Source organism: Shewanella sp. MF05913 (assembly GCF_059758095.1).
Map to the genome: position 1 here is coordinate 1 of NZ_JCAYNT010000013.1, position 57,671 is coordinate 57,671.

The 57,671-nt window shown below is 43.1% G+C and carries 39 protein-coding genes and 1 pseudogene (1 of these 40 running past the window's edge); 19 read left to right on the plus strand and 21 right to left on the minus strand.

Annotated elements, in window-relative coordinates; translation table 11 throughout:
- Nucleotides 1–114: 114 nt before the first annotated feature.
- Together AC19MV_RS14855 and AC19MV_RS14860 are read right to left on the minus strand one after the other, a co-directional pair.
- Entirely contained in the window at nucleotides 115–555 is a 441-nt protein-coding gene (locus tag AC19MV_RS14855) for a hypothetical protein (RefSeq protein WP_498308534.1), read from the minus strand.
- 508 nt (nucleotides 556–1,063) lie between these two features.
- Nucleotides 1,064–2,068 carry an NAD(P)H-quinone oxidoreductase gene (locus AC19MV_RS14860; RefSeq protein ID WP_498308536.1) on the minus strand — a complete coding sequence of 335 codons (1,005 nt, stop codon included), beginning with the start codon at nucleotides 2,066–2,068 and terminating at the stop codon, nucleotides 1,064–1,066.
- A 195-nt stretch (nucleotides 2,069–2,263) separates the two neighbouring features.
- On the opposite strand from AC19MV_RS14860, the gene AC19MV_RS14865 reads away from it, so the two are divergent.
- The 3 genes from AC19MV_RS14865 (at nucleotide 2,264) to AC19MV_RS14875 (ending at nucleotide 6,199) form a co-directional block, all read left to right on the plus strand.
- A complete protein-coding gene (locus tag AC19MV_RS14865; protein ID WP_498308538.1) occupies nucleotides 2,264–3,058 on the plus strand; it encodes a substrate-binding periplasmic protein in 795 nt (264 codons plus the stop codon).
- 169 nt (nucleotides 3,059–3,227) lie between these two features.
- The gene (locus AC19MV_RS14870; RefSeq protein ID WP_498308539.1) at nucleotides 3,228–5,684 is read left to right on the plus strand and encodes a M1 family metallopeptidase; all 2,457 of its coding nucleotides are present in this window, start codon (nucleotides 3,228–3,230) and stop codon (nucleotides 5,682–5,684) included.
- Nucleotides 5,681–6,199 carry a DUF6702 family protein gene (locus AC19MV_RS14875; protein WP_498308541.1) on the plus strand — a complete coding sequence of 173 codons (519 nt, stop codon included), beginning with the start codon at nucleotides 5,681–5,683 and terminating at the stop codon, nucleotides 6,197–6,199. The genes AC19MV_RS14870 and AC19MV_RS14875 overlap by 4 nt, the downstream gene beginning before the upstream one ends.
- A gap of 72 nt (nucleotides 6,200–6,271) precedes the next feature.
- Here the strand turns inward: AC19MV_RS14875 and dauA are convergent, their stop codons facing one another.
- From dauA to AC19MV_RS14915, 8 genes are all read right to left on the minus strand, one after another.
- Entirely contained in the window at nucleotides 6,272–7,996 is a 1,725-nt protein-coding gene (gene dauA, locus AC19MV_RS14880; protein WP_432400965.1) for a C4-dicarboxylic acid transporter DauA, read from the minus strand.
- A 223-nt stretch (nucleotides 7,997–8,219) separates the two neighbouring features.
- Nucleotides 8,220–9,491, minus strand: a complete 1,272-nt coding sequence (locus AC19MV_RS14885; protein ID WP_498308543.1) for a sensor histidine kinase — start codon at nucleotides 9,489–9,491, stop codon at nucleotides 8,220–8,222.
- Nucleotides 9,491–10,177, minus strand: coding sequence for a response regulator transcription factor (locus AC19MV_RS14890; RefSeq protein ID WP_498308545.1), 687 nt, complete (start codon nucleotides 10,175–10,177; stop codon nucleotides 9,491–9,493). The genes AC19MV_RS14885 and AC19MV_RS14890 overlap by 1 nt, the downstream gene beginning before the upstream one ends.
- A gap of 18 nt (nucleotides 10,178–10,195) precedes the next feature.
- Nucleotides 10,196–13,369 (minus strand): efflux RND transporter permease subunit, encoded by a 3,174-nt coding sequence (locus AC19MV_RS14895; RefSeq protein ID WP_498308547.1) that lies wholly within the window; start codon nucleotides 13,367–13,369, stop codon nucleotides 10,196–10,198.
- 2 nt (nucleotides 13,370–13,371) lie between these two features.
- A complete protein-coding gene (locus AC19MV_RS14900; protein WP_498308549.1) occupies nucleotides 13,372–14,577 on the minus strand; it encodes an efflux RND transporter periplasmic adaptor subunit in 1,206 nt (401 codons plus the stop codon).
- The gene (locus tag AC19MV_RS14905) at nucleotides 14,574–15,980 is read right to left on the minus strand and encodes a TolC family protein (protein WP_498308551.1); all 1,407 of its coding nucleotides are present in this window, start codon (nucleotides 15,978–15,980) and stop codon (nucleotides 14,574–14,576) included. The genes AC19MV_RS14900 and AC19MV_RS14905 overlap by 4 nt, the downstream gene beginning before the upstream one ends.
- Before the next feature lie 141 nt (nucleotides 15,981–16,121).
- Nucleotides 16,122–17,501 carry a sigma-54-dependent transcriptional regulator gene (locus AC19MV_RS14910; RefSeq protein ID WP_498308553.1) on the minus strand — a complete coding sequence of 460 codons (1,380 nt, stop codon included), beginning with the start codon at nucleotides 17,499–17,501 and terminating at the stop codon, nucleotides 16,122–16,124.
- Nucleotides 17,502–17,516: 15 nt separating this feature from the next.
- Nucleotides 17,517–19,478, minus strand: coding sequence for an ATP-binding protein (locus AC19MV_RS14915; RefSeq protein WP_498308555.1), 1,962 nt, complete (start codon nucleotides 19,476–19,478; stop codon nucleotides 17,517–17,519).
- Nucleotides 19,479–19,904: 426 nt separating this feature from the next.
- Between AC19MV_RS14915 and AC19MV_RS14920 the strand changes: the two genes are divergently transcribed.
- The gene (locus AC19MV_RS14920) at nucleotides 19,905–21,695 is read left to right on the plus strand and encodes a flavocytochrome c (protein ID WP_160053628.1); all 1,791 of its coding nucleotides are present in this window, start codon (nucleotides 19,905–19,907) and stop codon (nucleotides 21,693–21,695) included.
- A gap of 83 nt (nucleotides 21,696–21,778) precedes the next feature.
- Here the strand turns inward: AC19MV_RS14920 and AC19MV_RS14925 are convergent, their stop codons facing one another.
- Nucleotides 21,779–22,348, minus strand: coding sequence for a DUF7010 family protein (locus AC19MV_RS14925; RefSeq protein WP_498308557.1), 570 nt, complete (start codon nucleotides 22,346–22,348; stop codon nucleotides 21,779–21,781).
- A gap of 253 nt (nucleotides 22,349–22,601) precedes the next feature.
- Between AC19MV_RS14925 and AC19MV_RS14930 the strand changes: the two are divergent.
- A pseudogene (locus AC19MV_RS14930) lies at nucleotides 22,602–22,892 on the plus strand (transposase domain-containing protein); the annotation flags it as partial.
- Between the two features lie 44 nt (nucleotides 22,893–22,936).
- Here the strand turns inward: AC19MV_RS14930 and AC19MV_RS14935 are convergent.
- Both AC19MV_RS14935 and AC19MV_RS14940 read right to left on the minus strand, forming a co-directional pair.
- Complete coding sequence (locus AC19MV_RS14935) at nucleotides 22,937–23,974, minus strand: DcaP family trimeric outer membrane transporter (RefSeq protein WP_432400940.1); 1,038 nt, start codon at nucleotides 23,972–23,974, stop codon at nucleotides 22,937–22,939.
- 118 nt (nucleotides 23,975–24,092) lie between these two features.
- A complete protein-coding gene (locus AC19MV_RS14940; protein ID WP_498308559.1) occupies nucleotides 24,093–25,670 on the minus strand; it encodes a multiheme c-type cytochrome in 1,578 nt (525 codons plus the stop codon).
- 509 nt (nucleotides 25,671–26,179) lie between these two features.
- On the opposite strand from AC19MV_RS14940, the gene AC19MV_RS14945 reads away from it, so the two are divergent.
- Nucleotides 26,180–26,782, plus strand: coding sequence for a TetR/AcrR family transcriptional regulator (locus AC19MV_RS14945; RefSeq protein ID WP_498308561.1), 603 nt, complete (start codon nucleotides 26,180–26,182; stop codon nucleotides 26,780–26,782).
- A gap of 87 nt (nucleotides 26,783–26,869) precedes the next feature.
- Here the strand turns inward: AC19MV_RS14945 and AC19MV_RS14950 are convergent, their stop codons facing one another.
- Nucleotides 26,870–27,613, minus strand: a complete 744-nt coding sequence (locus tag AC19MV_RS14950; protein ID WP_498308563.1) for a DUF1499 domain-containing protein — start codon at nucleotides 27,611–27,613, stop codon at nucleotides 26,870–26,872.
- Between the two features lie 215 nt (nucleotides 27,614–27,828).
- On the opposite strand from AC19MV_RS14950, the gene AC19MV_RS14955 reads away from it, so the two are divergent.
- A complete protein-coding gene (locus AC19MV_RS14955; RefSeq protein WP_498308565.1) occupies nucleotides 27,829–28,320 on the plus strand; it encodes a DUF2798 domain-containing protein in 492 nt (163 codons plus the stop codon).
- A gap of 34 nt (nucleotides 28,321–28,354) precedes the next feature.
- Nucleotides 28,355–28,651 (plus strand): DUF3861 domain-containing protein, encoded by a 297-nt coding sequence (locus AC19MV_RS14960; protein ID WP_432400928.1) that lies wholly within the window; start codon nucleotides 28,355–28,357, stop codon nucleotides 28,649–28,651.
- A gap of 54 nt (nucleotides 28,652–28,705) precedes the next feature.
- Here AC19MV_RS14960 and norR read toward each other — a convergent pair whose 3' ends face one another.
- Nucleotides 28,706–30,286, minus strand: a complete 1,581-nt coding sequence (norR, locus tag AC19MV_RS14965; protein ID WP_498308567.1) for a nitric oxide reductase transcriptional regulator NorR — start codon at nucleotides 30,284–30,286, stop codon at nucleotides 28,706–28,708.
- Nucleotides 30,287–30,470: 184 nt separating this feature from the next.
- Here norR and hmpA point away from each other — a divergent pair, with 184 nt between their 5' ends.
- Entirely contained in the window at nucleotides 30,471–31,652 is a 1,182-nt protein-coding gene (gene hmpA / locus AC19MV_RS14970; protein WP_498308569.1) for an NO-inducible flavohemoprotein, read from the plus strand.
- 101 nt (nucleotides 31,653–31,753) lie between these two features.
- Here the strand turns inward: hmpA and AC19MV_RS14975 are convergent, their stop codons facing one another.
- On the minus strand, nucleotides 31,754–32,503 hold the full coding sequence (locus AC19MV_RS14975) for a single-stranded DNA-binding protein (protein ID WP_432400922.1): 750 nt from the start codon (nucleotides 32,501–32,503) through the stop codon (nucleotides 31,754–31,756).
- A gap of 70 nt (nucleotides 32,504–32,573) precedes the next feature.
- Nucleotides 32,574–33,950, minus strand: a complete 1,377-nt coding sequence (locus tag AC19MV_RS14980; RefSeq protein WP_432400920.1) for an MFS transporter — start codon at nucleotides 33,948–33,950, stop codon at nucleotides 32,574–32,576.
- A 246-nt stretch (nucleotides 33,951–34,196) separates the two neighbouring features.
- Between AC19MV_RS14980 and uvrA the strand changes: the two genes are divergently transcribed.
- The 3 genes from uvrA (at nucleotide 34,197) to AC19MV_RS14995 (ending at nucleotide 40,230) form a co-directional block, all read left to right on the plus strand.
- Nucleotides 34,197–37,061, plus strand: coding sequence for an excinuclease ABC subunit UvrA (gene uvrA / locus AC19MV_RS14985; RefSeq protein ID WP_498308571.1), 2,865 nt, complete (start codon nucleotides 34,197–34,199; stop codon nucleotides 37,059–37,061).
- Nucleotides 37,062–37,111: 50 nt separating this feature from the next.
- Complete coding sequence (locus AC19MV_RS14990) at nucleotides 37,112–38,083, plus strand: M28 family peptidase (RefSeq protein ID WP_498308573.1); 972 nt, start codon at nucleotides 37,112–37,114, stop codon at nucleotides 38,081–38,083.
- A gap of 254 nt (nucleotides 38,084–38,337) precedes the next feature.
- The gene (locus tag AC19MV_RS14995) at nucleotides 38,338–40,230 is read left to right on the plus strand and encodes a DEAD/DEAH box helicase (RefSeq protein ID WP_498298722.1); all 1,893 of its coding nucleotides are present in this window, start codon (nucleotides 38,338–38,340) and stop codon (nucleotides 40,228–40,230) included.
- Nucleotides 40,231–40,605: 375 nt separating this feature from the next.
- On the opposite strand, the gene AC19MV_RS15000 is transcribed toward AC19MV_RS14995, so the two are convergent.
- Complete coding sequence (locus AC19MV_RS15000; protein WP_498308575.1) at nucleotides 40,606–41,574, minus strand: DMT family transporter; 969 nt, start codon at nucleotides 41,572–41,574, stop codon at nucleotides 40,606–40,608.
- Between the two features lie 208 nt (nucleotides 41,575–41,782).
- On the opposite strand from AC19MV_RS15000, the gene AC19MV_RS15005 reads away from it, so the two are divergent.
- The 3 genes from AC19MV_RS15005 to AC19MV_RS15015 all read left to right on the plus strand — a co-directional run bounded on the left by AC19MV_RS15005 (nucleotide 41,783) and on the right by AC19MV_RS15015 (nucleotide 46,734).
- Nucleotides 41,783–42,886, plus strand: coding sequence for a phosphoribosylaminoimidazolesuccinocarboxamide synthase (locus AC19MV_RS15005; RefSeq protein ID WP_498308577.1), 1,104 nt, complete (start codon nucleotides 41,783–41,785; stop codon nucleotides 42,884–42,886).
- Nucleotides 42,887–43,379: 493 nt separating this feature from the next.
- Nucleotides 43,380–45,533, plus strand: a complete 2,154-nt coding sequence (locus tag AC19MV_RS15010) for a TonB-dependent siderophore receptor (protein WP_498308579.1) — start codon at nucleotides 43,380–43,382, stop codon at nucleotides 45,531–45,533.
- 97 nt (nucleotides 45,534–45,630) lie between these two features.
- The gene (locus AC19MV_RS15015; RefSeq protein ID WP_498308581.1) at nucleotides 45,631–46,734 is read left to right on the plus strand and encodes a PepSY-associated TM helix domain-containing protein; all 1,104 of its coding nucleotides are present in this window, start codon (nucleotides 45,631–45,633) and stop codon (nucleotides 46,732–46,734) included.
- 104 nt (nucleotides 46,735–46,838) lie between these two features.
- Here the strand turns inward: AC19MV_RS15015 and exeM are convergent, their stop codons facing one another.
- Nucleotides 46,839–49,454 (minus strand): extracellular exonuclease ExeM, encoded by a 2,616-nt coding sequence (gene exeM, locus AC19MV_RS15020; protein WP_498308582.1) that lies wholly within the window; start codon nucleotides 49,452–49,454, stop codon nucleotides 46,839–46,841.
- Nucleotides 49,455–50,139: 685 nt separating this feature from the next.
- On the opposite strand from exeM, the gene AC19MV_RS15025 reads away from it, so the two are divergent.
- On the plus strand, nucleotides 50,140–51,579 hold the full coding sequence (locus tag AC19MV_RS15025) for a methyl-accepting chemotaxis protein (RefSeq protein ID WP_498308584.1): 1,440 nt from the start codon (nucleotides 50,140–50,142) through the stop codon (nucleotides 51,577–51,579).
- Between the two features lie 260 nt (nucleotides 51,580–51,839).
- Nucleotides 51,840–53,258, plus strand: a complete 1,419-nt coding sequence (gene rimO / locus AC19MV_RS15030; protein ID WP_498308586.1) for a 30S ribosomal protein S12 methylthiotransferase RimO — start codon at nucleotides 51,840–51,842, stop codon at nucleotides 53,256–53,258.
- 141 nt (nucleotides 53,259–53,399) lie between these two features.
- Here rimO and AC19MV_RS15035 read toward each other — a convergent pair whose 3' ends face one another.
- Both AC19MV_RS15035 and pmbA read right to left on the minus strand, forming a co-directional pair.
- Complete coding sequence (locus AC19MV_RS15035; protein ID WP_498308588.1) at nucleotides 53,400–54,767, minus strand: hypothetical protein; 1,368 nt, start codon at nucleotides 54,765–54,767, stop codon at nucleotides 53,400–53,402.
- A 226-nt stretch (nucleotides 54,768–54,993) separates the two neighbouring features.
- A complete protein-coding gene (gene pmbA, locus AC19MV_RS15040; RefSeq protein ID WP_498308590.1) occupies nucleotides 54,994–56,373 on the minus strand; it encodes a metalloprotease PmbA in 1,380 nt (459 codons plus the stop codon).
- Nucleotides 56,374–56,520: 147 nt separating this feature from the next.
- On the opposite strand from pmbA, the gene yjgA reads away from it, so the two are divergent.
- Nucleotides 56,521–57,054, plus strand: coding sequence for a ribosome biogenesis factor YjgA (gene yjgA, locus AC19MV_RS15045; RefSeq protein ID WP_432400893.1), 534 nt, complete (start codon nucleotides 56,521–56,523; stop codon nucleotides 57,052–57,054).
- A 45-nt stretch (nucleotides 57,055–57,099) separates the two neighbouring features.
- Nucleotides 57,100–57,671 carry the start of a hypothetical protein gene (locus AC19MV_RS15050; RefSeq protein ID WP_498308592.1) on the plus strand. 1,909 nt of this gene lie beyond the right edge of the window, so 572 of the gene's 2,481 nt are visible here — the first part of the coding sequence; its start codon is at nucleotides 57,100–57,102; its stop codon lies off the right edge, out of view.

The following is a 57,671-nucleotide window of genomic DNA, read 5'->3' on the forward strand; positions in this document are numbered from 1 at the left end:
AAACGGCATAAAGAATTAACATTCTTTATGCCGTTTTCATCAGTGGGTATCGCAAGCTGATAAATCACTACTACATAATATGCTGCTATCAATAACAGCATATTATCCACGCGATTAATCGTCTACATTGTCGCCCATGTCATCAAAATCATCACTATCGTCGTCATCAGAGTCATCAAAATCTGGAAGATCATCATCTGAATCTACAACTTCATCTGGCTCAACCACAGGTTTGGCTTTGCGAGGTGGTGCCGTATCTGGCACTTTTGACAAGTCTATCCGTGATTGGTGCTTTAACATAAACTCAGCACGTGCAGCTTTCCAAGCATCCCCAAACTCAGCCATAGCGGCTTTCGCTTGTTCGTCATCTAAGTCGTGTAAGTTAACTTTAACGATGTCTTCTACGAATTCAACAATCGTATTGCGCGTAGTATGAAACATATAAACGCGCCCAGGTGACGCTTGTGGTAGTTGATTATCATGAACCACGACAGTATTACCTTTCGATGTTCTTAATTCACCAAACCAAAGTTGTTTTTTTGCTGTGTTATACATATATGCTAACGCCCTTAAATCAACACATATACTCAAAATGATGCAAGGTAATGAGTTAAAACACCCTCATTCTGCACCACGATTATCTCTTCTGTATTTACGTGGGTATTTAAACAGAATATTTCTGAGAATCAATGCCTAAAACGATGAATTTTTCGCGCAACCGCATAAAAATGCCAATATTGGAAAAATTTGCCCAGATAAAGACCATTACCATTACTAAAAAAATGGTCTTTAAGCTACCTAACGATACGATTGAATTGCTACCGTTAGTTCACAACCCCAATTGAATTTTGCTCAACTGACTCACTACAATGTGACGTTGTGGGCTGCATTAGACCCTCTTAATAAACATCGATAACAGGACAATAGCTGAAATCAAACAGCCTTCAAGTTTTTTATCTAAAAAACCTTGTCAGTATCGCATTATCTTTATCACGCTTTTATTCATCTCAATTCAGCACTTGCCCTAAGATATTACGACCTGGCCAAATTGAGATACGTAAATTTACGCCAATAAATCTAATACTATCTTACCTTTATGCTTACCCGACTCCATTAACTCATGTGCTTTTACTACCTGCGAAAACGGAAATACACTGTCGATTGGAATGTTCATTTTGCCGGCGTTTAATAACGGCCATACATGTTCTGCTAAGCCCTGGGCAATTTGTGCTTTATTTTCTACGCTTTGCGGGCGTAATGTCGACCCTGTCCACACCACTCGTTTAGCCATAATACGAAAAATATCTACAGTCGCCTGTGGGCCACGTTGCATGGCAACTGACACCATACGGCCGTCTGTCGCAATGGCTTTGAGGTTTTCATTGATAAAGTCGCCACCGGCAATGTCCATAATCACATTCACGCCGACACCTTGGGTAGCCGCTAAAATAGGTTCAACAAATTGCTCTTCGTTGTAGTTTATCGCCAAACTGGCACCTTGATCTAAACAGTATTGGCATTTTTCATCGCTGCCAGAAGTTGCAAAGACTTTTGCGCCTAAACGACTTGCCATTTGAATTGCAGTAGTACCGATACCGCCAGAACCGCCGTGGATCAATACCGTTTCACCCGCTTTAAGTCCGCCGCGAATAAACAAGTTACCCCACACAGTAAAAAAGGTTTCTGGTAATGCAGCTGCCTGCACATAACTGTAACCCGTCGGAATAGGTAAACAATGTGCTGCGTATGTATTCACTAACTCGGCATAGCCGCCACCCGGCACTAACGCACACACTTTGTCGCCCACTTGCCATTGCGTCACATTGCCTGCCACCGCAACGATTTCACCCGCGACCTCTAAACCAATAATGGGGCTAGCACCTGCTGGCGGTGGATAAGCGCCAACACGTTGCTTAATATCAGGGCCATTGACACCTGCGGCATACACCTTAATCGTCACCTGGCCTTCAGCAGGTATGGCTAATGTTGATTGAGCCATGGTCATCACACTAGGTGTGCCGGGTTGCTCAACATGCACATGGGTAAATTCTCTGTTTACTGTTGCCATAAAATATTATCTCGATTTATTGTTATCAAAAAGTAATCAGCATTAAAAGCCTGTTATTGCTCAGCGGTGATTGTTCACAAAGCGAGCTAGAATGTTAGGGGAAACTAAAGTAGTTTCTTTTTTAATCAAAAAGGTATTGCCTATAATAAGTAAACAATTACTATATCCGCCCGTTCAAATCATGGAGCACAATAGTTGTTTAAGTACCTGTTGATACTACTGTCGTTAATCAGTATTCACGCCCATGCAACGCCAATCCGTATTGCGTCGGATATTTGGTGCCCTTATATCTGTGAAAATGAAACGGGTTATGTTGTTGAGCTAACAAAACGCGCCTTTGAAATTCAAGGACAAACAACTGTATTTGTGACTATTCCTTATAAACGTGCCCTTATTGAGCTGCAACGTCACAATATTGATGCGGTACTGGCATTAACGCCTAGTGCCATTGCCAACAATCAACTCATCGACGCGAATGTTATTATCGGCTATAACAGCAATGACTTTTATACCCTTATTGGTAAAGACGAGTCGTTTAAAACCATTGCCGATCTGAACCAAACTTCACAAGCAGCGGCAGTCAGTGGCTACGACTATGGCGTTGAACTTGATGCCTGGCTAAACGCTCATCCAAATACCTACTTTGCCTCGGGTAACGATCCGTTAGCGATGAATATTATTCGATTAGTAAAGGGTCGACACTCGGTTATTGTCGACAACAAAAATGTCATTGAGTACACCGCAAGTCAATTAAACTTAAGTCAACACTTGCGCTATGCTGGCACCATTGGCCAGCCAGTACCGTTACATGTGGGCTTTAGTCAGCAAAACCAGGCCAATGCGACCCTTTTTGCTAACGGCATTGAAATGCTAAAAGCAAATGGTGAGTATCAAGAAATAATTAACAAATACAAAATCTTACCTGGCACTACAGCGAATAAAGCGCGACATAAGCGCTTACGAAAATTTCTACCTGCCATAAATCAGTGATACTCCCTGTTTATTGGGCACACAAAAATCCGCTTTAAAAGTGCAAACTTTCGTAACATTATTTCTCTGTATATTCACTTCAACTTAGTTACACTCTGGCCACAAAAAATACAATAAATCATCATTTTGGCAATATTGGCACTGGCTCGCTGGCGTCAAAGGAGTGTTTATGCGCGTGTATCGTCAACTGCTAGTCTTGGCACTGACCAGTTCAGCAATGTTTACCAGTTCGGCTTCAGAAATCGTCCAAAGTAAGGGCCACTTTGTCGATAAATTTCGCCAACTTGAAGAAAGCCTCCCTACCCCAAATGATTACCGCAATGCAGCAGGCGAACCAGGTAAAGAGTATTGGCAACAGCAAGTTGACTACAAAATTAATGTCACATTAGATGAAGAAAAGCGTCGTATTGAAGGTGAGCAAGTGATTACTTATCACAATAACTCTCCGTATACGCTTAAATATCTATGGTTAGAGCTAGAGCAAAACCGCTTTAAATCAGATTCAATTGCAGAGCGAAGCAGTGCTTTTTATGGGGTTGATGGTAGCGTAAGTGCCACCAACACTTATGGTGATAATGCATTTGCAAAAATCAGCCTGCAAGACTTACGACGCCAACAGTTTTTAGCCGATAACAACTTGGGCTATCAGATTGCTGCAGTGACCGACGCCAACAAAAAACCGCTCAAGTACACCATCGTCGGTGCTCAAATGCGAGTCGACTTACCCACGGCATTACGTCAAAACCAATCAACTCAATTGCGCATTAACTACGGCTACAATATTTTAGAAGAAGACGCTGTTGGGGCTCGTTCGGGTTATGAACACTTTCCTGACGATGACCGCAAAGGTGGCAACGACATTTTCTTGTTAGCACAGTGGTTTCCGCGAGTAGCCAGTTATTCAGATTACGAAGCGTGGCACAACAAAGAGTTTTTAGGCAGCGGTGAATTTACTCTCGAGTTTGGTAATTACGATGTGAGTATGACCGTGCCGAGTGACCATATCGTCACAGCCACAGGCGTATTACAAAATAGCAAAAAAGTGTTGTCTTCAGAGCAACTTAAACGTTTAGAAAAAGCTAAAACCGCTGAAAAGCCAGTGTTTATAGTATCGGCAGATGAAGCACTCGCCAATGAGTCGAGCGCAGCTACAGGCAGTAAAACCTGGCACTTTACAGCCGACAATGTCCGCGACTTTGCTTGGGCATCATCGCGTAAATTTATATGGGACGCTCAAGGTTATCAGCAAAAAGACAGTAATAATCCGCACGTAATGGCAATGTCGTTTTACCCAAAAGAAGGTGGCGAACTGTGGCAGCGCTATTCAACAGCGTCAGTTATTCACACCCTTAAGGTCTATTCGCGCTTTACCTTCGACTATCCCTACCCTGCAGCCATTAGCGTTAATGGTCCTGTCGGCGGCATGGAATACCCAATGATCAGTTTTAATGGTCCTCGTACCATTTGGCACGACGATGACAGCCGTACTTATACCTTGTCGGAAAAACAATTCTTAATCGGCGTGGTGATCCACGAAGTCGGTCATAACTATTTCCCGATGATTGTGAATTCAGACGAGCGCCAATGGACCTGGATGGATGAAGGCATCAACAGCTTTTTAGACGGTATTGCGACTCGCGAATGGGACCCTAAACTGTCTTGGGGACGTGAGCCAAGTGATGTAATTGAATACATGAAGTCTAACGTGCAAGTGCCGATTATGACGCAGTCAGACAGTGTGTTGCAGCTTGGCCCCAATGCCTATATTAAACCTGCTGTTGCGCTCAATATTTTGCGTGAAGTGATATTAGGCCGTGAATTATTTGATTTCGCCTTTCAAGAATACAGCCAGCGTTGGATGAACAAACGCCCAACACCAAGCGACTTTTTCCGTACCATGGAAGAAGCCTCTGGGGTTGATTTAGATTGGTTCTTCCGAGGTTGGTTTTACAGCACCGATCATGTTGATATTTCGTTAGACCGCATTTATAAACTGCGCTTAGACAGCAACAATCCAGACATTGATTTTGAGCGCCGCCGCAAAGATTATCAAGGTAAACCCATGCCTTATTCGGTAGAACGTAATCAACAAAGTGGTCAAAAAAGCTGGGTTGAACTGAACTCAGATAATCTTGATTATCATGACCAAAATGATCAATTTAGCGTCACCAATAAAGAACGCAACAAGTACAACAAAAAACACGCCGAACTCGACGAATGGGAACAACAAGTACTCGCTCGAGCCATTAAAGAAGATAAAAACTATTACGTCTTTAACTTTGCTAATCTCGGCGGCCTCGTGATGCCCATTTTACTCGAGCTAACGTTTGAGAATGGCAACACAGAATCATTGGTTTTACCTGCTGAAATTTGGCGCCGCTCTCCCTTTGAAGTCAGTAAACTCATTGTGACCGACAAAGACGATATTTTAGTGTCGGCGGTGGTCGATCGCCGCGGTGAAACGGCCGATGTCGATATTGAAAATAACTATTATCCACGCCAAATTATCCCTTCACGTATCGAAGCCTTTAAAGAAGAAGAGCGTAAGGGCAATCAGTATCGCGATATTATGCATGACAACAAAGAAGCGCTTAAAGAACCCGAGATTAAGGTGAAAAAGAAGTGATACGTCAATTAACCTTACTATTAATCAGTATTGTGAGTTTGGGTTTCTTTACAGGAGAAGCTCTTGCCCACCAGCAAAAAGAAGCTTACACCAGTATTGTATTCAATCAGCGCAGTGGCATGCTAGAAATTCAACATCGATTTTATTTACACGATGCTGAGCATGCCGCCCAGCAAGTGATCGATAAAAACACGGATTTGATCAGCGATCCGGTTGGTCGTGATGCCTTTGCTTATTACGCTATTTCGACTTTTTCGATGCAAGACCAACAACAGCAACCGCTCACGCTGACTTATGTTGGCACCGAGTTAGAAGGTAAGTATTTGTGGGTGTATCAAGAAACCCCGATAACTGCAGAAATGGATGGGTTTTACCTAAAAATGACTGCGCTACAAGAACTGTGGTCAGAACAAACTAACCACATTAATGTAGAGCGCAATAAACGTGTCACTTCAGCAAGGCTGCATATTGCTGATTCATGGCATTATATTGAAGTAGCTAAACCTGCCAAGTAACTAAATCTATTCAATAGATAGCACTTCTGCGCTGTGGATCGTTATAACGGCTCCTGTAATTTTACTTAGCTGTTAAGTTTTCACTACATCATCGAGTGCATCGGTGAGTGTTGAATACGTCACACAATGTACGCCATCGGGTTTAAAGCCGGCTTTTGCCAAGGTTTTAAGCGGCTGAAATTGAAAATCAGCTAACAGTACCCGGGTATTATCGTGCTTACATTTAGCGATATATTTGTATAACGCCGCTACGCCACCCGAATCTAAAATAGACACCCCGTCAAAATACAACACCACACCATCTTGTTCAGCACTTAAATGTACCAACTCACCAAATACCCCATCAGCAGCGGCAAAAAATAATGGTCCGTTGATTTTAAATACTTTCCAGCGCGGCGGTAGTTCTACATGAACATGCTTTTTCTGCTCGCTAATGTCTTGTACCTTGGTCATGTCGGCCACTTGTTTCATAAACAATAACGATGCCAAAATAATCCCAGCGCTGATCGCTATCACCATGTCGAAAAAGATGGTCAATAATAAACACACCATTAATACCAGCACTTCACTGGCAGGGGCTTTTTTGATTAAGTGAATAATCTTGGGCGCTTCGCTCATGTTCCACGCCACCATGATAAGCAATGCAGACATCCCCGCCATTGGGATATACGCCAAAATGGTACTCAAGGATAATAAAGATACCAATACCACCAGCGCGTGGATCATTGCGGCAATGGGGCTCACTGCACCGGATTTATAATTGGCTGCCGACCGAGCTATCGCTGCAGTGGCCGTAATCCCGCCAAAAAATGGGGCAATAATATTGCCGATACCCTGGCCTAATAACTCACTATTGGCACTGTGCTTTTTACCTGACATACCATCTAGCACCACAGCGCACAGTAACGATTCAATGGCCCCTAACATGGCAATGGCAAATGCGGCAGACAATAAGTCACTGACCAGTTGCCAAGTGAATACCAGCGGCGTTTCGCCCATTTGTGCCCGCAGCCAAGGCCACTCAAAATCGGGCAGCATTGACGGTATACCGGCACCGATAGAGCCGTCGGCTAAGGTAAAACTGAAGGTTGAGCCTATCGTCGACACATGAAACCCTAACAGGTTTAACATCAAAGCCACCACACTCGCCGCCACCACTGCGGGCAAATGAGCGGGTATGTTTATCTTGAGTTTAGGCCACAAAATAAACACCACTAAGGTGCTTATCCCCACCAGCATCGTCGGCCCGGAAAACCCAGGAATTTCTTGTATTAACGTGGCAACTTTACCCACAAAGCTCTCTGGCATGTCAGTAATGTTTAAACCAAAGAAGTCTTTAACTTGCAATACCGCGATAACCACCGCTATACCACCAGTAAAACCTAACGTGACTGACTCCGGAATATATTGAATAAAGCGTCCTAAGCGAAATAACGCCATAACGATTAACATCAACCCTGACAAAATGCTGGCAAGCAATAATCCAGACAAGCCATATTGATGCACAATGGGATAGAGGATCACCACAAATGCGGCTGTCGGCCCAGACACGCTATAACGCGAGCCACCGGTGAGCGGAATAACAAACCCGGCAATAATGGCGGTATATAAGCCGTACTGCGGTGCCACGCCAATAGCGATCGCCAGCGCCATTGCTAAGGGGATAGCAATAATGCCGACGGTAAGGCCAGCTAATAAATCTTTAGACAATGCAGTAACACTGTAGGGATTGTCTTTTAGTGATTCTCGGAGCGCGTGTCCGATACGGAGAGAAAATAGATGTGTGCGGTATTTCATTGCGGCGATCCCATAACCTAGTACGGCGTCAAGATACCCCTCATTATAGACCGATTGTTTCACAGCACAATCGAATTAAGTTAACACTTGATGATAATTTAATTATCATCACATTATAATAAAAAATCATATAATCCGATGTACTCGTCCTCCGCATAGAGACAATAAAAAAGCCACTGAAGTGGCTTTAGGAAATCATGCTGTAAAACAAGTGGCGACCAACTTAATAACGGCCACTTTTATGACAAAAATCAACGGACACTTTACGGCCCCGATTGGTTTCAATGTTTTGATATGGCCAATCATATTGAGTGATCAAACGCGTGGTGAGCTCAAGCCCTAAACCAAAGCCTAAATCTTCACTGCTGTTGGCGTGCGATTCACACTGATTGACAATGCTCACCGATGCAGCTGACTGCTCAATGGTGACCGATCCTTCTAACGTATGTTGAAACGCATTACGAATAAGATTGGTCATGATAATCCGGCATAACGTGCTTGGGAGTTGTTGCGCTGACTCATCTGTATTGATGTGAATTTCAATATTTTTGCCATGGGTTAAATACGTTAAATCTTGCACTAATTGGCGGATCAGTAGCCCTAGGTGAACCTCATTTAGCGGTAAGCTTTTACCTTCACGCCGATTTAGCCACAATAACGTTTCAGTTAAATCTGTCATTGTGATGCCAGCACGTTCAATCCGCTCAACGACCAGTGCTTGTTTTTCAGCACTCGCGCCTTTGCTTATTAATTTTTGCAGTAGCTCGGTATTGGTACGAATAACCGCTATAGGCGTGCGCAACTCATGGCTGGCATAACTTAAAAACTGTTGCTCGCGCGCTAAGCTGTCTTGCACTGTGCTTAAACTGGTTTTAATGATGGAGGCTAAGGTATTAAGCTCGCTGTAGTGAAAGTCAGGCGTAGACAACTCAAGCTGCTGAGTATTGAGGCCTTTGGCCCAATTTTTGAGCCTTTCTATTGGCAACGTAACACGGCGCATCACCAAAATCAGCACTACAGCAAAGGCAATAATGCCTAATATTGCCGTTAGCAAAATGATTAAAAAATACGGCGGACCATTTCGCTTAAAGGCACCTATTTTACTGCGTTCAAATACCGTTGACACAAAACGTATTTCATTATCGTGTTGAACTTTCATTACAAAATAACCGGCATCTGGTGGGGTTATTAAGTTACCGCCGACAATAGCCTTATTCAGTACATTTAATTCTGTTGGTGGCTCAAGCATAATTTGGCGCACTTTTTCGGGTAGATCTTGCCAACGACTGGCGACTGTAAATGATTCAAACTGATAGGGCTTTGCGTCTGATACATTTTGCTGCTGGCCTTGGGCATACATTGATACTCGCAAAGACGCATCCATGCCCGAGATAAAATAGTGCAGGCTTAATGCAGACAAAATCAAAATGGTACTGATACCCGTAATCAACATTGCCAATAATATATAAAGCCGAATGCTTGGGATAATTTTCATTATGAATGGCTTTCCTTTATCGCAAAACCATAACCGCTGATGGTGTGCAATAACTTGTGTTCATGCTCGGCATCGACTTGCTTACGCAAATTAAAAACATGTACTTTTAAGCTGTTACTGTCGGGCTGTTCATCGCCCCATACCGTTTGCATTAATTTTTCCCGCGACACAGGGTTCGGGCTGGCTCGCATGAGCACAGTTAAAATTTTCAATGCGGTCGGCGACAGTTTTAATTCGATATTGTTACGAAAAGCCTGTTTTTGCTGTACATCAACGGTTAAATCGGCCAGCGCTAAACGCTGCACCTGGCCACTGCGCCGACGGGCTAATACCTTAACTCTGACAATGAGCTCTTCCATGGCAAAGGGTTTCACTAAGTAATCATCTGTACCATTGGCAAAACCGTTGAGTTTATCGTCTAGCGTGTCACGCGCCGTTAGCATTAATACCGGAACATCAATACCTTGAGCGCGTAATGACTCACACACTTGCAAACCATTCATTTTGGGTAAATTTAAATCCAGAATCACCGCGTCATAATGATTCTGTTGAATTAAATGAAGTCCTGCCAGGCCATTTGCACTGTGATCACACAAAATGTCTTCTAGCTCAAAATACTCAATAACCGCTGTAGCGAGGTCAAGATCGTCTTCGACCAGTAACAATTGCAACTTATCCGTTGTCATCAAGCGGGCTCCTTAGTGTTATGCAGGCGCAGTTTCGTCATTATTAGGGCGTAACTTATTCATTATACGAGTAATAAAGTCTTTTGTTTCACACTGAATCAACAGCAGTGACGGGGTTAAAATCAAGGTGATCACTGTGGCAAACAAAATACCATAACCCAGCGCCGCTGCCGCAGGAATGAGGAACTGCGCTTGCAATGAGGTTTCACCTAATAATGGTGCTAACCCCGCAAACGTGGTCACCGATGTTAGCAACACGGCACGAAGTCGTCCGGTGCATGACTCAACAATGGCATCGTGTATCGACAAGCCTTCTTCTTTAATCAATTCATTAAAGCGCGACACCAATAATAGGCTGTCGTTGACCACCACACCACTGAGCGCCAATATACCATTTAACGATAAAATACTGATGGTTAAGTCGTTCCACCAATGACCTAAAATCGCCCCGACAATACCAAATGGAATCGCGGTCATGATAATAACAGGTTGCACATATGACCTAAGCGGCACGGCCAGCAAAGCATAGATAGCGATTAACGCGAGCACAAACATAGACTCAATAGAGCTCGTGGTTTCTGCCTGTTGTTCTGCTTCTCCGGCAAAGTTAAAGCTTACCCCTGGATATTGCACTTCAAGCTGCGGGACTAACGACTGCTTTAATTGACTCACTAACTCATTAGAAGCAATTTTATCTTTGTCTAACACCGCACTGATATACACGGCGCGTTGGCTGTCTATTCGGGTAATATTCGAGGGTTGATAATCATTAATGATTGTTGCCACATTGCTTAATGGCACTATGGTTCCGTCGCTGGTACGCACATTAGCAAGCTTGATATCACCGATGGTTTGGCGGTCTTCATCAGGATAACGAACACGGACTTTAACCTCGTCTTTACCACGTTGAAAACGCTGAACGACACCACCGCCAAACGACTGCAGTATTTGAGCCGATAAGCTTTCGGTATCAAATCCTAGGGCGCGACCTTGTGCAGTTAATTCAAAACGATATTGTGGCTCACCCAGGTCTAGGTTGTTATCAATACCACTGACGCCGTCCATGGTTTCAATTGCCGCTTTTAACGCTTGGCCGGCAGCAAAAACTGATTCGGTATCGCTGGCCTTAATCTCAACTTTAAAGTTATCGAGCATTTCTTTTTTCGCTAATACTTTAAGCTTTTTGACTCCTTCCATTTGGCCAACGGCCTCAGTCCATTTAAGGGTAAATGCTTTTAGCGTATATGGGCTATTAGGGGCTAACTCAACTTGCACCTGGCCAGAGCTACTGCTGCTGGCCAACACATGTAGGCTTGTTAAATAACTGTCCTTAACCTCACTATCACTCGATTCGGTAGATGATTGCGCTGAAAGCTGTGCATCAACATCTTTTGCCGCGCGTTCTAAGGTGGTTAAATTTTTATAGGTTTGACCAAAACTGGCATCATTTTGCATTGAAAAATCAGCCACGGCAGTATCACCGGTAATATCAGGGAAGAACGCCACTCTCACACTGCCAGTTATCGGCATGCCGGCCACCATAATAAACATCGCGATAAACACCATTAGGACGGCATAGCGAAAACGCAGGGCAAACTCAATTAATGGCTGGTAAATCACTCGGCTAAACCACTTTAAACTGCTGTCTGCTGCATGTTGAAGATGGTTAAACCATGATTTTTTGGCACGTTTTTTAGTATCGATATGAGCTAAATGTGACGGCAGAATAAACTTAGACTCCACCAGCGATAACATTAAACAAATCGCCACTACCGTACCAAACTGGGCATAAATCTGCCCTAAACGCCCTTCCACATTGGCTAATGCCACAAACGCCACCACAGTGGTTAACACACCAAAAATAGTTGGCGTCGCGACTTTTAACGTACCTTTAATGGTGTTATCGATGTTGTCGCCGTATTTTTGTCTGGTGCTATACACGCTCTCACCGACCACGACTGCGTCATCCACCACGATCCCCAGAGCCATAATAAAACCAAAGGTGGTCATTTCGTTCAGGGTTAAGCCGGCAAAATTGTTGGTCATGAAAAACAAGGTGCCAAAGAACACAAACGGCAAACCTGCTGCCACCCAAAATGCTACGCGAAGGTTTAAAAATAACGCCAAAATAATAAACACTAACGCAATACCGCTTAGGGCATTTTTCACCAGTAAACTTAAACGTTCGGTAATCATGGTGCTTTTGTCATACCACGAGGCAATACTGACATTCTCGGGTAATGCACTCGAGTTACGCCACTTTTCAACCACCTGTTTAGCTTGCTCAACAATATCAACGATGTCGCCGCTCTCATCCATAACAATCTGAATCGCGCTCGAGTTGGCATTGTTATAACGCGACAACACAAAGGTGTCGTCGGCAAAACCGTCTTTTACCGTGGCGATATCGCCTAAGGTAATTAACGAACCCTGGCTGTTTGTAATGATTGGTAAAGCCATAAAGTCTTGTTGTTGATATGCCTGATCTGACACTTTTAAACGCACGGTTTTATCGTCGTTGTATAAGCTGGTCGAAATTGATGTCGCCGATTCGGCATTAATCGCGCTGGCCACTGTGGCAAGCGTTAACCCATAGGCTTGTAACTTAGCTTCATCAACTTCAATCGAAATCATGGGTTCAGCTTTGGCTTTAATCTCAAGGTCATGAATCGCATCCTGGCTGAGTAAATCTGACTTTAATTGCTCGGCTAATGCCTGCAATGTTGCGCGGTCAGCATCGCCATAAATCTCAATCCACAAGGCATGGTCTTGCATGCGCATTTTATCAATAACGGGGTTTTCAGCTTCGCTTGGAAAGCTATAAATCGCGTCGACATTGGTTTTAATGTCGGTGAGTAAGGTGTCTAAATCATACGAGCTGGTTTTCTCAATCATCACACTACTGCCATTGGCATTAGAGGTTGAGGTGATGCGCTTAATGCCTGGTACGGTTTCTAGGGCATCTTCAATTTTGATTGCGATACCTTCTTCGGCTAATACCGGATCGCCACTGTCGTAGGTAACAGACACGGTGACACTATCTGGCTCTAAACTCGGAAAAGCCTCTTTACGCAGGCTATTAAGCGAGAACAAACCCACGATAATCATGCTAATAAGTAATAAGTTAGCGGCCACTGAATTTCTGGCAAACCAGGCAATTGCCCCTGTGTGTGTTGATTGAGGAACAGACATGACTATACCTCTTCCTTAGCAAGCACTTTGGTGCCGACTTTAAAGTGACTTAACGGGCGTTTTACAATTTGCATTGTGGCTGGCATACCCTGTTTCGTGGTTAAAGGCATCACGTATACGAAACCGGCTTTTTCAAAGGCAATCGTGACAGCTGACTTAGCGAGTAGGCTATGTTCGTCAACAAACCAAATGTCGCCTTGTTGCGAAATAGCCGATGAAGGTAATTGCCATAAATTCTCTAAAAACTTGCCGTTTATCTGCGCTTTAACAAAGGTACCTGGATACAAATCAGTTTGCTGTGCCAGCGGGTTGTCGACCACCACCACTAATGAACGTTGACGACTCGTTTGGGTTAAATGCTGCTCTACCCGCTCAATATAACCTTGCCATTGATTTAGGCCATCGGTGCTTTGTAACGTCACACTCCAGGGGGTTTTGGCTAACTGGTCGTTATCAAATGCAGGTAAATTTTTCCATTGTTGCTCAGACAAAGGGACGTTGATTTCAACTTCAGCCACACTGTATAAGGTGCCAAGTTGGGTGCCCGTTTGCACATAACTGCCAGGTTGAATATCACGGCTAATAATCAGCGCATCAAATGGGGCGGTAATTTGGGTATAAGCCACATCTTGTTGGGCTTTTTTGAGCCCAAGTTTGGCATTATCCAATGCGGCTTTGGCCTGGGTTAATTGCGGGGTACGCAATACCAGCGGTGATGCTGGCTCGCCAGATAAACCTGAGCGCAACCACTCCGCCTTAGCTTGCTCGCCTTGGCGTTGCTCTTCTAATAAATCGAGTTCAGCTTGCGCTACGTCGGTTTGCGCTTGAGTTAATGCTTGCTGATAACTGGTGTCATTGATTTGGCCCAGTACTGTGCCTTTTTTGATCACCTGGCCTGATTCAAATTGACGATTTAGCTCAATCACCTTACCGTTCACTTCAGCACTTAAGGTGAGCTCAAAGCGTGGTCTTGCTTCACCAAAACCTATCACTTCTGCCTGGTATTCCTGGCCATTAACGACCACCACACCTACTTGAGGTAATAGCGTTGCTGGTGCACTTTTTTCAAGGGGCTTAGCCGGAGTTTCCGCTGTGGGTGCTTTTTGATTAGGCCCTGGCGGCATTTTAGAGGCGGTATAACCTAATGCTGCAAAAATGCTGCCCACAGATAAAACAGTGACAATAACGTTCATACGGTTAAGTTTCATGCGGATACCCCTAGACCTAATGCCAGGCCTAAATCAATGCGGTTAACAAGACGGTTATAAATAGTGGTGGCAAGCTGCGATTCAATATCATAGGTTTGCTGCTGCACTGTGAGTAGGTCAAAAATATCAACCAAACCCTGACGATACTTTTCTTCGTAACTCACAAAACTACGCTGAGCACTCATTTGTGCCTCGGTTAAATATTGTTGTTGTTTGGCAAGGGAATACTCTTGACCAACGGTGTTTTCAACTTCGTTTACGGCGTTGAGTAAGGTGTCTTGATAAACCCAGTAACGCTGCTCCGTGGTTAAGCGAGCCAATTCGGCTTGCGATTTCAATTTTCCACCTTGAAATAACGGTGCAGATAACTGCCCAAGCACACTCCATAGCGGGCCGGTGAGTAATGCATCACTTGGCGACTCTGCCATGTCGGTTAAGCTGGCAGATAAACTGATCGACGGTAACATCGCTTTATAAGCAGCGTCGGTGCGTAATGATTCTGCTTCAATATTATAAAATGCCGTTTTAATGTCTGGGCGGCGGCCAAGATTTTGCTCACCAAGTACACTAATTGGATTGATCACTGCCGGAAATTTCATTGCAACATCTGCCGCTAAATCCTTGCCAGTCCACTGCCCGGTTAATAAAGTTAAATCCCGTTTACTTTGCGCAAGTTGCTCCTGGTAGCTCACCAATGTTGCACGAGTGCTAGCTGCGCTGGTATTGGCGTTATCAAGGTCTTCTAAACTGCCTAAGCCCACCCGATAGCGCGCCATAATCAATGCCTGGTTGTTTTCGAGTACCGCTAAACGTTGCGTTTCAATCGCCACTAATTGTTGCTGTAGGCTAATGTCTAACCAACTGCGCATCACATTGGCAACCACTAAATCTTTGGCACTTTGTAAACTGGCTTGTGAACTGGCAATGTCTTTTAGCGCAGCATGACTGCTGTCGGCGATTTTTTGCCATAAATCCAGTTCCCAACTGACGGTAATGTCAGTGGTGTAGCTGTCGTCACTGTCTTCTGTTTTTGAGCCGCTAAAGCCCGCATCTACCGATGGTAAACGGCTTGCAGAGGTAATACCGTGCTGGGCATACGCCATATTTAACGCCACAACGCTTTGTTGCAAACTGGGATTATTTTGCAGTGCTGCCGTGATAAAACGCTGTAATTCAGGCACATTGACCAGATCGGTCAAATTCGCCACTGCAACGACTGAGGATGTAGAGGTATCATCAGCCTTTGATTCAGCCAATAACTGCGCCAATAAACGTTGGCTAACATCGGCCTCAGTTTTACTCGCTTGGTCACTATAACTGGCATAGTCAACGCTGCTGCAACCCAAAAGGGTCGACACCATCAGCGCAAGCATGACATTACGTACCGCAGGTTTTACTATCATCGACCGCCTCTCCAAAACATGTGTATGACACAATAATGGAACAAGTGTACTGATGAGCTGGTTAAGGAGGGGTTAAGATGGAAAGCAAAGATAAAAAACACACCTAACTAGGTGTGTTTTAGCCACTAAACCAACTTACACTTAATGCCCTTTTAGTCGCCGGCTCAAAGCACTTTGGCTGATCCCCAGGATTTGCGCTGCGGCGGTTTGATTATTGGCGGTGCGACTCATGGCTTCATCGAGTAATGCTTGGTTCATTTGGGCGATGGTCGGCAATGACTTCGGGAAGATAATTCTATCCGCTGGCGCAGCTATTAATGACTTATGTTCATTTATAGCCTCCATAAACGGACTGGTATTAAGGGCTATACCGTCACTTCTGCTTACGGCATCAAATACCATTCCCTTCAGCTCATGTAAATTACCGGGAAAATCATAACTTGCTAACTGAGAGGCCAATTCTGCGGGTTGTATGGGTGCGGGTAAATTCATTTCAGTTGCGGCTAGGGTGATAAAATGATTGATCAACATCGAGATATCTAACTGACGCTCAACCAGTGGCGGTAATTTAATTTTATGCGCGCGCAATCTATATAAAAGATCGCTTCTAAACTCGCCAGCGTGATGAAGCTTAAGTAAATCATCTTGAGTCGATACCACGAATTTACATTTTACTGGGTATGCGGTGTCACTGCCTAAAGGATAATATTGTTTGTTTTCAAGCAGGGCTAATAATTTCACTTGTGCATCAAGTGGCAGTGCGCCAATTTCGTTAAGATAAAGTACGCCGCTGCCGACTTGATGCAATAGACCTGCAACCGCTTCAAGTTCACCATTATGGTGATGATACAACTGGCCACACATTTTTTGTTCAAAGTATTCACTGCTAATGCCCGCAAGATTAATGCAGATAAAAGGTTCATTTGGGCTATAAAGCGCATGGCAAGACTTTGCGAACTCACTCTTACCGGTACCGCTCGCACCAGAGATTAACAGCGGTTCAGGGCTACACGATACCGCTTCAAGGTAGCGAAATTGATCTAATAACAACGGCTCACAGGTTAAAATATTATTAAATGCTTGTGGGTTATCTAAGGTGCGACTTAAAAACCTCTCTTTAATGTATAAATAGTTACGCTCAAGCCCAACCACTTCAAGTGCTCGTCGCACCGTCCGTGCGAGGTCGTCGACATTATCTGTTTTAATAAAATAGTCATAAGCGCCATTTTTAATACACCGTACTGCAGTATCCACTTCATTTACCCCAGTAACAATAATGACCCGAGTATTAGGAAAGTCACTGCGGATCATCGCTAAAATGTCTTCACCTGAGTGAAACGGCATCGTAAGGTCGACCAATACCAGTGCATAGTCACCCACCTGCAAGCGACTTTGAACCTGACGACTGTCAATACAGGTGTCAATAACAGCCTCGGGAACCAGGCGGTTTAATGTCACGGCCAGTGTACGTAACCATGCGGCTTCATCGTCGATTAACAGAATATTTCGAGCTAACTTCATTGGTTAAATCCTAGTTTAATGCGCTAAAGCAAACGTTAAGCAAATCCGAGTACCTTGGCCTACCGTTGATAATATTTGCATTTCGCCTTGGTGCTCTTTAATAATTTTACTGCATACCGACAACCCTAGCCCACTGCCACCTTCGTTGCGTCTGGTAGTAAAAAAAGGTTCGGTAATTCTTTTTAATGTTGCGCTATTCATGCCGCAGCCATTATCGACAATACTTAACATTGCCTTATCGTCTTGTACGCTGGTTTCTATGACTATCTCAGCTTGTTGAGCAGTGCAGGCGTTACAGGCATTTTGAATAAGGTTAATTAATACTTGATGCAGTTGCTGAGCATCACCGTTAATACAAGGTGAAAGCTCAGATAATATGATACTAACTTGATGCGTTTTAGTTTGATTTGCCGTTAACCGCTGCGCGACTTGAACAACATCATTTAAACACACGCGGGTATATTCATCGGCTATATGCGGCATGGCATAACGTTTTAAATCATTGACGATTCGGCTAATACGTTTAGCACCCTCTTCAATGGCACCGCAACTGTATTGCAACTCGTTGATGGCGACGTCGGGATTAAGCCCAGCAATAAGCCAAAAAGGATTTTGTTTTTGATAATGGCTAGCCGCAGGCGCTAAGTCTTTCATTGCCGCACTAAATAACGACACGGCATGGACGATTAGTCCGGTGGGGTTATTGATTTCATGGGCAATCCCTGCAGATAACTCACCAAGTGAGGCTAAGCGACTGGCTTCTTCGTTTGCTTGACGTAACCTGTGTTGCTCGGTTGACTCCTCAAGCAAAATAACCACCTGGTCTTGAGCTATGGGGTGAATTTGTAATTGCCAAAATTGTTGTTGGTAGCGCATATCAGCAATAAGTGATTTTTGACTGGATAACACATTAAGCACTGCGGTTTTAAGCACAAATGAATCATTGTCTATGTAGTAAAACCCATCTGAATCTAACAAATGAATATTGTTATCGTTACTCCATAAATGCTGTAAGTCTTGATTAACAATGGTCACCCCATTAGGGATACCATCGAGCACAGATTGAAACTGTTGCGACAGTTCGGATATCTCGGCTTCAATCAGTTTACGTTGCATCAATTGGGCATTTAACGCTTTCGCGTGACGGCGTAAGCTCGCACTAATAAATCCGGTATAGACCAACCCAGCGGCAGAAATAATAGCCACCACAATCGCCAGTGCGAATAGGCGCTTTTCGGTAAAGGTTAAATCGACTTTTTCGCGGCCGGTGCCAAACCATTTATTAACCAGTAAATCATATTCACCCGACAGCTTTAATTGCCTTAATGCATCGTTAATTTGCTTCATCTGCTTGGCTTTAGTGGCATTGGCGACAAAATTGAACGCGCCGTAAATTAATGCATCACTAGAGCTGCGCACCGACGGATACAAGGGCTGTAGACGCCGAGCAACAAAGCTTTCGGCAATCACCACGTCGACCTGATTTTTAATCAGTAATTGAAAGCCGGTTTCATAAAGATCAACATCAACCCGATCAAATTTTTGCAGTTTGTCAGACAAAAATACATCAACAAAAGCGCCTTTTTTAATGGCGACACGCTTACCTGCTAAATCTGCCCAGTTATTGATTAGCGCTTTACCTTGTAAGGTGTAAGCTTTGGCATGAGTGGCATAAATAGGGTCTGATTGCGCTAACTGACGGTCCATATTTATCGGGCTCACCACCGCAATCACATCAATGTCGCTGTTGGGGTTTTGCACATCGTTTAGCAGTTGCTGAAAACTTTTGCGCCGAACAATAATTCGCGTACTGGTTAGCTGACCAATTCGGTTCATCAGCTCAACATTAAAGCCTTGATCGACGCCATTATTGCGCCACTCTAACGGCGCTGTATTTGAGTGCACGCCAAAAACAATGCTGTCTTGCGCCAGCACTGGCAGAGTAATACAAATAAGGCACAGCAATATCAATCTCATGCGTTCATATTATCGATTTACCCTAAATGAAACTGTGCAGCATTCCGCATATGAGTAAATCATTATGTAATAAACGCGCTTAGTCTAAATTCATCCGTATTCCACTCAATGTGATCTCGCTCAACATCCGCTATGCAAAATTGCATATACCTCTTTGTAGCTATGCATGTTTGCATAGTGAGTTTTAGGGCTTGTGATTAAGCAGTCATTTATCTCTACATAATCACCTATCTCATTGCTGGTTTCACGATCATGGATAAAACTGAGTATGAGCAAATAAATAATCAGGTCGGGATAATCTATTCGACCCACATTTAGCCGTATTTGTAGCGTGGAGTGATGATCACTTCTGCATTGATAAAACAAAAATAAGACTTCTATCATTAATTGGCTTATCACCGTTAAGGCATAGAAGGGGGAATCAACATGAAAAAGATGAAAATTGCAGTCTGTCTAGCCACGTTAATGGGTACCGCAGGCCTAATGGGTAATGCCGTAGCCGCTGACAACTTAGCCGACTTCCATGTGCAAAACCAAGAATGTGATAGCTGTCATACAGCAGATGGTGAACTCTCAAATGACAGCTTAACTTATGAAAATGCGCAATGTGTATCGTGCCACGGCACATTAGCCGAAGTGGCAGAAACCACAAAACATGAACACTACAATGCACACGCCTCTCACTTTCCTGGCGAAGTGGCTTGTACTTCATGTCACAGCGCTCACGAAAAATCGATGGTTTACTGCGACTCTTGCCACAGCTTCGACTTTAACATGCCATATGCTAAAAAATGGCAACGTGATGAACCAACTATTGCAGAACTCGCCAAAGACAAAGCAGAGCGTCAAGCTGCACTAGCAAGTGCTCCGCGAGATACTGTTGATGTGGTGATTGTCGGTTCTGGTGGTGCTGGTTTCTCTGCTGCGGTTGCAGCACATGACAGCGGCGCTAAAGTGATTTTGATTGAAAAAGAACCCGTGATTGGTGGTAATGCTAAATTAGCAGCCGGCGGCATGAATGCAGCCTGGACTGACCAACAAAAAGCCAAAAATATTACTGATAGCCCTGACACTATGTACAAAGACACCATGAAAGGTGGTCAAGACATAAACGACCCTGCTTTAGTTAAGATCTTAAGCTCACATTCTAAAGACTCTGTTGATTGGATGACCAAAATGGGCGCCGATTTAACCGACGTTGGCATGATGGGCGGCGCATCAGTTAACCGTTCACACCGTCCAACCGGTGGTGCGGGTGTTGGTGCTCATGTGGTACAAGTGCTTTACGATAATGCGGTTAAACGTAATATTGACTTACGCATGAATACTCGCGGCATTGAAGTGCTTAAAGATGATAACGGCAGTGTAAAAGGTATCCTCGTTAAAGGGATGTATAAAGGTTACTACTGGGTTAAAGCTGACGCGGTTATTTTAGCAACCGGTGGTTTCGCTAAAAACAATGAGCGTGTTGCTAAGTTAGATCCTTCATTAAAAGGCTTTATTTCTACTAACCAGCCTGGTGCCGTAGGTGATGGTTTAGATGTCGCTGAAAATGCCGGTGGCGCATTAAAAGACATGCAATATATCCAGGCGCATCCAACACTGTCTGTTAAAGGTGGCGTGATGATCACCGAAGCAGTACGTGGTAATGGTGCAATTTTGGTTAACCGTGAAGGTAAGCGTTTCGTCAACGAAATCACCACTCGCGATAAAGCCTCAGCAGCCATCTTAGAACAAACAGGCAAAACAGCTTATTTGATTTTTGATGACTCTGTACGTAAGTCTCTGTCTAAAATTAACCAATATGTCGGTTTAGGTGTTGCACCCTCTGCAGACAGCTTAGTTAAATTAGGTAAAATGGAAGGTATTGACGGTAAAGCATTAACTGAAACTGTCGCCCGCTACAATAGTTTAGTCACCAGCGGTAAAGACACTGATTTTGAACGTGCAGACTTACCACGTGCACTAAACGAAGGTAACTACTACGCTATCGAAATCACCCCAGGCGTACACCACACCATGGGTGGCGTGATGATCGATACTAAAGCAGAAGTCATGGATGCTAAAAAACAGGTTATCCCTGGTTTATACGGTGCGGGTGAAGTAACCGGTGGTGTTCATGGCGCTAACCGCTTAGGGGGTAATGCCATTTCAGACATCATCACCTTCGGTCGCTTAGCTGGTGAAGAAGCCGCAAAATACGCTAAAAAGAACTAGGCAATATTGAATTAACTGATTTGCTAGTATCAGTGAAGCCACAGCTCTGTGCTGTGGCTTTTTTTATACTGTGATTTATAGCGTTAAACACTCACGGTTAATTCTTGCTGTTGGCGCCAATGAAACTGCATGACGGGTATGGAAAATCCATAACATAACACCACGATTAACGGTTGGATTTGAAAGCTTAATTCTGGCCATAATTGAAAGGCAACAACGCAGGCAATAGTGCGAACAATAGCGTGCACAATAGCAACCTTTTGCGCGGCAATCACGCCATGAACTAACCACATTAATCCCATCTGAATCGCTAATACAAAAGGGAGTGCGAGATAATTTTCCATAAAAAATGGAATGCTAATGCCAAAGGTTAAAAAGCACATCCCCACCGCAGCCAGAAATACGTTTTCAAACCAATTACGATTAGCCGCCTTCTTAAACCCAAAGCCTTCTCCCGTTAGCTTAGAGACTCCCATGGCTAAATACACAATTGAGCCCGTGCCAATAAAAATAGCCATCACCATTTGTGAGGCGGGTAGAATAAAGCTTAAAGCAAATAAAATACTCCAGACAATCATGCCAGATAACGGCATAGCCAACGCTCTTTGCTGACGGTATTCAATTAACTGCTGATCCAATGATTTATGTTGCATGATAAAGCCTCCTTGTTGGTATGGATTTATTATCAGCAAAACGCTCATCGAGCAGTAGTGTGCTTTGTCAGCAATACGCCATGACAAATGTCATCTGTTGCAGCTCTCTTAAAGGCAGGATTTTTAGCCATAAAAAAGAGCACCTAGGTGCTTAATGTCGATCAGTTAAGAAATGAAATTAAAAAAATATATCGCTCTATTTACCTATCTTTCAGCCTGCCAAAATCTGGTAATCTTCATTATCGGATTTTTTATGGAACTTTCAGAAGCACTTGATCGCTCTTCAATTAAACCGCTTGACCGAATTCTCATGCTTTTCTGATTTCATTGACCCCGATATTATTCAATCTTGTCTAGACTCCAACGGCATTACAATATTAAGATGCCGAAAACTCCCCATGGATGCTATGGTCTTGGCTGTTATTGGTATGTCTTTATTTCGCAATGAATTCGTTCGTCAATGAATTAACAAGCTTCACATTTTACTACCAGATAAGTGGTTGATGATGTCGCTAGAAGTGCTGTAACGCAGGTCAGAAAAAAGTCATAACATCATTGTGATGACTTTTAGTACATAATTAGTAAAGGTTAAATGGCATATATCATTGAAAATTGTCCATAAAATGAGTTTTTATCTTCATGTTCCAACTCGTAATTTCCCACTTCAAAACCAACTGAAAGTTCTGGTGTTAAATTTTCAAACAAGTTAACAGCCCACTGACTAATTTCAGTATCGCTATTATCACCTTTGATATAACCATATATGAAAGTAGATCGCATCGTGTCAGTCCAGAAATGACGATATGCCACATTATAAGCAGTAGACTCTTCAACGTCGTCTCCTACCAGATCTTTTACTGCGGCAGTTCCTACATAACGACCCAGTTCACCGGTGTGGAATTGAAAACGGAGATCATCGTGACCAAATGTATTCACTTTACCCGCAAAACCACCACCAATAGTCGTTTCTGTATTTCCTTCTAACGTATTTAATTGACGGCCAAGAGCAGAAAATGAAACATTACCCCAGTCACCTTGAAAAGTATATTTAGCAATAACATCTGGCACATTATCATTGGCTGTATCACCACCATAACTTTCTGGATTTTCTAAGGAGAATTGGAAGCCTCCATTTGTATATCTAATCTGTCCTTGACGAACAAATGAAATCCCCATTAATGTACTACCAAAATCAGCAGTTTCAGCAATAGCACTTGGATTCATGAATGTTGTCCAAGTCTGTCCTGCGAGAATATTTTTATAACTTATATATGCATGTCTAACTCTAGGATTATAAGAGTTTGAAACGATTTCATTTCCTGAACCACCATATAAATCCATTTCAATAAAACCTGTGACATCACCGTGTTCATACTTTGTATTAAAACGTGTTTCGTTTGCGAAAATTTTAAACTGAGAAGCATTTTCATCTAACCCTACACCACCACCTTTCCAATTATCTTGATAGGCAACATCACCATCAACATAACGGGCATCAACTTTAATATAACCACCAAAAGTTATTTTATTATCATCGTTAATTTCAAATTCATATGCAGCAAAAGAAGATGAAGAGATACAGCTTAATGCTATTGCTAGAGCAATAGTATTTAATTTAGAGTTCATAATTTATTCCTATAGACGTAACTCTCCCTACGTAGGGGGAGTTACGTAATTTAATTAATACAATGAGTTAAATTATTAGATATTAAAAATATTAATTTAATATTTTTAATAAAATAAATTACATAGCTTTTTTCATATGATCAGTTAATTGCTGATATCTTGCTTCAGCTTTATGTAAACGTTCTACTTGTGTGTCATCGAATTTACCAGGTTGTGGGAATTCCGATTGATGGCAACTAGAACAAGCGTTTGGTAGTACATCAAAATCTGTACAGTAGTGTACATTTTTTGGATGCTTCACACTGTCATAGCAAGAACCGAAGTCTTTGTTTATTTTCCCCCAAGATTGAGTCAATTTAGCTTCAGGATCTGCATCAGGAAGTGTAAATTGTTTGAGATAATTAAACTGTGCTAATGATTCTGTCGGAGTAATTGCTTTGAAAACATGCAGTCTGCCATCATAGCGGGTAGAGCGAAGAAAACTAATCATGCCATATGGCATATGACAATCAACACAGTTAACATCCGCTTGCATATGAGAATTCCCCTGATGTTTAGCTGTACCTTTGTCTTTATTATGACAACTTAGACATAAATCATTAGCAGGTAATCGGGTTTTCTGTGTATGTGGATCATGACAGGTTTTGCAATTCATACCGTTTTGAAAATGCTTGGTACTTTCTATTTGCATGGTATAAGACTTTCCTTGTTGGAAATAATCCGTACCAGCCCATTTTTTACGAACATTATCAACGTAAAACTCATCCAGTTTATCGCCAACATTATAATGTTGACCTTGGCCTAGAGGATTTTTTTCATCGAATTTAATCGGAAGTTCGCTCCAAAAACCATTGTCATAATTAATAGCATGGCCAGACTGATGACACTGATCGCACTCTTCACTTCCCGTCTTACTGTCTAAGTTTTCTGGGTTTACAATATCTTTTTTATCTCGACTTTTGGCATGTGCGCCCCCTGGGCCATGACATTTTTCACACCCAATAGCAAATTCAGTTGTTGTCCAAATATTAGTTTTATCTGCTGAACGCCCTAACTTACCTGCATCTGTCCATGTTTCAGCATTAAACCCAGTTAGATGGCATTCTGCACAACGGTTTTCGTAATTATGAAATTGTTCGAATGTAGCGAGTTTCTCATCTGATGAGATAGAACCATCATCGTTAAACCAAAATAAGTCAAAAGCATTTCCCCAACGCTCTTGTTTTTCTTCATTATTCCAGTAATTAAATGGTAAAACAATTAAAGAATCTGATTCTTCTGCATAGGAAAAAAACATCGTTTGAGAAGTATAACCAACCGCATCGACTTGATAAGAAAGTTCACGATTAGGATCTTTTTTATCATGAATGGTGACCCAATATTTTTTCCCTTTCATAAACAAAGTAAATTTTCGGTCTTTATTACTGGTTGTAATAACTTTAGGCTCTTTTTCTGTACCCCACGGCGCACTGATGGAATTATTGTCTTTTGTATATAACTTTCTCATCACGTTTGCATGACGAGTTCCCTGCCATTCTTTATAAACATCTTGATGACATGTTTTACATTTTTGGGAGCCGACGAAATCGCCTCTTGGATTCACATCTTGATTCGCAAACGATGGGTTAAAGCTACTAAAGAATATTATTAGAAAAAAAAACGGCATGTTTTTCCCAATGGATTTTAAAGCGTTCATATTTATCACCTCTCATAATTATTATTTTTTGAAAAGTTTAATTAACTATCATCACTTCATAAAAAAAAGACAAAGTCACCCTATAAGAAAGCATTATATTAATAATGAAAACTCACAATAATTAAACTTAAATAGTATATTTACCTAATGTAAAACATTCAGTAAAACCTCCTTTTATGTAACATCTTTTATCAACATAATGAATATATCCCATTTTTGACCGATTGGTCATTAATTAAGTGTTTTTATATACCCAATTAGTGATACAGGTCGACTTTTATTATTAATGGTGAAATATACCTATATGGGAGTGTGAGGTGACGTTAAATAATTATCATATAATTAAACCATACCTAATAAAGTGATTGATTTTATAATTGTGCTCTTATTTAGGCTGCACTAATTCTAATTATTTGACTTAGGGCACAACTAACTACCCCTAAAAATGATATATAATAGGAAGGTGTCTACATTGAAATAGAGCAATAATATACTATTGACGAGGTTATATGGCTGCTGGAAGAAAAAAGGAGTTTGACGAAGACAAAGTTCTTGTTTCTGCTATGAAGGTATTTTGGCAGAAAGGATACGTAGGGACTTCTATGAGTGATCTCACAGATCAAATGGGTATCAAAAAACAAAGCCTTTACAGTGCTTTTGGTAATAAAGAGCAGCTTTTTATCAAAGCAACTGATTTATACCTTAGCAATAGAGAAGCACATAACTTCAGCCTCCTAAAGCAAGAAAACACCTCTTTGAGTGAAAGAGTGATGAACTGTATGATGTCTATTTTGATACGCCAGTGCGATTCAAGTGAACACAAGGGCTGCTTTATCACATTATGCCAGTCGGACTTAGATAGTGAAGCCATGCCGGCTGAAGCAACTCAGAAATTAGTAGATTCAGACAATGACATTATAAAAATGTGGCTAGACTTATTTTCAACCGATCCGGAATCTATAGCATTAGGCCTTGATAAACGCGCTGAAGAATGCGCTATATGCATTTTTACAACACTAAAAGGTACTGCTTGTATGTCTAGAATCAATATGACTTCAAATAGCCTAACCTGTGTCATAACCAACTGCCTGAAAAATATAGGCTTACATTAGAATACTTACACATAAGTGTCCTTTTTAAAGCCTTTTGACAGTATATTTTTTATTATTCGACTTTAATCTATCATCAAAAAACCTCTATTATTCAGTGAATTTATGGCTAAACTCTTGAATACGCTTTGCATTTACACCCGCATCGCCAATGCCGATACGTGACACACTGCGTAAATCAATGCGGCTACCCTGCTCTGAACTCGTCACAACGACAACAATATCGTCAGCAAAATTGAAAAATGGCGTTCTCGCTGTAGCTTCAAAACGCAGTGTTTGCGGTTGTTGATCCACAATAATCCAGTCCATTTCGTTGGCGACACTGAGTGCTTTTTTAAACGCCGCATCGGTACTTAACTCCGACATAATAGGCTTTATATAAGGAAAGGCTTTTAGCTGCTGCGCAGCAATTTCAGCCCCGCCATAAACTAAAGTATTTTTAGCTTCGATACGGCTGTCGGATAAAAACATAAATTGCGGCGGTGCATCAGTATCTGTCGTAATATCATGAATAGGAGGGTACTTTACCGGCTCGATAATAAGCCCCTTCAACATGGGCGACAACATCGCAATCCCCAACGATAATGCTACTACTGACTTTGCAGTGCCTCGGGCTATAGGGCTGTCAGTCTTAATCATCATACCGCTGACTAAACTGATTAGCGCCAATGCCACCACTATATATCCGAGCACATTGTGATATTTACGGCTCGCAATAAAGCCCGTTATTGGGTCCCACAGTCCCATCGACGAACCAAAAATCATCACACCAGCCGCGATGACCGCAACCAATGCAACGACCAACGCAATATGACTAACAACATTTTTTTGCATCACACTCATCCTTTAGAAATGGTCAATTTATTCAATTGATATTGACCAGAGTTTATTGAAAAAAATTTCTATTAGCACATAAAAATATCTCCAACTATAAGCAATCGATTTAAATATCAACACAACAACCAAACTAGTTGACATAATCAACAATATTGAATATAGTTGACTAAATCAACCTAATTCATTTCCATTTTAATCACTTGAGAAACAAAATGCATGTACAACCCGTTATGCCATTAACCCAAGTAGGCCCAACGAAAACCCCGATCATTTATAAAGTGCTAGTGATGTTTGCGATGATGACCATCATGGGCGGTTCACTCATTGGTTTAATGACCTATATCAACATCGGATATAGCGAGATGTTTTTCAATGATTGGTTAACATCATTCCTATTTGCAGCAGTAACCGTGATGCCTGCGGGATTTATCTTAATGGCTTTGTTAACTCAAATTGTTGAAAAGTGGCTACCTGATACCAGCGAGAAAAAGCGCAACATTATTGTCGGGCTGTTTATGGCACTGACGATGGAGTCTGCAATGGCCTTATCGACTTCGATTAATAATATTGGCTTTAACAGTTATTCTGCACTGTTTAGCCACTGGCTTGATGCCCTACTCGCCGCGCTGCCTTTAGGCTTAACGTTAATGGTCATTACATCATTAACCATCAAACCTAAAATTGAACGATTTTTAAAAAGTTAACTTGTTTACCCATAAACTTATTGAGGAATTCACCATGAGCAAAGAAAACCAATATCGAATTACCGTCGAGCAAATTAATCCAGATAACGAAGCCGCTCAACCATTACAGTTTGAATTCCAAGACCGAGAAGATCTGTTTAAACTCGTTGAGAACCTTAAAAAAGGCAGTGGACTCCCGGAGTCAGAAGCCACTATCTTAAGTGTTGGTTTACGTTTGTTAGGCCCATTAATGATGCAAAACCGTAAACACCCGCTGTTTATCGATTTTATGCCGCACTTTAAAACATTTATGCAAAACTTAAAAACCACCATTAAAAGTGCACTGAGTTAATCGTTCATTATTTATGGCTAAATACCCAGTATTGAACACTATACCCCCACGGGTTTATACCAACATAAACCCTGCATTGGGGTCTATATCCAAACGGCGCATGGTACGAATGAGGTTGCTTCGGTCAAGTTTTAACGTTCTGGCTACCGCAGCCAAATTACCGCGTTCTTTAACTAATATCGCTTGAATAATTTGGCGCTGATACTCATCGGTTGCATCGCGTAGCCCGTAAATTTCGGCATCTGCTAATGCAATTGATGAAGGATGATCAACGCTGTGCGTTGTAACTAACTCTGATGTAACTTCAGGTTGATGTGCAGCAAACTCCATCCCAAGATGCGCACAATTAATGCTAATAATGCTGGCAAGACGACCTTGCTCGCTTATTGCCCTTAATGCTGCCCGACTCAAAAGATGCTCTAACTCACGTACATTTCCAGGCCAATCATATTGCATAAGCTGTTCGATTGCCGTTTGCTGTAATCTCAGTTTGGCGACGCCCAATTGATGCTGACTTTTTTCTAAGAAATATCCAGCCAGTAAAATAGCGTCTTTACCGCGTTCACGTAAGGGCGGCACAGGCAAAGGATAAACACTCAAACGATGATACAAATCAGCCCTAAAACGTCCTTCTTTCACTTCTTGCTGTAAATGGCGATTGGTTGCCGCAACAATCCTAACATCGACCACAATAATCTTGTCGCTGCCAACACGTTGGATCTCGCCATTTTGCAGCGCCCGCAATAACTTAGCCTGTACGGCTAACGGCAACTCACCCACTTCATCTAAAAATAACGTGCCACCATCGGCCAGTTCAAAACGGCCACAGCGATCATTCACCGCCCCAGAAAACGCCCCTTTTACATGACCAAACAATTCACTTTCTACAATGCTTTCAGGTAATGCGGCGCAATTAATTTGCACTAAAGGCTGTAAATTACGCCGTGATTGTTGGTGAATACTCTTCGCGACTAACTCTTTACCCACGCCGGTTTCACCGGTAATCAACACCGACAAATCACTACTGGCGACAGTATCGATGTCGGCTTGTAATGCGTTTATAGCCGCACTCTTACCAATAATCGTTGAGGGGCCAAGGGTTGCCTGAGCAACTTGATGACTTTGCTCAATTTTGGCCTCAAGTGCTTCAATATATTCGCTGGTTTTAATCGCCGCGGCCACCCCAGCAATATACGCTCGGGTTTCTGTAGGATTAAGTGCATCAAAACTGCCCGCCTGCATCGCATCGAGGGTGAGTACGCCCCACACTTTGCCATCAACATAAATAGTGCTACCCATACAGTCATGTACGTGTAACTGCTCACTGCCGTCGTCCACCAAGCCGTCATAAGGATCGGCTAGGCTAGAGTCGGCATCAAAACGCGTAATGTGTGGGCTGGCGAGTATTTGTTGTAATCGCGGATGATGATAAATAGAAAACTGCCGAGCAAGCGCTTCTTGTTTGAGCCCAACAACCGCGACTGGCACCAAATAATCTTGCTTGAGTTTTAATAACGCCACGGCATCACAAGGAATAGCGCGTTGAATCGCTTTAATAAGTCGTAAATAACGTTCCGATTTAGCCAGATCGCGATTTAAATCTTCTACAATATCAATGAAAGGAGAAATATTCATAGCAAGTCAAATTAACCTAATTTAGGTTAATTTGACACACTTAATGATCTAGGTCAATTTAACCTTTAACTATATTACCGTATATAAAACAATTAGATAAATATTGGCACGTTATGTGTAATACGAGAGTATCGCAGATAAATAATTGAAGTTTATCGCAATTTAATCCCAGAAGGACTCATCAATGTTAGACACTGCAACCGTACAAATTATTAAAGCCACAGTGCCAGCACTGCAAATTTACGCTAATGACATCACTAGCCATTTTTATCCTTTATTGTTTGCTCAGCACCCTGAAGTGCTGCCGTTTTTTAATCAAACTAACCAAGGTAAAGGCACCCAGCCTAAAGCATTAGCGAACGCAGTAATTGCCTATGGCGCCAATATTGATGAACTCGGTAACTTAAGCGACGCTGTGAGCAAAATTGTACAAAAACATGTTGCATTAGGTATTTTACCTGAGCAATACGACGCAGTGGGCAGCTGCTTATTACAAGCAATTAAAGCCGTATTAGGTGATGCCGCCACAGATGAAGTGATTGATGCATGGGCCAAAGCATACGGCCAATTAGCCAATATCTTGATTGCTGCAGAAGAGTCTATTTACACGGCCAACGAGCAAAAAGAAGGTAGCTGGCGCGGCGAGCGTGAGTTCATTTTAGTGAAGCGTGAAGATGAAAGTTCACTGATCACCTCATTTTACTTTCAGCCTTTTGATAACCAAGGCTTACCCGATTTTGAAGCGGGACAATTTCTAACCATCGTGTTTGACGACATTGATGGTATTTCAATGCGACGTAACTACAGCTTGTCTGATGCAGCAGGCAAAGATTACCTCAGAATTAGCGTGAAACGAGAGCCAAATGGCATAGTATCCAGCCATTTACATAATAATATTCAACTTGGTGATAAAGTGAAGTTACGCGCACCAAGCGGTGACTTTACCTTACGTAAAAATGCAAAACCATTAGTGTTGCTCACTGGTGGCGTCGGTATTACGCCCGCCATCAGCATGCTCAATACAGCAGCAGGTTCTGGCCGTGATATTCGCTTTATTCATGCCGCGATTAACAGCGACGTGCACGCCTTTAAGCACCATGTAGATACTCTTGCCGCTACCAATAGCAACATTACACCACTATACATTTACAGCCAGCCACAAGCGCATTGCCAACCGCATGCCACTGGGTTTATTGACGCCTCAATCATTGAAGCGCAATTACCGGCAGACCGCGATGTTGAGTTTTATTTACTCGGCCCTGTTGGGTTTATGAAAGCCGCTTTAGCTATCGCCACTAGCCTAGGTGTACCAGCAAGCCAGATTCATTATGAATTCTTTGGCCCTGCGGAATCATTAACCGCTTAACAGAGCCACAGCATCACCCTTTGAGCTGAGCGACGAGAGATCAAAAAAGCCCTGACATGACTGTCAGGGCTTTTTGTTAATTCGCTGCTCTAAATCGTGAATTAGAACGGAATATCGTCATCCCAACCTTCATCCAAATCTGGAGTAAAGTTTTGTGCAGGCTGTGGCGCTGGGCGTTGAGCCGGTGCATTTTGTGGTTGGAAGTTACCTTGTGGAGCCGCTGCAGGCTTAGGCGCATAAGCAGGCGCTTGTTGCGCTGGAGCTGGCTGCTGATATCCACCTTGTTGGCCCGCATTTGACTGGCCCTGGTAAGTGTTGGTATTGCCAGCCGGTGCAGCTTGGTTATACTGCGGACGTGGAGCAGGTGCTGCGCCTGGTGCAGCTGGAGCTGGACGAGACTGCTGACCCATGCTTTGCTGACCTTGGCTTGGGTTTTGGTTGTACTGACTTTGACCTTGACCCTGGCTTTGATTGTACTGACCTTGACCACCAGCGTTATCGCCACCCGCATTGCGACCGTCTAGCATTTGCATTTCCATCGCATTGATTTCGGTTTTGTAACGGTCTTGACCGGTTGCTTGGTCTTGCCACTTACTGGTCTGCAATTTACCTTCTAGGTAAACCTTAGAGCCTTTCTTTAAATACTCACCCGCAATTTCAGCAAGACGACGGTACATAACAATATTGTGCCATTCAGTGCGCTCTTGCACTTGACCTTGTTGGTCTTTCCACGACTCACTTGTCGCTATTGTAAAGTTGGCTACGGCATTGCCGTTTGGCATGTAACGAACCTCAGGATCTTTACCTAAGTTACCGACCAAAATCACTTTATTCACACCACGACTAGCCATCGAAATCTCCTGAGATTTTTATCTGTTTACTTTATCTGAATTTATTTTATCTGAATTCTAACGAAATGATCTACACGACCTGTTGCACAGAGCCTAACACAGCTCGGGCTTCGCTTAAATTGAATTTATCATCGGCCTTTAAATAAGCGACCTTCTCTTCAAGCACCACAATGGCTTCAACTACACCTGCCAATTGCGATAATTCGGTGGCCATAATTTGAGCATCATTTTTATCTTTTATATTAGCTTCAAGGGTATAGCTTTTTAATAACACCGGTTTTTGCATACCAATCGTTAATAACAGCCACACAAACATCAGCCCTAATGCGACAAAAAACACCCCAGAAGCACCCACTAATTGATAAGCACCACCGCCTAACATACCACCACAAAATGCACCTAAAAATTGGCTAGTTGAATACACGCCCATCGCTGAGCCTTTTTCACCGACAGGGCAAAATTTTGCAATTAAACTCGGTAACGAGGCTTCTAGATAATTGAAGCCAGTAAAAAACAACACAATTGCCGCACTTAACATCCAAATGTTATCAGCAAAAACCCCCATAATGGCCAATGAAAGCATCATAATCACTAATGATAACTGGAACATCGTTTTAGTGTTGTTACGCTTAACGCCAATGATGATTAACGGCACCATTAAAAAGAATGCGCCGACAAATGCAGGGAAATACAGCATCCAATGTTTTTCTTTGACCAAACCGGCATCCACTAAATCTAGCGGTAACGCAACAAACACCGCGGTTAATACCAAATGCAGAATGAAAATACCGGCGTCTAAACGAAACAGCTGCGGGTCTAGCAACATACGTTTTAATTTAGTTGGGGTGGCAACAGTGTCACCTTTTGGCGCTTGAGTAATTGGGTTAGGTACAAAAAACTGCACGATTAACATACCTAATACTGCCAACACGGCGGTTAGAAAAAACAACCCCGTTAAACCCATATATTGCGCCACAATTGGCCCAACTAATAACGACAGCGCAAACGAGAATCCGATACACATGCCAATCACGGCCATGACTTTCGTGCGTTGTTCGTCGCGGGTTAAGTCGGCGGCTAAGGCTAATACGGCGGCGGCAATCGCGCCCATACCTTGTACTGCGCGGCCAAATACCACACCGTAAATATGATCAGATGAGGCAGCAATCAAACTACCAATGGCAAATAACACCAAACCGCCTAAAATAATCGGTTTGCGGCCATACTTGTCTGACAAAATCCCCATTGGAATTTGCAACACTGCCTGAGTCAGTCCATAAGCACCAATAGCAATACCCACCCATAACGGTGAAAAGCCCTCTAGGTGCTGACCATACAAGGCGAAGACAGGCATGATCATAAACAGCCCCATCATTCGTAAACCAAACACACTGGCTAACGAAAAAGCGACCTTTTTTTCCATACCCGACAGTCCATTACTGGCCATGCAATTGCCCTTCGAAAAATGATTCAATAAAATGATTAGCTGCGCATATTATCACAGCGCCATAAATTAGCTCAAAAGGAAATCGTAGTTTGCGACCTATGCTTCATTTAGTTCATCATTTACTAATCTTAATCTTCGTTTACTGCGTATTTAAAACATCATTCATAACAAAATTGATCAACAGCCACTTAGTAATGTATGCGATACTGATCATCGTTTTGTTTACACCAGTCATAGAGCGAATAGATGGATAAAATTGAAATACGCGGTGCCCGAACCCACAATCTAAAAAACATCAATCTAACAATTCCACGTGACAAACTTATTGTTATTACTGGATTATCTGGTTCTGGAAAATCATCATTAGCCTTCGATACCTTGTATGCAGAAGGCCAGCGTCGTTACGTAGAATCCTTGTCGGCTTATGCGCGTCAGTTCTTGAGTATGATGGAAAAACCCGATGTCGATCATATCGAAGGCTTAAGCCCAGCGATTTCAATTGAGCAAAAATCGACTTCGCATAATCCACGTTCTACCGTGGGCACGATTACCGAAATCTACGATTATTTACGCCTATTATTTGCCCGCGTGGGTGAGCCTCGCTGCCCAACGCATAATTTACCCTTGTCGGCACAAACGGTCAGCCAGATGGTCGATAAAGTCTTAGCCATGCCGCAAGACAGTCGTCAAATGTTACTGGCGCCAGTAGTCAACGACCGTAAAGGTGAGCACGTTAAACTGCTTGAAAGTTTGTCGGCCCAAGGCTACATCCGCGCCCGTATTGACGGCGAAGTGTGTGACTTAACCGATCCACCAACCTTAGATTTACACATAAAACACACGATTGAAGTGGTTGTTGACCGCTTTAAAGTGCGTGATGACATTAAACAGCGTTTAGCTGAGTCGTTCGAAACCGCATTAGAACTCTCTGGCGGCATAGCCAAAATCGCTAGCATGGAAGACTCAAGTACCGAAGAGTTAGTCTTTTCGGCTAACTTTGCTTGCCCGCACTGTGGCTATTCAATGGCCGAGCTTGAACCACGCATTTTCTCGTTCAACAATCCAGCTGGTGCGTGCCAAACCTGTGATGGCCTGGGCGTACAACAATTTTTTGACCCAGACCGCGTCATCACCAACGATGAATTATCATTAGCTGGCGGTGCCGTTAGAGGCTGGGACAGACGCAATTTTTACTATTTCCAAATGCTCAGTTCATTGGCAGAACATTACAAATTTGATGTTGAAAAGCCGTTTGCCGAACTCAGTGATAAAGTGAAAAAGATTGTCTTGTACGGCTCAGGCAAACAGAATATTGCCTTTAAGTACATTAACGATCGCGGTGATGTGGTGGTGCGTAACCACCCATTTGAAGGCATTTTAAATAACATGGACCGCCGCTACCGTGAAACCGAAAGCAATTCGGTACGCGACGAGTTGTCTAAGTTTATTAATATGCAGCCTTGTAATAGCTGTGGCGGATCACGCCTTCGTGAAGAAGCACGCAATGTATTTATTGGCGAACTTAATTTACCGCAATTAACTACCTGGTCGATTGGCGAAACTAAAGAGTATTTTGATACTGTTGAATTTGAAGGCCAGCGCGCACAAATTGCTGAAAAAATCTTAAAAGAAATCAGTCAACGCCTGGGCTTCTTAGTCAATGTCGGACTTAACTATTTAAGCTTGTCACGTTCTGCCGAAACTCTGTCTGGTGGAGAAGCTCAGCGTATTCGCTTAGCCAGCCAAATTGGTGCAGGGCTTGTGGGCGTGATGTACGTATTAGATGAACCTTCTATTGGTTTACATCAACGCGACAACGAACGCTTACTGCAAACCCTTATCCACCTACGAGATTTAGGCAATACCGTCATTGTGGTCGAACACGATGAAGATGCTATTCGCCTCGCTGACCATGTTATCGATATCGGTCCTGGTGCTGGCGTGCATGGCGGCGAAGTAATTTGTGACGGCACATTGGAAGACATTCTTAACTGTGAAGAGTCAGTGACGGGTCAATATATTTCCGGCAAAAAGCAAATTCACATCAGTGACGAACGCACCCCAATCGACCCTAAAAAAGTCATTGAACTATTTGGTGCCTCAGGCAACAACTTAAGAGATGTAGACTTAACCATTCCGATTGGTCTATTTACGTGTGTTACTGGCGTATCAGGCTCAGGTAAATCGACCTTAATTAACGACACCTTCTTTAAAATTGCCCATCGCATGCTCAACGGCGCCACGGTCGATGAACCCGCACCGTATAAAAGCATTAAAGGCATGGAGCAATGTGACAAGGTTGTCGACATCGACCAAAGTCCTATCGGCCGCACCCCACGCTCAAACCCTGCCACTTATACTGGCATTTTTACACCTATACGTGAGTTATTTGCCGGCACGCAAGAATCACGCACTCGTGGTTACCTTGTGGGACGTTTCTCGTTTAACGTTAAAGGCGGTCGTTGTGAAGCCTGCCAAGGTGATGGCTTAATTAAAGTGGAAATGCACTTTTTACCTGACGTGTATGTCCCTTGTGATTCATGTAAAGGAAAGCGCTATAACCGCGAAACCTTAGAAGTGAAATACAAAGGTAAAAACATTCACGAAGTGCTGCAAATGACGGTTGAAGATGCGCGTAGTTATTTTGATGCCATACCCTCCATCGCACGTAAGTTACAAACCTTAATCGACGTGGGTTTGTCTTACATTCGCTTGGGACAAAGTGCGACCACCTTATCTGGCGGTGAAGCGCAGCGGGTTAAACTGGCTAAAGAGTTATCTAAACGCGACACGGGTAAAACCTTGTACATATTAGATGAACCGACCACAGGCCTTCACTTTGCAGACATTCAGCTATTGTTAGATGTATTGCATCGCTTAAAGTCACATGGCAATACCGTTGTGGTGATTGAGCATAATTTAGATGTGATTAAAACTGCAGACTGGATTATCGACCTAGGCCCAGAAGGCGGCGCTGGCGGCGGTATGATTTTGGCGGCTGGCAGCCCTGAAGATGTCGCCGAGCACCCAGAGTCGCATACCGCTCGATTCTTAAAGCCAATGCTTGCTATTCATAAGCAGCGTGCAAAAAAAGCCAAAGCGAAAAAGTAACGCCATAATCGGCAACCTAGCCACTTAATCACCCAGAGGAGAATACAAATATGTTGCAATCTCTTATGTGTTATCGAGTGGCAGGGTTGCTGTTATTGACCAGTTTTATAGGCGGCTGCAGCGCAAGCTTGCCCGAATGTTCATCTGAGCTAATCTCTTCATGGCCTGAAGCAAAACAACAAATCAACCAAGATATAATCCAGCTGACCTCTGCCGAATTTCAAGGGCGCAAAACGGCCACCGCAGGCTCAAAAGCCGCGCAAACATTTTTAATAGCACGCTTTAATCAACTTGGGCTTAAGCCTTGGCAAGCCGAGTTTGCGATACCTTTTACTTTTGATTATCAATTCTCAACCATGACGGGCACTAATTTAGTCGCCACCATTCCCGCAAAAATACCATCACGTCGCTGGCGCATCATTACTGCCCATTACGATCATTTAGGCCAAAAAGGCGATGAGTTTTTTCCGGGTGCAGATGATAACGCTTCAGGGGTAGCGGGTATGCTCGCAATAGCCCAACGCTGGCAACAACATGCACCTGTAGATGATATTAACTTGATGTTGGTCGCAACCGATGCTGAAGAACCCGGATTGTTTGGCAGCGATGCGTTAGTGAAGTTATTGAAACACGATCCCACTATAGAAGTGGAGTTAAGCGTTAATCTTGACATGATTGGCCACCCAGACCGACGTCGAGCCATATACATGGAAGGCGAAAAAAATCTCGCTCAACTTTCACAAGTCCAACAGCAATTAATGCAACAAACACAATTGTGCATTCGTACACATCGCAGAAATTTACTCAGCGGGCGGTTAAATAAAACAGATTGGTTACGAGCCTCAGATCATTATCCGTTTCACAAAGCAGGCTATAAATGGGTGTATTTTGGCGTGCCACCACATGTGCAATACCACACCATAAATGACACGGCTGACACCCTTGATATCGACTTTATTGTTGCCGTGGCCGAAACCGTGTATCAGATGTTAAGCATTGATAAATTGACTGTGATCCCATAAAACATATCATAAACCGCAACAAGTGTTCACTTTTCAATCGATTAGCAAGTGCCATAAATCAAGAATCAGGCCAATCTTGACTATTAATAGCCAAATTAAGGTTTATTTTCAGTTTTTACGTGGTCAAATCGCATACTTGCTGCTATAATACGCCCCCTTATCGGCGCGGGAAATCGACACGGGGTTGATTTTCTGTCTGTGAAACTTTAGCACGAGCTTCCGAACTTCGTGCGCATCCACAAGGCTACAACTCAATGTCATCCAATGAAAGAACTTTCCGCGAACTCGGCCTGTCTGAGTATTTGTTGCGTTCACTTGACGAGCTTGGTTATGAAAAACCAACGCCAATTCAGTCTGCTAGTATCGACCCGCTTATGGCTGGTAAAGATATTATCGGTCAAGCGCAAACCGGTACCGGTAAAACAGGTGCTTTTGCCCTGCCTTTACTAAACAAAATCGACATGAAAATCAATGCTCCACAGATTTTAGTGTTGGCTCCAACTCGTGAACTAGCCGTTCAGGTTGCTGAAGCTTTTGGTAGCTATGCAAAACACATGAAAGGCTTCCACGTACTGCCGATTTACGGTGGTCAAAGCATGCAACAACAGTTAAACGCCCTTAAGCGTGGCCCACAAGTGATTGTTGGTACACCAGGTCGTGTAATGGATCACATGCGTCGTGGCACACTTAAATTAGACTCATTAAAAGCATTAGTGCTTGATGAAGCTGATGAAATGTTAAAAATGGGCTTCATCGACGATATCGAATGGGTATTAGAGCACAAGCCTGCTGACAGCCAACTTGCATTATTCTCGGCAACTATGCCAGAGCAAATCAAGCGTGTAGCAGCTAAGCATTTGAACGACCCTATTAACATCAGCATTGCTGCCAGCCACACAACGGTAGAGTCTATTGACCAACGTTATGTGCAAGTATCACAACACAACAAACTTGAAGCGTTAGTTCGCGTATTAGAAGTTGAAAATACTGAAGGTATTATCATTTTCGTACGTACACGTAATAGCTGTGTTGAATTAGCAGAAAAATTAGAAGCACGCGGTTATGCATCATCACCACTACACGGTGACATGAACCAGCAAGCACGTGAACGTGCTGTTGATCAACTAAAACGCGGCAAGCTAGACATTTTAATCGCGACTGACGTTGCGGCACGTGGTTTGGACGTTGAGCGTATCGGCCACGTTGTAAACTACGATATTCCTTATGATTCAGAAGCGTATGTACACCGTATCGGTCGTACAGGTCGTGCTGGTCGTACTGGTATGGCAATTTTGTTTGTAACCAACCGTGAAATGCGTATGTTACGCACTATCGAACGCGCTACAAACAGCCGTATTTCGCCAATGAAAGTGCCTAGCCCTGAATCAGTTGCAGAGCGTCGTTTATCTCGTTTAGGCGAGCAAATCCAAGAAACCATCAATGGCGACTTAGATTTCATGAAAAACGCAGTAGCTGAATTATGCCAACAGCTTGAAGTTGATACAGACTTACTTGCAGCGGCATTGTTACAACAAGTACAGCAAGAGCGTCCATTACAATTACCAACCATTACTGAACGTCAACGTGATTCACGTGACGAGCGCAGTGATCGTGGTAGCGACCGCGGTGACCGTAACAGCGATCGTGGCGACCGTCCACGTCGTGAACGTAGCGAACGCGGCGATCGTAGCAGCCGTCCAGCACCAACCAGCTTTGGTAGTGCAGACACCCTAAAAGATAACCCAGACGTTAAAATGAACCGTTATGTTATCGATGTGGGTCGTGAAAATGGCGTTGGAGTAGGTAACATTGTTGGTGCTATTGCTAACGAAGCTAACATCGATAGCCGTTTCATTGGTCAAATCCAATTATTCGACCAAGTGACCACAGTTGACTTACCAGACGGAATGCCAAAAGACATCCTTGCTCACCTAAGAAAGGTGCGTGTATGTGGTCGTCCTTTGAACATCCGTGAAGCTGGCGATGAAGTATTTGCAGACTCAGGCCGTGGTGCTCCACGTAAACCTCGCAGTGACCGTCCTCGTGGTGATCGTCCACGTGGTGACCGTCCTGCTGGTGACCGCCCAGCCGGCGATCGTCCTGCAAGTGTTGAACGTCGTCCACGTAAGCCACGTGACAACGGTTAATCATTCAGCTGAATGACACAAAAAATGGAGCCTAAGGGCTCCATTTTTGTTTTCAGTTTTTAATAATAAAGACTCTAGAGCGCTACGCTGCTAGGTTCTAGAATATTAGAGCGCTTGTTATCATTTCTAGCAGGACGTAGTCCGTCCTAGCAGCGAAGCGACCCTAGCAGGACGCAGTCCGCCCTAGTAGCAAAGCGACCCTAGCAGGACGTAGTCCGCCCTAGTAGCAAAGCGACCCTAGCAGGACGTAGTCCGTCCTAGCAGCGAAGCGACCCTAGCAGGACGCAGTCCGCCCTAGCAGCGAAGCGACCCTAGCAGGACGCAGTCCGCCCTAGCAGCGAAGCGACCCTAGTGATAATCCATTGCACCTAAATGTTACAGCACCGTCCTGAATGCTTTAGCCTGCTTGCGCTTTTGATACATAGGAACGATTTGCACCAAAAAGACTGCACACACAATCAGCACTATTCCCATAAATGACAAGCCATCGATATTGGCACTGCTAAATACCCCGCTCCACCAGCCTAAACTGACGACTATTTCTGTGGCGGTAAAACTCAATACCGGCGTTAACGACAACATTGCACTGACTTGTGCGGTTGGCCAATAATGTAAAGCTTGACCAAAACAACCATACGCTATCAAAGTATTGGCGCCGCAAAATAGCACTATCCACCATTGATCGAATGTCATGGTTTCAAACTGACTAAAATCACTGAAGGGCGCCATAAGCACAATGCCTAATGCATAGATAAATAACAGCACATTACTCGGCGACAGACGTTGGCTCACCGACTTTTGTAATAAGGCATAGCTGGTCCACGACATCACTGAAAACTGCACAATCATAATGCCAATTAACACTTGATGATCGCTCGCCTGATTAACATCAAGTTGCGGATGAAAAAACATCAGCATCCCCAATCCAAGCGTCGCAAAACAACTTAATTGAAACGCATTAAAACGTTCTTTAAAGAATAACACCCCGCCAAATGCCAAGAAAAATGGCGCGGTTTGAAAGTTAAGCTGCGCAGTGCCTGGAGCTAAATACCCCAACGAATAGACAAACGACACGTAATTGCACATCAGCAATACACCAGCCAATGTGAGTTTGAGCCATATTGCCCGGGGTAAATCCACAAATTGGCGTAGCGCCCCGATTTTCCATTGAATAACCAACGTCACAACGAGAGCCATAACAAACCGAAACCAGGTCAACGTCACTGGTGTAATAAATCCACCAGACAACTTTAATGCTATAGGCAAAATACCCCAGAAAAATACGGCTATAGAAACAAATATCAATCCTAAACGGGCATTCGCGCTTTGTTGTTCACTGTTCACGTTGGTTTATCCATTACATCATTAAGGCGTGAATTTTGCCTGATTACCCCGATAAAGTCTTTATCAAGAATGGCTAACCTTATGCTTGATTGTTCGCATAACAAAAAAGCCTATTTCAACCACTCCTTTTATCGTGCAAACACGTTGAATGCAGGTAAAATAGCCGCCATAAAAAACCTATGTGCCCTACTACCTAAGGAACACTCGCATGAGTCTTGCTGATTCCGTTCTTGCCGTGAACAATGATTTACCTATCCGTACCGATAAGCCTGTCCACAGTGGCAAAGTTCGCAGCGTTTACTGGTTAACTGACGCTGATAGCCGCCGACTTATTCAGGACAAAGGCTACGATGTCCCAGAAGATACTCCACTCGCGATTATGGTGATCAGCGACCGAATCTCGGCATTTGATTGTATTTTCCATGGCGAAGGTAACTTGCAAGGAATTCCTGGTAAAGGCGCTGCATTAAATGCGATTTCTAACCACTGGTTTGGTTTATTCGCTGAGAACAAGTTAGCCGACAGTCACATTCTTGATATTCCCCATCCGTTTGTGTGGATAGTCCAAAAAGCCCGTCCCATAAAAGTAGAAGCCATTTGTCGTCAGTACATTACTGGTTCGATGTGGCGCGCCTACTCAAAAGGCGAACGGGTCTTTTGTGGCATGACCCTGCCTGAAGGCTTAACTAAAGATCAAAAACTGCCAGAGTTGCTAATAACGCCATCAACAAAAGGGATTTTAACCGGGATACCTGGCGTACCAGCACAAGACGATGTCAACATCAGTCGCAGCGACATAGAAGCCAACTACCAGGCATTTGGTTTTGAAAAGCCACAAGATATCGACTTATACGAAACCCTGCTCAAGCAAGGTTTCAAGGTCATTTCAGACGCACTGGCTAAACTGGATCAGGTGTTTGTCGATACTAAGTTTGAATTTGGCTACGTGAATGACAAAAACGGCCAGTCAAAATTGATTTACATGGATGAAGTCGGTACGCCTGACTCATCACGTATTTGGGACGGAGCAGCATATCGCGACGGTAAGATTGTTGAAAACTCAAAAGAAGGCTTCCGCCAGTTCTTATTGAACTATTTTGACGATGCCGACATTCTATTAAACAAAGACAGAATGCCAGAACGTGAAGCCCTTGCACGTGATAACGACCTGCCACTAGACGCGATGATGAACGTGTCGCGCACCTACACAGGCGTAGCTGAAAAAGTCACCGGGTCAAGTATTCCATTACCCGCAAACCCTAAAGCAGACATCATCAAAGTGCTGCGCGAGCAATATGATTTAATTGACTAATCACGCTCGTGCTATATACATTAAGGCGCCTTATGGCGCCTTATACCAATTCCATTAATTATCTGGTCATTCAGCGGGAGTTCTGTGTCTTCTAGGCAAGTAATTGAATTGTAGGCATAGTTGTTCTACGCCAAAATGCTATTAAGCAGCATAGAAGGCACAGAAACCCGCCTTGCAGGAGACACTCAGACCGTTCATTTCTTTGTTGCATGGCCTTAAAAGGGAATAACCATTCTTTCAACAATGCGCCTCAAACTGAACAATCTGAGTGACTCTGATTGGTCACATAATTAATGGAATTGGTATTAATTCTATTCGCTATCATGATGTTCAATCCCTAGCCAATTCTCCCCTTAAAAGACCATAAATTTACAAAACACCAAAATGTAAATGATAATGATTTTCATTTGTGACGCGTGTATTATCCCGGCAATAACATAATGACTCATAACAGAACAAGGATTCGTTCGTAGCCGTTGAAGATGATAACACCATGAAACTAAACAAAATTAGCCTAGCTGTTCTTTGCGCTATCAGCTTATCGCAACACGCCATTGCTGCCGATGAAACCATCGCAAGTCAAAACGAACCCGTAAACACTGATAATATTGAAAAAATTGAAGTCACCGGCAGTTATATTGCAGGTTACAACGCCCACTCAGTCAGTGGTGCGTCACGGTTAGACTTAGCCATCATTGATATCCCCCAGTCAGTTTCTGTTATCACTGAAGCGCAAATGCAAGACTTTCAATTGCACGACATCAATGCCGCATTAGACTCAGCAACTGGGGTGAACGTTGAGCGGATTGAAACGGATCGAACTTACTATACCGCCCGTGGTTTTGATATTACTAACTTCCAAATTGACGGTATTGGTTTACCACTTACCTCAGGGAATAACCACGCCGATGAAGATACTGCCATTTACGATCGCATCGAAGTTATTCGTGGTGCCAATGGGTTAATGACTGGCGTAGGTAATCCATCTGCCACCATCAACTTTATTCGTAAACGCCCTACTGCTGACAATCAACTCAGTGTTAGCGGCACCTACGGCAGCTTTAATAACACCCGTATTGAAGCCGATGGCTCCGTTAGGCTGAATGACACCTTTGCCGCCAGAGCCGTTGCGGTAACCCAAAGTAAAGATTCGTATTTAGACCGCTATGAAACGGATAAAAATGTCTTTTATGTATTTTTAGAAGCCAACTTAACTGACGACACTAGCGTGTCGCTAAGCCACAGTTACATCAACAACGACGCGACTGGCAATAACTGGGGCGCCCTACCGTTGTTTTACACTGACGGCAGCGCCACCCATTACGACAGTTCGACCAATACCTCTGCTGACTGGTCTAACTGGCAAGTGATTAAAAATAATACTGTGTTAGAGCTTAGCCATCATTTTAATGATGATTGGCGTTTACGAGCGACTTATTCACATAAAACAACAGATGAAGATACCGAGCTATTTTATGTTTTCGGTACGCCAGACAAGGATACCGAGTTAGGCCTAACGGGTTATGGCAGTGAATATGATTTAGATGACACAAGTGATTTAGTGGATATTTATATTGATGGTAACTTCAGCCTCTTTGGCCGTGAGCATCAACTTGTTGCAGGGGTTAACTACTCTAAAATGAGCTACAACGACAGCTCACTTTACGATTACACCACAGGTAACGGATTCCCTGCGATGCCTGATCTCAACACCTGGGACGGCAATACACCAAAACCCACTTTTAACGATGATTTACGCGGTAGTGATGTGACCCGCAAACAACAAGCAGCCTACTTTACCGGTCGCTTTAGTATTGTGGATGATTTACACGTGATCATCGGCGGACGTTACAACGATTGGCAAGCCGAAGGAGAGTCATACGAAATTGACCAACAAGCTGATTATGACAAATTTATTCCGTACATCGGCGCCGTTTATAGCTTCACCCCTGAACTGGTCGCTTACGCCAGCTACACCGAAAACTTTGTCGCACAAACTGAAACCAACAGTGTCGGCGTGTTTCTTGACCCCATTACCGGAGAAAGCCGCGAAGTGGGCGTTAAAAGCGAGCTGTTCAACGGTCGTTTAATTGCCAGCCTAGCCTATTTTGACGTAGAGCAAACCAACATTGCCGTTCTCGACCCAGACACCGCAGGATTACCTATCGACATGCAAACTTACTATGGTGCTGACGGGATTAGCAGCACAGGTTTTGAGTTTGAAATTGCGGGTGAAATTTACCCTGGTTTGAATGCCAGCATAGGTTACACAGATTTTGACATTGAAGGTGACGATACGGTTGCAGCTTACACTCCCAGCAAATTATTAAAATTTGCCGCAACCTATGATTTTGAAACCATAGAAGGGCTCTCTATCGGGATGAACATGCGCTGGCAAGACGATATCTCGCGTAATCAAGGTGTCGTAGCAACAGGTTTTGACAACGCAGGCGCCGAGATTATTACCAAGCAAGATGCGTATGCGGTGATTGATTTAATGGCCAAATATCAAATTACCGACAACTTAGGTTTGGCACTAAATGCTAATAATGTGGCAGATGAAAAGTACATTAATAGCTTATATTGGGCCCAAGGTTACTACGGTGCACCAGCAAACTACAGTGCGACACTGAGCTGGAAAATGTAATTACTCGTTCAATCTGTTTCAGTGAGATAACCCTTGCGCAAATCCACACGCGTTAGGTTATCTCGCTGAGCTCATCCAATAATGAAATGACATTCTTATGAGAAAAACCTTATTTAAATGGCACTCCTACGGTGCCCTCATCGCCATGCTGCCGTTATTGATTATTTCAATCACTGGCAGCATTTTAGTTTTTAAAGTCGAAATAGACAGCTTATTACGTCCTGCGCACATGCTAGTTGACGCATCAGCCTCTAGCCCAAGAGTCAGTTTAGACACTCTGATGAATACTATGCTAAGCGCCAATAGCGATTATGAATTAGGTGGTTGGGAAATTTTTGATGATAAATCGCGATCTGACGCTGGCTATTTAATTAAACGCGGCACTGAAGATTGGTTTAAAGTCTATGTAAATCAATACAGTGGACAGCTTTTATCTGAACCACAAACGTTAACGCATTATATAACTGACTGGATACTTGAGCTGCACTATAGCTTTTTATTCCACGTAGCTGGAACTAGCGTTGCCTTAATTGTCGGCTGTATCATGCTGTTTTTAGGGATCAGCGGGATCATATTATATCGCCGCTTTTGGCAAAAATTATTCACCTTACGATTTAACGCCGTCAGGCGAATATTGTTTAGCGACATTCATAAATTTATCGGTATTTTAAGCTCGCCAGTGCTCATTATTGTGGCTTTGACTGGCGTGTATTGGAATTTTATTGGCATTCAACATGAACTTAGCGAACATGCCGATGGTGAGCATTACCTAGTCAGTGCGCCACGTCATAGCCCTAGTATTGCCTTTGAAGCACTCATGCAACAAACAGAGGCCGAAATTGCCAGCTACAAAGCGGGTTACCTTACCATGCCATTTGAACCCGGCCGTGATATCACCTTTTACGGCGAGGTCGACAGTCGCAATCCATTTAATAGTGAGTACGCCAGTTATGTGAGTTTTGACAGAACCACAGGAAAGCTGCTCGCCAAACAAGATATACGTCAGGCGGACACTTTAACCGTGTTTTTAGACAGCTTTCGTAAATTACACTTTGGCTATTTTGGTGGCCTGCTAAGCCGTATTATTTGGTGTGCTATTGGCTTAATGCCACTTATCCTTGGATTTACAGGGTTGTATATGTATTGGCACCGCCGTAAACAACGGATTAAATCAGCACAAAATCGCGCCAACAAGTCGTAAGCGCATCAATAATCTGAGTGCATAAAATGGCCAATAAAAAAGGATGACTATATAGTCATCCTTTTTTCTTAAGCACTAAAACAATTAGCCCACATTAACCCACATTAGCTGCGACGACGTAAGCCTAGTGCACCTAATAACATTAATGCGAAGTAGCCTAAGCTACCACCGTCACTCTTTTTCTCTGGCTCTACAGGATCTGGAGTCGGGGTCACCACTGGCGCTGGGTAGCTTAATGCAATAATCACTGGGTCGTGATCAGATGCTGAAAATGCATTTTCAGACTTCACTAACTCACCAGTGTACTTACTGCCATATTCAAATAGATTAGATTCAACCGAGTTGATGTGCCAGTCATCAATATCGACTAACTTAGCAGCTAAACTCGCATTACCTAACGCATGGTCTAAGTTACCTAGCTCACCGTTGTAGCTATATGAGTAAGTGTCAGCACCGTGCGCTTGAGTATTTAAGTTAATTAACCCGTAACCTTTATCAATCACACTACCTTCACGTTCATACACTTTGCCATCAAGGGTAGTCCATGACGCAGTACGGATAACATGGTCTGTTGTCGATGCATCATAGTCGGTTAATACAGCGACAGGATCTTCTTTGCCATAAGCATTTAAATCACCAATCACTAACACATCACCGTCAACATCTTTAAGTGACTCACCTAATACTTTGGCTGCCGATACGCGGAACGCAGTACACTTACCTTGTAAGTCAGCAGGCTCTGAGTTGTCATTAAATTTAGCCCAATCTTCAACACAACCTGAACCTTTCGACTTAAGATGATTTACCACAATCGTGAGTTTTTCATCATTAATGCTAAAGCTTTGTACTAGGCTGTGACGTTGGAACACATTATAGCTAGGGCTAGATTCAACAACATCATTTTGCTCGCGAGTTTCAGCACCTTCAGCGGCATGCTGCTCAGGTGTAGCAATCACTTGCGCAGCACCATTTAAGCTAATACGGGCTGGGCGATATAACATGCCCACAGTAATGGCATCGCTACCAATGAATTTGCCTTCATACTTATCAGCATCTTCAATTTCAACAAAGCGATATGTTTGCTCGTCTGTCAGCTCAGCATTTAATGCATCAACTAGGTTTTGAATCGCACTTAGCTCGCCAAAACCGTTGTTAGCGATTTCCATTAAACCAACAACATCAGCATTCATGGCAACGAGCGCAGTCACAATCTTGGTGCGCTGTAGTACCATTTCGTCTTCAGTTAACGCACCACGGTTGCTGTTTGATGGATTAGCATCGCCACCCACTGCGTCATTGAAGAAGTTAAGTACGTTAAAGCTTGCTACACGAATGTCGCCCATGTCTGCCACAGTTGGCGCATCGGTACGGTCATCAACACGGATAAAATCACCCGCAGTGATAGTGTTCGTCGCTAAAAGACGGTATGAGCTGTAGCTATAACCAATTACACCTTCAAGATTAGTTAACTGGTCACCAACGCGGATATAACCTGTTTCAGCATTAAAGTCAGGGAAGTAAGGTACTTCGCCGTCTTTAGCTTTGAAATCTGACTCAACAAATAGCTGGTTAACGATATTGGCATCATTTAATGCTACCGCTTCTGCTGAATTTGGCTCAAATACTTGAGTCGGTTTCATTAAGGGTGCTTTATGCGACAACACCATGTTGTTGCGATAGCTTGAGTAATCGAAACTAAAGGTACGAGTGACTTTCATGTCGCTGCCAGCATCTAGCTTCACTTTCATGCCTTCAACGCGCTCTAATGCTTGTGCAAGTGTTTCACCGTCAGCAACATAAAATTCAACCGCAGCAGGCACATCGCCTAACACACCCACTTCAAATTTTTGCTCGTCTTTAATATCAATCTGAGTTGAGCCGAAATACTCTTTAACTTTACCTTGTACACACACTTCAGTACCAGGCTGAACAGTGTCTGGCGCAGCTTCGTTCAAATAGACAAAAATACCGTCAGAGGTGTATGGCGAACCGTCACCTTGAGCATCTTGAATAAAGAAACCTTTATATAAACTGTCACTTCTAGCGCTAACAATACCTTTTACGGTCACTTCATTAGCTGACTCAAAGCTGCCACTCACAATCAATGGGCTTGAATCACCAGCGCCTTGAATGTCATAAATATTAGTCAGCGTGGCGCCGTTACAGGTAAAGGTGCTTGGCTCTGGAGCTGCTGCAGCTTCTAGGGTACCTAAACCGCTAAAGGTGTCTTTTTCTAACTCAACCCATTGGGCGGCAGCGTAAGTTGTGCTCGCCATTAAGTTGTCTACATTACGTTGGAAGGTGGTATCAAGCCCCCAACCAGTGGGTGTAGGAATATCGCCAATCACATCAACCAATACACCGTCTTTTAATAGGCCGACTGCATCGCCACCATTAAAATATAGGTTACCGGTCATTGAGTCGGTACCTGCTGGCAAAGTGATTGCCGCGCTTGGATGTAAAATCACTTTGATGCTTTTAGCCGCAATAGAGTCAACAAGGTCGACCATATCTGTTGCTGTGGTATCGCCGTCTTTATAACGAACTAATTTGTAACCTGTTAAATCAACGGCTGCGTCACCGTTGTTATACAGCTCAATAGCTTTGTTGTTTGAGCTACCTTCAACGTATTCACTAATAAGCACATCTGCATTCGCCATCATTGGCAATGCAGCGGCTACTGCGAGTGAAACCGCTGTTAGTTTAGTCAGTCCTTTCATGTTTTTAACCCCATACTTTGTAATAAAAATGCTATTTTTTTGTAATATGCGGCCAGATTGTCCCAAAGTTCTGTGACATAAAAAAGAACATTGATCACATAAACTCACTAAGCCAATTCACTATATACTTGATTAGCAGAACAAAATAATTCGCCAAAAAGAATACCACCTAAAATGTGATCGAATACTCATTAAAAAACAGAAACTAAGTAAAGAACAATGCCTCAAGGTTTGATAGAACATTAAGATAAGTTTTGTAACACTTATTATTCAAAATAAGCCAAGAGCATTACAAAATATTGTTTTGCAATGTAATTATTTTCATCTATTTAATCATTTGACCTTGAAACGGTAAAATAATGCGCGGATGATAAAACAGATTATTGAATGAGTTGATGTATTTAAAAGCACAGTTTGTGATGAGCTTGTAGCAAACTATGGTGCATAGCGGACTCTGGCTGTGCAGATCCATGCAGCTGCCCGTTAAGTGGCAACAGGAAAACAATAAATCACTTTAGCTATTCGATTTATTGTCGATATCAATTTAGAATAATTGTAATTTAGCTCATAAAAACTGTATTTAAGCTCATAAAAACGGTAGTTAGGCTGAGTATTTAGTATCAAAATACGACCAGCTCATCTACTATTTGCATCTATTGTATTTACCGATTTAGGTACCCTCGCTATGAAACAAGTTGATTTCAGAAATATCGATAAACTCTTCATCAAAATGTCTATTAACGATAAGTTTTGGACCATCTTCGGACTGTTTCTTATTATTTTGTCCAGCGTTTCCATCAGCAGTTATTTCAGCAAACTAGATCAAATTGAGCAGCAATCAGTGCAGATGCTAGAGCAAAAAGCCGCATCGATGGTGCAAGCACTTGATACGACTGGTCAACTTGAACAAGCTGCGAGTTTAGGCTTACAAGTCTCTAACCGTGCCCAAACCAGCACTCGTTCACAAGACACTGTAACCGCCGTTTATGCTTCGGCAGGTCAATATTACACCTTGAGTGAATCGGTTTATAACCTCGAGTCTGAGGCCAAACAAGCCGCGATGACATCAATGCTACTGGCGTTTTTATGGATATTACCCTTTGCGCTGGTCATTTATTGGAACGCAACATTTATCGGCGGTGCGCTATGGGTGTTATGGGATACCACAGAAAAAATTGCTAAAGGCGACTTAACATCACGTTTAGGTTTTCACCCTGGCCGTGACGAGTTTGGTACGATTGGCTGTGCACTAGACAAAGCCATGGACACCTTAAGTGAACTGGTTATTGCGGTTAAAACAAACACCGATACCTTGCATACTACTTCAGACTCTTTTGCTCGCGATGCAGAACAAAGTGCTGAACAAATCGACCTACAGTATGCATCACTCGACTCTGTTGCTACCGCAATGGAAGAGATGACAGCTTCTGCCGCTGAAGTGTCTAATATTGCGCGCAACTCTACCGAGCGTGTGGAGCAAGACTCAGAATATACTCGCCAAAGCTACGACAGAGCAAAACGTGCAATTAACGAAATTAAACAATTGTCTCAATACATTGAGCAAACCTCCAACTCGGTTAATACCCTAAAGATCAATGCCACCAACATTAATGAAGTGATCACCACCATTAATGCAATTTCAGACCAAACCAACCTACTGGCGCTTAATGCCGCCATTGAAGCAGCACGAGCAGGCGAAATGGGTCGTGGTTTTGCCGTGGTTGCCGATGAAGTCCGTACCCTTGCGGGTCGCACTCAGGCTGCAACGGTAGAAATTCATAAAATGATTGAGCTACTGCAAAGTGAAACGCTAAACATCGACAGCATCACTCAAGACACCGTTAAACAAGCACAAACCAGTAGTGATTTAATCAGTAATATTGGTACTGACATTGATGCTATTGCCGAATCTTCGCGCTCTATTATGGACATGAGCTTCCAGATTTCTACCTCGTCTGAAGAGCAAAGTGCTGTGGCGAATGATATCGCTAAAGAACTGACTGAAATTCGTCACAAATCGAATGTTATCCGCGGGCTATCGCAGCAATCATCACATGGTGTGAAAGATCTAACGAAAGCATCAGCTAACTTAGGTAAGATTTTAAGCCGTTACCGTACTAACTAATCTGCGTAACTAATGCGCGTAAATAATATGCATAAATAATGTGCGTAACTGACACGATGCGTTTGCTATAACCCATAACAAACGCATGCTTAATCCCCTTCGGCGTGGCATCTACAGATGTCGCGCCGTTTTTATTTATACTCGCCCTGCTTTTGCAGTATACTTTTCAACCACATTGGATCTATACCTTTTACGACTTTCAGGTATAATCCGCGCAATTTTATCGCGACGATAATCGCAAACTCTATGTGTGAGATCTTATGACAGTTGAAACATTTACACCGAAACAAACCACCACGCTCGATATTCCAGTCAAAACCCTTGAAGCAAACAGCCCAAGCACCCCAAGCACTGGTAATCGAATCGGGTTTGTTTCCTTGGGCTGTCCAAAAAACCTCGTCGACTCAGAGCGGATCCTCACCCAATTACGTACCGAAGGCTATGACGTAACTAACAGTTATGACGATGCCGACCTCGTTATTGTTAATACCTGTGGCTTTATTGACAGCGCAGTACAAGAATCGTTAGAAACCATCGGCGAAGCATTAGCCGCAAACGGTAAAGTGCTGGTAACAGGCTGTTTAGGCGTTAAGAAAGACGAAATTATTGAGCTACACCCTAACGTATTAGGCGTAACTGGCCCGCATGCTTATGACGAAGTGCTTAAACAAGTGCACTTGCATGTTGAAAAGCCAAAATATAATCCACTGATGGACTTAGTGCCAGATCACGGCGTCAAACTCACGCCAAAACATTACGCCTATTTGAAAATATCTGAAGGCTGTAATCACCGTTGTACTTTCTGCATTATCCCTTCAATGCGCGGTGATTTAGACTCTCGCCCTATTGGTGATGTATTAGGTGAAGCCCAGCGTTTAGTTAACGCAGGCGTAAAAGAGCTATTAGTCATTTCACAAGACACCTCAGCTTATGGCGTTGATGTAAAACATAAAACGGCATTTTGGGACGGCATGCCAGTGAAAACTCACATGCAGCAGCTTTGTGAAGAATTAGCTAAACAAGGTGTGTGGGTACGCCTGCACTATGTATACCCTTACCCGCATGTGGATGACATTATTCCATTAATGGCGCAAGGCAGCATTTTACCGTATTTAGATATTCCGTTTCAGCATGCTAACAAGCGCATCCTTAAATTGATGAAACGCCCAGGTAGCTCAGACAAAGTGTTAGAACGCATTGCTAAATGGCGCGAGATTTGCCCAGAATTAGTGATTCGTTCAACCTTTATTGTTGGTTTTCCAGGTGAAACCGAAGAAGAATTTGAAGAGCTATTAGACTTTTTAGAAGAAGCACAACTTGATCGCGTAGGTTGTTTTAAATACTCGCCAGTAAAAGGTGCCAAAGCTAACGATTTACCAGACCATGTACCTGATGATGTTATGGAAGACCGATTACAACGCTTTATGGCGGTTCAAGCACAGATTAGTGCCGACAAGCTGCAAGCCCGTATTGGTCAAGAGTATTTAATCTTAATTGATGAAGTGAACACCGAAGGTGCTATTGGTCGCTCATACATGGACGCGCCAGAAATTGACGGTAAAGTGTACTTAACCGACGAGTTTGACGTGCAACCAGGCGACCAAGTTTGGGTACAAATTATTCACGCCGATGAACATGATGTATGGGGCGTTAAAGTCGAAGATGATCAAGACGAATAACCTTGATAAATTAGCGTCATAGCGCATTAACCTCATAAAAAAGCCGATATCACTGATATCGGCTTTTTAGCTTTTACACTGGCTTATTTACTGCTTTGGTATCGAATGACATCTTATAATCGATACCCGTTTTAAGCTCAGTTACTGCAACGAGGTTAATCGATGACCTAGTGCACTTTCTGTGTCTGGCGTAAGGATAAAGGTAAAGTTGTTGCTACCGCTAATACTTAGAGATTCAGACTGATACACTAATGTTTGCGTGCCGTTGTCGTCTTCATACACGATGTTAATTTCATAGTCGTCAGAAGGTAACGTTAAGCTCTGTTGTTCAACAAAGTCTAAGTCAGTCAAGGTGTATTCTGCCGTTTCAATGGTTTCTGAGTCACGAACAAAATACACAGTTAAATCATTGTAATCATATGATAAATTAACAACATCGACTTTATATTCGTATGCGCGTGGGCGTAAGTCTTGAGAGATAACCATGCCTTTCACAGAACTGTCGGCTTTTTGGTAAATCAGTAGCGATTTAACATCATCCTGGTTAAAGGTGACCAATAAATTATCGAATAACTTGGTTTTACTGGTGGCATCTCTCACCGTAATACCATAATCGTTGAACGACGTTGATTGGTAATCTGTTACCGCAAAAGATGCAACATCATATAAATACTGCGTTTCTTGCTTACTGACCACATCAATATCAATGTTTTGCGTTTCAAGTCCGTTAAACACTCGGTAGTCAGCAGTGGCTTCTAACGCTGCATAGTTATCTGGCGTTGTTGTAGAATCAACACTGTCGATGGTGACTTTAATGTCGCCTGCACCAAAACTGTTACGGATCACAAATTTATAAACCGTTTCAGTGGTGAGGTCCATACTGCCAGTGGTGTAAACCACATCTTTAGTACCCGCTGTCGTGAGGTACACAATGTAATCGTCGGTATCAAGAATGGTTGAGTCGGTATACGTGCTATATGCTGCGCTGCCTATCATCACTGCATCGTCAATACTTTGAGTATCAAGTGAGATGTACGCATCAAATGTGCCTTCGTCTGTTGCGACGTTAGCCACTAATACCTGCATTTTACTGTATTCGTAATCATCATCCGCGTTAAGCTCGTCCATTTCATCGCGGTTGTAGTTTATATCCAGTAATTGTGGGTCAAGATAATCACCGTATAACACGAATAAGTGATTATCATCAGCCTCTAAACTGACAGTATCACTATATACCGTGACCGTTTGACCATCTGCATCTTGGCCATAAATATCTAAATCTGTGCTCCCCACGCTGTAGCCATAACGAGGCATTGCATCAGCAAAGTCGATGGCTGTGTAAGCGTAATCATCAAGCACTAACGATGTAGAAGTACTGTTAGGTGATGCATTATAATATTGTACATAAGCAACATCGCTGCTACTGCTACTGCTATCAGAGCCACACCCTAAAAGTACAGCTCCAACCGTTGACAACAATATCAATCGGCTTACTTTCTTGTTAAACATAATTACTCCATTAACCGCTTAGCTACATTTTCAGTATTATGACTCTTTGTATGCGTAAACGACTGTCAAGAAAGGTAAAGTAGATATATAAAGCGTCAAGATGGACAATTTTGGTTATAAAAAGACCTCTTATCGGCCGATAAGAGGTCTTTAACGAAAGCATTAACTAAAGCTAATACATCACAACCCAGCGATTACGCGCTTGGCTAAGGTTATTTGTAACAAATTAGTTACCGGCAATCTTCATTTCACTGAGCAAAATACCACCAGTACGAATAGATGAACGCAAGTCGCGATCTTTACCTATACCCTGAATGCCTTTAAACATGTCTTTTAAGTTACCCGCGATGGTAATTTCTTCGACAGGGTACATTACTTCACCGTTTTCAACGTAGAAACCCGCTGCGCCGCGAGAATAATCACCCGTAACGCCATTAACACCTTGGCCCATGACTTCCGTAACAATTAAGCCGGTATTCATGGCTTTAACCAAGTCATCAAATGTTTGATTGGTGTGGCTTAATGTCCAATTATAGATACCGCCGGCATGACCAGTATTGGTCATACCGAGTTTACGTGCTGAATAACTGGTTAATAAGTATGTCTCGAGGTTGCCACGATCAATAATGCGACGATCTTGTGTGGCGACACCTTCACTGTCGTAATTAGCACTGGCCAGGGCTCCAATTAAATGTGGCTGCTCTTCAATACTAAACCAGTCTGGGAATATTTGAGTATTTAAGGCTTCCATTAAAAAGCTCGACTTGCGATAAATACTGCTGCCACTAATGGCACCGATTAAATGGCCCATTAAACCGGTGGCAATTTCTGGCGCAAATAATACTGGCATTTTTGCCGTGGCAATTTTACGTGCATCTAAACGGCTTAAGGTTTTATTTGCTGCTTGTAAACCTACCGCTTCAGGTGACAACAAATCATGATATTTACGCGCCACGGTATAGTCGTAGTCACGTTGCATATTGCCGTCTGACTCTTCGCCAATGACAACACAACTTAAGCTGTAACGCGAGCTACAATACCCGTTTAAAAAACCATGACTGTTACCGTACACTCTGGCGGCAGTATGCGCATTAGCACTCGCACCATCGGAGTTGCGAATGCGGCTGTCTACCGACAAACTCGCGGCTTCTGCACGAATAGCCAATTGCGCTAATTCTTCAGCATCAATATCTTGTGGGTGATATAGCTGTAAATCACGAATATCTTGTGCCATTAAAGCGGGATCGGCCAGACCACTAAATGGGTCTTCTGAGGTATATTTTGCAATACCATCTGCCGCTCTTACGGCTTCACGGATAGCCTCAGGGCTTAAATCTGAGGTTGAAGAGTTGCCTTTGCGGCCATCACGGTAAATGGTAATCCCTAATGCACCATCTTTATTAAATTCGACCGTTTCGACTTCTTTTTCGCGAGTCGATACCGACAAACCTTGTTGCTTGCTAATAGCGACTTCTGCAGCAGTTGTGCCCAATTGTTTGGCATACTCTAATGCAACGGCTACGGCATCTTTTAGTGCTGATAATTCAGAATCAATTCTAGGTGTTGGTTCACTGGCGCTAGGCGCTGAAGAAGGATGAGAAGCCACAAATTTACTCTTTAATTAGTCTAATTGTCGCTAGCATATCAAATTAAAAAGGCGATTGATAACCAACCCGTTATCTTGAATAAAATCTGCATATTCAATGCCAAATAAATGCTATCATTAAGGCATATTGACTCGAGGTTTAAGACTATGAAGATTGTTGGCGATTCTGAACTGTTTCAGCAGCCCTATGATAATGATGACAACTATGTCAGCAGAACAGGCGTTAAAAAAGAAAGTGAGGATGCTCAAGCACTTGGCATGCGTCTAGTGGCGCTGAGCAAAACTCAATTAGACAAAATGGGTTTAGATGAATTTCTATATGATGCGATTCTAAAAACAAAACTGATCAAGCAAAAAACTGAAGCCTATCGTCGTCATTTACAATATATTGGTAAATTGATGCGCGGATTTGAGCATGAACCTATTGAAGCAGCACTCGATAAAGTGTTGAACAAAAACAATAATGAAGCAGCTCAAATACAGATTTTTGAAAAAATGCGTGAGCGTTTATTGACTAATGGTGACGATGAAGTTCAAAGCTTATTGGACCAATACCCACAATTAGACCGTCAAAAATTACGTCAATTGATCCGCCAGGCAAATAAAGAATTAGCCAAAGGCCCAGAGTCAAAGTCGTCAAAAGAGCTGTATAAATATTTACGCTCTGAAATTAAAGACTAGAATCTGCTCTCAATTTATCTGATTAATCAAATAAGGATATTACTAATGCGGCTTGAAACAACGATACGTGCACTTTTTCTATCTCTTGCTTCAATGTTGGTATTTACAGGTTGTAACGGTGCCGCTGATGGCACCGATTCAGATACATCAGATGACAGCTACAACGTGTCGGTTAGTTATCAAAATGTGGTCAATGGCCAATGCGATACCAGTACCGACAGTTTAATTTTTGATATCGAAAACAGCTTTTGTGCGGTCGCACAGCTTAAATTGGGTAACGCCAATGTCAGCGGTGCACTCATTGAATTTAGCACCAGTAATGCCACGCTAAGCACAGCGTCTGTATTAACCAACACGAACGGTATCGCCTCAACAATAGTCAGTTCCACCAGCACAGAGGCCGGCACGCTAAGCGTGACCTATACGCCAGATGATGCTGATACCGTCAGTGCCAGCCGTAATTATCAGTTTAAAGAATACACCACGACTGCACCTGTAGAAGCAATCAACTTTACGGTATCGATTAGTGACAGTAGCGGTGTAATAACACGTTTCAATGTTGGTGATACAGTACAGCTAAACGCGCAACTGACCGACAGCAATAACCTCGGCATTGC

Coding starts and splice junctions, on each gene's coding strand:
- AC19MV_RS14855 (WP_498308534.1), bottom strand. CDS start 555: ATGTATAACACAGCAAAAAAACAACTTTGGTTTGGTGAATTAAGAACA.
- AC19MV_RS14860 (WP_498308536.1), bottom strand. CDS start 2,068: ATGGCAACAGTAAACAGAGAATTTACCCATGTGCATGTTGAGCAACCC.
- AC19MV_RS14870 (WP_498308539.1), top strand. CDS start 3,228: ATGCGCGTGTATCGTCAACTGCTAGTCTTGGCACTGACCAGTTCAGCA.
- dauA (WP_432400965.1), bottom strand. CDS start 7,996: ATGAAATACCGCACACATCTATTTTCTCTCCGTATCGGACACGCGCTC.
- AC19MV_RS14885 (WP_498308543.1), bottom strand. CDS start 9,491: ATGAAAATTATCCCAAGCATTCGGCTTTATATATTATTGGCAATGTTG.
- AC19MV_RS14890 (WP_498308545.1), bottom strand. CDS start 10,177: ATGACAACGGATAAGTTGCAATTGTTACTGGTCGAAGACGATCTTGAC.
- AC19MV_RS14895 (WP_498308547.1), bottom strand. CDS start 13,369: ATGTCTGTTCCTCAATCAACACACACAGGGGCAATTGCCTGGTTTGCC.
- AC19MV_RS14900 (WP_498308549.1), bottom strand. CDS start 14,577: ATGAAACTTAACCGTATGAACGTTATTGTCACTGTTTTATCTGTGGGC.
- AC19MV_RS14905 (WP_498308551.1), bottom strand. CDS start 15,980: ATGATAGTAAAACCTGCGGTACGTAATGTCATGCTTGCGCTGATGGTG.
- AC19MV_RS14910 (WP_498308553.1), bottom strand. CDS start 17,501: ATGAAGTTAGCTCGAAATATTCTGTTAATCGACGATGAAGCCGCATGG.
- AC19MV_RS14915 (WP_498308555.1), bottom strand. CDS start 19,478: ATGAGATTGATATTGCTGTGCCTTATTTGTATTACTCTGCCAGTGCTG.
- AC19MV_RS14920 (WP_160053628.1), top strand. CDS start 19,905: ATGAAAAAGATGAAAATTGCAGTCTGTCTAGCCACGTTAATGGGTACC.
- AC19MV_RS14925 (WP_498308557.1), bottom strand. CDS start 22,348: ATGCAACATAAATCATTGGATCAGCAGTTAATTGAATACCGTCAGCAA.
- AC19MV_RS14935 (WP_432400940.1), bottom strand. CDS start 23,974: ATGAACTCTAAATTAAATACTATTGCTCTAGCAATAGCATTAAGCTGT.
- AC19MV_RS14940 (WP_498308559.1), bottom strand. CDS start 25,670: ATGAACGCTTTAAAATCCATTGGGAAAAACATGCCGTTTTTTTTTCTA.
- AC19MV_RS14945 (WP_498308561.1), top strand. CDS start 26,180: ATGGCTGCTGGAAGAAAAAAGGAGTTTGACGAAGACAAAGTTCTTGTT.
- AC19MV_RS14950 (WP_498308563.1), bottom strand. CDS start 27,613: ATGCAAAAAAATGTTGTTAGTCATATTGCGTTGGTCGTTGCATTGGTT.
- AC19MV_RS14955 (WP_498308565.1), top strand. CDS start 27,829: ATGCATGTACAACCCGTTATGCCATTAACCCAAGTAGGCCCAACGAAA.
- AC19MV_RS14960 (WP_432400928.1), top strand. CDS start 28,355: ATGAGCAAAGAAAACCAATATCGAATTACCGTCGAGCAAATTAATCCA.
- norR (WP_498308567.1), bottom strand. CDS start 30,286: ATGAATATTTCTCCTTTCATTGATATTGTAGAAGATTTAAATCGCGAT.
- hmpA (WP_498308569.1), top strand. CDS start 30,471: ATGTTAGACACTGCAACCGTACAAATTATTAAAGCCACAGTGCCAGCA.
- AC19MV_RS14975 (WP_432400922.1), bottom strand. CDS start 32,503: ATGGCTAGTCGTGGTGTGAATAAAGTGATTTTGGTCGGTAACTTAGGT.
- AC19MV_RS14980 (WP_432400920.1), bottom strand. CDS start 33,950: ATGGCCAGTAATGGACTGTCGGGTATGGAAAAAAAGGTCGCTTTTTCG.
- uvrA (WP_498308571.1), top strand. CDS start 34,197: ATGGATAAAATTGAAATACGCGGTGCCCGAACCCACAATCTAAAAAAC.
- AC19MV_RS14990 (WP_498308573.1), top strand. CDS start 37,112: ATGTTGCAATCTCTTATGTGTTATCGAGTGGCAGGGTTGCTGTTATTG.
- AC19MV_RS14995 (WP_498298722.1), top strand. CDS start 38,338: ATGTCATCCAATGAAAGAACTTTCCGCGAACTCGGCCTGTCTGAGTAT.
- AC19MV_RS15005 (WP_498308577.1), top strand. CDS start 41,783: ATGAGTCTTGCTGATTCCGTTCTTGCCGTGAACAATGATTTACCTATC.
- AC19MV_RS15010 (WP_498308579.1), top strand. CDS start 43,380: ATGAAACTAAACAAAATTAGCCTAGCTGTTCTTTGCGCTATCAGCTTA.
- AC19MV_RS15015 (WP_498308581.1), top strand. CDS start 45,631: ATGAGAAAAACCTTATTTAAATGGCACTCCTACGGTGCCCTCATCGCC.
- exeM (WP_498308582.1), bottom strand. CDS start 49,454: ATGAAAGGACTGACTAAACTAACAGCGGTTTCACTCGCAGTAGCCGCT.
- AC19MV_RS15025 (WP_498308584.1), top strand. CDS start 50,140: ATGAAACAAGTTGATTTCAGAAATATCGATAAACTCTTCATCAAAATG.
- rimO (WP_498308586.1), top strand. CDS start 51,840: ATGACAGTTGAAACATTTACACCGAAACAAACCACCACGCTCGATATT.
- AC19MV_RS15035 (WP_498308588.1), bottom strand. CDS start 54,767: ATGTTTAACAAGAAAGTAAGCCGATTGATATTGTTGTCAACGGTTGGA.
- yjgA (WP_432400893.1), top strand. CDS start 56,521: ATGAAGATTGTTGGCGATTCTGAACTGTTTCAGCAGCCCTATGATAAT.